General features: G+C 42.6%; 37 protein-coding genes and 1 riboswitch. Of the genes, 7 read left to right on the top strand and 30 right to left on the bottom strand.

Annotated elements, in window-relative coordinates; translation table 11 throughout:
- The 3 genes from HMPREF8571_RS03125 to HMPREF8571_RS03115 form a co-directional block, all read right to left on the bottom strand.
- On the bottom strand, positions 1-4,487 hold a 4,487-nt coding region (locus tag HMPREF8571_RS03125), incomplete at its 3' end, for a DUF1542 domain-containing protein (RefSeq protein WP_000400393.1).
- 548 nt (positions 4,488-5,035) lie between these two features.
- Positions 5,036-5,200, bottom strand: a complete 165-nt coding sequence (locus HMPREF8571_RS11390) for a hypothetical protein (protein ID WP_000175248.1) — start codon at positions 5,198-5,200, stop codon at positions 5,036-5,038.
- A 100-nt stretch (positions 5,201-5,300) separates the two neighbouring features.
- On the bottom strand, positions 5,301-6,986 hold the full coding sequence (locus HMPREF8571_RS03115; RefSeq protein ID WP_025168422.1) for an alpha-L-fucosidase: 1,686 nt from the start codon (positions 6,984-6,986) through the stop codon (positions 5,301-5,303).
- A 752-nt stretch (positions 6,987-7,738) separates the two neighbouring features.
- Here HMPREF8571_RS03115 and arcA point away from each other — a divergent pair.
- The 5 genes from arcA to HMPREF8571_RS03090 all read left to right on the top strand — a co-directional run bounded on the left by arcA (position 7,739) and on the right by HMPREF8571_RS03090 (position 14,270).
- Positions 7,739-8,965 (top strand): arginine deiminase, encoded by a 1,227-nt coding sequence (arcA, locus tag HMPREF8571_RS03110; protein ID WP_000094628.1) that lies wholly within the window; start codon positions 7,739-7,741, stop codon positions 8,963-8,965.
- Positions 8,966-9,042: 77 nt separating this feature from the next.
- Positions 9,043-10,059, top strand: coding sequence for an ornithine carbamoyltransferase (gene argF / locus HMPREF8571_RS03105; protein WP_000149750.1), 1,017 nt, complete (start codon positions 9,043-9,045; stop codon positions 10,057-10,059).
- A 312-nt stretch (positions 10,060-10,371) separates the two neighbouring features.
- A complete protein-coding gene (gene arcC, locus HMPREF8571_RS03100; protein ID WP_000019630.1) occupies positions 10,372-11,319 on the top strand; it encodes a carbamate kinase in 948 nt (315 codons plus the stop codon).
- 90 nt (positions 11,320-11,409) lie between these two features.
- The gene (locus HMPREF8571_RS03095) at positions 11,410-12,921 is read left to right on the top strand and encodes a YfcC family protein (protein ID WP_001293917.1); all 1,512 of its coding nucleotides are present in this window, start codon (positions 11,410-11,412) and stop codon (positions 12,919-12,921) included.
- A gap of 20 nt (positions 12,922-12,941) precedes the next feature.
- A complete protein-coding gene (locus HMPREF8571_RS03090; protein WP_000219481.1) occupies positions 12,942-14,270 on the top strand; it encodes a dipeptidase in 1,329 nt (442 codons plus the stop codon).
- Between the two features lie 54 nt (positions 14,271-14,324).
- On the opposite strand, the gene HMPREF8571_RS03085 is transcribed toward HMPREF8571_RS03090, so the two are convergent.
- From HMPREF8571_RS03085 to HMPREF8571_RS03020, 14 genes are all read right to left on the bottom strand, one after another.
- On the bottom strand, positions 14,325-15,830 hold the full coding sequence (locus HMPREF8571_RS03085; protein ID WP_000724118.1) for a zinc ABC transporter substrate-binding protein AdcA: 1,506 nt from the start codon (positions 15,828-15,830) through the stop codon (positions 14,325-14,327).
- A gap of 9 nt (positions 15,831-15,839) precedes the next feature.
- Positions 15,840-16,646, bottom strand: coding sequence for a metal ABC transporter permease (locus HMPREF8571_RS03080; protein WP_000950034.1), 807 nt, complete (start codon positions 16,644-16,646; stop codon positions 15,840-15,842).
- Complete coding sequence (locus HMPREF8571_RS03075) at positions 16,639-17,343, bottom strand: metal ABC transporter ATP-binding protein (RefSeq protein WP_001269485.1); 705 nt, start codon at positions 17,341-17,343, stop codon at positions 16,639-16,641. Before HMPREF8571_RS03075 ends, HMPREF8571_RS03080 begins: the two co-directional genes overlap by 8 nt.
- Positions 17,343-17,783 (bottom strand): zinc-dependent transcriptional regulator AdcR, encoded by a 441-nt coding sequence (gene adcR / locus HMPREF8571_RS03070; RefSeq protein WP_001249325.1) that lies wholly within the window; start codon positions 17,781-17,783, stop codon positions 17,343-17,345. The genes HMPREF8571_RS03075 and adcR overlap by 1 nt, the downstream gene beginning before the upstream one ends.
- A gap of 149 nt (positions 17,784-17,932) precedes the next feature.
- Positions 17,933-19,969 (bottom strand): cell surface ecto-5'-nucleotidase Nt5e, encoded by a 2,037-nt coding sequence (gene nt5e, locus HMPREF8571_RS03065; protein ID WP_001042693.1) that lies wholly within the window; start codon positions 19,967-19,969, stop codon positions 17,933-17,935.
- A gap of 141 nt (positions 19,970-20,110) precedes the next feature.
- A complete protein-coding gene (gene dltD / locus HMPREF8571_RS03060; RefSeq protein ID WP_000919846.1) occupies positions 20,111-21,379 on the bottom strand; it encodes a D-alanyl-lipoteichoic acid biosynthesis protein DltD in 1,269 nt (422 codons plus the stop codon).
- Entirely contained in the window at positions 21,372-21,611 is a 240-nt protein-coding gene (dltC, locus tag HMPREF8571_RS03055; RefSeq protein WP_000351974.1) for a D-alanine--poly(phosphoribitol) ligase subunit DltC, read from the bottom strand. Before dltC ends, dltD begins: the two co-directional genes overlap by 8 nt.
- Positions 21,612-21,624: 13 nt before the next feature.
- Positions 21,625-22,869: a D-alanyl-lipoteichoic acid biosynthesis protein DltB gene (gene dltB / locus HMPREF8571_RS03050; RefSeq protein WP_000969712.1), complete on the bottom strand. Its 1,245-nt coding sequence runs from the start codon at positions 22,867-22,869 to the stop codon at positions 21,625-21,627.
- Complete coding sequence (dltA, locus tag HMPREF8571_RS03045; RefSeq protein WP_004239669.1) at positions 22,866-24,416, bottom strand: D-alanine--poly(phosphoribitol) ligase subunit DltA; 1,551 nt, start codon at positions 24,414-24,416, stop codon at positions 22,866-22,868. Before dltA ends, dltB begins: the two co-directional genes overlap by 4 nt.
- Before the next feature lie 20 nt (positions 24,417-24,436).
- A complete protein-coding gene (locus tag HMPREF8571_RS03040) occupies positions 24,437-24,568 on the bottom strand; it encodes a teichoic acid D-Ala incorporation-associated protein DltX (protein WP_000730286.1) in 132 nt (43 codons plus the stop codon).
- Positions 24,569-24,794: 226 nt separating this feature from the next.
- Positions 24,795-25,499 carry an MIP/aquaporin family protein gene (locus HMPREF8571_RS03035; RefSeq protein ID WP_000975176.1) on the bottom strand — a complete coding sequence of 235 codons (705 nt, stop codon included), beginning with the start codon at positions 25,497-25,499 and terminating at the stop codon, positions 24,795-24,797.
- Positions 25,500-25,569: 70 nt separating this feature from the next.
- Entirely contained in the window at positions 25,570-27,396 is a 1,827-nt protein-coding gene (gene glpO, locus HMPREF8571_RS03030) for a type 1 glycerol-3-phosphate oxidase (protein WP_000395893.1), read from the bottom strand.
- 41 nt (positions 27,397-27,437) lie between these two features.
- On the bottom strand, positions 27,438-28,946 hold the full coding sequence (glpK, locus tag HMPREF8571_RS03025; protein WP_000076770.1) for a glycerol kinase GlpK: 1,509 nt from the start codon (positions 28,944-28,946) through the stop codon (positions 27,438-27,440).
- Between the two features lie 156 nt (positions 28,947-29,102).
- The gene (locus HMPREF8571_RS03020; RefSeq protein ID WP_000280558.1) at positions 29,103-30,530 is read right to left on the bottom strand and encodes a helix-turn-helix domain-containing protein; all 1,428 of its coding nucleotides are present in this window, start codon (positions 30,528-30,530) and stop codon (positions 29,103-29,105) included.
- A gap of 164 nt (positions 30,531-30,694) precedes the next feature.
- Between HMPREF8571_RS03020 and hslO the strand changes: the two genes are divergently transcribed.
- Both hslO and dusB read left to right on the top strand, forming a co-directional pair.
- Entirely contained in the window at positions 30,695-31,567 is an 873-nt protein-coding gene (gene hslO, locus HMPREF8571_RS0101830) for an Hsp33 family molecular chaperone HslO (RefSeq protein ID WP_000357871.1), read from the top strand.
- Positions 31,554-32,534 (top strand): tRNA dihydrouridine synthase DusB, encoded by a 981-nt coding sequence (gene dusB / locus HMPREF8571_RS03015; RefSeq protein WP_000183315.1) that lies wholly within the window; start codon positions 31,554-31,556, stop codon positions 32,532-32,534. The genes hslO and dusB overlap by 14 nt, the downstream gene beginning before the upstream one ends.
- Positions 32,535-32,598: 64 nt before the next feature.
- On the opposite strand, the gene HMPREF8571_RS03010 is transcribed toward dusB, so the two are convergent.
- From HMPREF8571_RS03010 to HMPREF8571_RS02950, 13 genes are all read right to left on the bottom strand, one after another.
- Positions 32,599-33,282: a hypothetical protein gene (locus tag HMPREF8571_RS03010; protein WP_000730910.1), complete on the bottom strand. Its 684-nt coding sequence runs from the start codon at positions 33,280-33,282 to the stop codon at positions 32,599-32,601.
- A 294-nt stretch (positions 33,283-33,576) separates the two neighbouring features.
- Positions 33,577-34,350 carry an NUDIX domain-containing protein gene (locus HMPREF8571_RS03005; RefSeq protein ID WP_000228623.1) on the bottom strand — a complete coding sequence of 258 codons (774 nt, stop codon included), beginning with the start codon at positions 34,348-34,350 and terminating at the stop codon, positions 33,577-33,579.
- Position 34,351: 1 nt separating this feature from the next.
- Positions 34,352-35,131, bottom strand: a complete 780-nt coding sequence (gene pnuC, locus HMPREF8571_RS03000; RefSeq protein WP_000860149.1) for a nicotinamide riboside transporter PnuC — start codon at positions 35,129-35,131, stop codon at positions 34,352-34,354.
- Positions 35,132-35,140: 9 nt separating this feature from the next.
- Complete coding sequence (locus tag HMPREF8571_RS02995) at positions 35,141-36,199, bottom strand: AAA family ATPase (protein ID WP_000730562.1); 1,059 nt, start codon at positions 36,197-36,199, stop codon at positions 35,141-35,143.
- Positions 36,200-36,337: 138 nt separating this feature from the next.
- Positions 36,338-38,770: an ATP-dependent Clp protease ATP-binding subunit gene (locus HMPREF8571_RS02990; RefSeq protein WP_001109731.1), complete on the bottom strand. Its 2,433-nt coding sequence runs from the start codon at positions 38,768-38,770 to the stop codon at positions 36,338-36,340.
- A 1-nt stretch (position 38,771) separates the two neighbouring features.
- Positions 38,772-39,230, bottom strand: a complete 459-nt coding sequence (locus HMPREF8571_RS02985) for a CtsR family transcriptional regulator (protein WP_001211258.1) — start codon at positions 39,228-39,230, stop codon at positions 38,772-38,774.
- A 172-nt stretch (positions 39,231-39,402) separates the two neighbouring features.
- On the bottom strand, positions 39,403-43,851 hold the full coding sequence (locus tag HMPREF8571_RS11465) for a Spy0128 family protein (protein WP_303742775.1): 4,449 nt from the start codon (positions 43,849-43,851) through the stop codon (positions 39,403-39,405).
- Positions 43,852-44,055: 204 nt separating this feature from the next.
- Entirely contained in the window at positions 44,056-44,784 is a 729-nt protein-coding gene (locus tag HMPREF8571_RS02975) for an ABC transporter ATP-binding protein (RefSeq protein ID WP_000136207.1), read from the bottom strand.
- A complete protein-coding gene (locus HMPREF8571_RS02970) occupies positions 44,784-45,791 on the bottom strand; it encodes an ABC transporter substrate-binding protein (RefSeq protein WP_000754537.1) in 1,008 nt (335 codons plus the stop codon). The genes HMPREF8571_RS02975 and HMPREF8571_RS02970 overlap by 1 nt, the downstream gene beginning before the upstream one ends.
- 36 nt (positions 45,792-45,827) lie before the next feature.
- Positions 45,828-46,586, bottom strand: coding sequence for an ABC transporter permease (locus HMPREF8571_RS02965; protein WP_001245119.1), 759 nt, complete (start codon positions 46,584-46,586; stop codon positions 45,828-45,830).
- Entirely contained in the window at positions 46,549-46,839 is a 291-nt protein-coding gene (locus HMPREF8571_RS02960) for a thiamine-binding protein (protein ID WP_000647668.1), read from the bottom strand. The genes HMPREF8571_RS02965 and HMPREF8571_RS02960 overlap by 38 nt, the downstream gene beginning before the upstream one ends.
- 70 nt (positions 46,840-46,909) lie before the next feature.
- Positions 46,910-47,012: riboswitch (TPP riboswitch) on the bottom strand.
- Positions 47,013-47,115: 103 nt separating this feature from the next.
- Positions 47,116-49,749, bottom strand: a complete 2,634-nt coding sequence (gene polA, locus HMPREF8571_RS02955; protein WP_000358448.1) for a DNA polymerase I — start codon at positions 49,747-49,749, stop codon at positions 47,116-47,118.
- Between the two features lie 129 nt (positions 49,750-49,878).
- On the bottom strand, positions 49,879-50,149 hold a 271-nt coding region (locus tag HMPREF8571_RS02950; RefSeq protein WP_004239660.1), incomplete at its 5' end, for an LPXTG cell wall anchor domain-containing protein.

Genomic DNA, 50,149 nt, shown 5'->3' with positions numbered 1-50,149 from the left:
TCTTCTGGAGTTAGGGCATCTTTATTTGCTACTACTGTTTTGTCCGCTGGTTTAACTACGTCGTTTCCTGCATTTGGTTTAGTTGCATCAGTTTCTGATCTGAATAAATCTTCCACTGGGATTGTTGCAGTAGTTCCATCTTTTAGTGTAACTGTCGCATTACCATTTTCGTCAAATTTAACAGATTTAGTCTCAGGGTTTAATTCTCTTAATTTCTCCTCTGCTTTAGCTTGATCATCTGGATCATTTCCTTCACCAACAATCTTATCTGCTGGTTTCACAATATTAGAGTTACCTGCTCCTGCTTTTTCTGTATCTTCTTTAGTTCTTACTAATTCTGATACTGGAATTGCCGAAGTTCTACCTTCTGGAGTAGACACAGAAACAGTTCCATTTTCATCTATTGTTACTATAGCATCTGGATTTACCTCTTCAACTTTAGCAACAATCTTAGCTTTCTCTTCGTCAGTTAAGTTCGATGGATCTTTTACGATAACTTTATCAAGTGGTTTGTTAATGTCATTTCCACCTTTACCGTTATCTAACTGGTCCTCAGTTTTCACTAATTTGGTTGGTATAATTATTCCTTTATCACCATTTTCTGTAGTTACTTCAATATTTCCATCTTTGTTATATTTAACTTCTTTGGCTGTTGGATTAACTTTTTTAACTTCTTCTAAGAGTTTAGCTTTTTCTTCATCAGATAACTGGGTTGGATCTTTCACTAGAACCTTATCAACCGGTCTATTTATACCCCCAATTGATCTAATCGCTTTTTTATCCGCTTCTTCTATTACATTAACATCAACTACACTGCTTACTGCATCGATTGCTTCTTTAGCTTTTTCTGCAACTTTATCTACTTTAGCTTTTAATACTTCTTTAGCTTTAGGAGAGAAATCGGTACGAGCATCGATTTCTGCTTTTTTAGCTTTTGCTTCTTCGTCGATTGCTTTACGAGCATTTGGTTTATCTTCAACTACTGGAAGAGCTTTTTCAATTTCTGATACACCTGTTTCTTTTGCAGTATTTACCTCTGCATCTGTTTTAGCATCATCTATTGCTTGTTTTGCTTGTTCTGCAGCATCATTAGCTTTTTGAATTGCTTCTGCTTTTTCCTCATCAGTTGCATCAAGTGTGTTTTCAATCGCTTTTAATTGCTCTGCTAGTTTTTCATCAATTGCTTTTTTCGCTGCTGGCTTAGCTTTCGCTTCTGGGTTAATTGCTTTAACTTCTGATACTCCTGCAGTTTCTGCTTCTTTTACTGCTGCATCTGTTGTTGCTTTATCTACATTTTCTTTTGCTTTGTCAGCTGCTGCTTTCGCTTCTGCTTTCGCTGCTGTTTTTTCTTCGTCTGTTAAGTCAGTACGAGCATCGATTTCCGCTTCTTTAGCTTTTAATGCTTCGTCAATTGCTTTTTTCGCTGCTGGCTTAGCTTTCGCTTCTGGATTCACAGCTTTAACTTCTGAAACTCCAGTATTTTTAGCTGCATCTACCGCTTGTTGTGCTGCTGTTGCTTTATCTTCAGAATCAGCAATAGCTGGTTGGGCATTAATCGCATCTGTTGCTGCTTTTGCTTTAGCTTGTGCTTCTTTCTTAGCTGCGTCTTTTTCTTCTTGTGTTAAGTCTGTACGAGCATCGATTTCTGCTTCTTTTTTAGCTAGTTCATCTGCCACTGCTTGTTTAGCTTGTTCTTTAGCAATTGGGTATACTGATGTTACATCTGCTACACCCTTATCTTCTGCATTATTAACAAGTTTTTGAGCTGCTGCCGCTGCATCTGCTGTTTCTGCGTTATCAGGTTGAGCATCAACTTTTGCAAGTTCTGCATCTGCTAATTTCTTAGCTTCTGCTTTTGCTGCATCTTTCTCAGCTTGAGTTAAATCAGCGCGATCATCAATTTCTTTATTTTTAGCTGTTAATGCATTCGCAATAGCTTCTTTTGCATTTTCTTTTGCGATTGGGTTAACTTTACCGAATTCTGTAGTTCCAGTATTTTTCGCTGTATCTACAGCTGCATCTGTCGTTGCTGCATCAATTGCTTTTGTTGCATCTTCTGCCGCTTTATTAATTTTAGCGATAGCTGCATCTTTTTCTGCTTGGCTCAAGTTTTTATCTGCATTAATAGCATCTGCTTTTGCTTTACGCGCTGCTTCTACATCCGCTTTAGCTGCATCTTTTTTCGCTACTACTGGGTTATCCGCTGCGATTGCATCAGTTCCTGCTGTTTGAGCTTTATCAAGAGCATCTTTTGTTGTAACTTCAGGTTTCGCTATTTCATCAAGAGCTTTTTTCTTATCAGCATTTACTTTGTCAATTGCAGCTTGTTTTTCTTCATCAGTAGCATTTGGAGTTTTATTAATAGCATCAATTTGCTTCTCAGCTGCTTTATTAATCTCATCGATAGCTGGTTGTTTGTCTAAAGTTACAAACTCTGATAATGGTCTTGTGTCTTTTGAACCGTCTGTGTATGTTACTACAAGATTTCCTTGGTCATCTTTTGTTACTGAGGCAATCTTAGTCTTAGCATCTTCAGCATCTACAGTTTTACCTTTTTTGTCAGCTAAGTTAGCATCATCATTGTTATTAGAGTACTCAATTTGTAGTTTTTCTTTGATTTTCTCTAATTCTGCTTCTGTTACGTTAGCTGGATCTGTTACAGCAACTTTTTCTGTTGGAGCTGCAATGTCATATTTAGATGTTTGGTTTTTAACGATGAACTGAACATATCCTGGTTTTTGTTGACGTACTGCATTATCAGTTGAAGCATCATAGTTTGCACCTGTCATCGATTTGGCACCATCACTATCTTTAGCTTCAATAAAACTTGTCCATTGGTTTGGAGCTTTAAGAGTTGTAACACCTGTCATCTTGATAGTTGCTGTTCTCTTATCAGCAGATACTGTTCCTTCTCCGTTTGTAACGGCACCGTTATCAATCTTACCTGTTGTGAATCCGTACGCTGCAGCATTATCATTTCCAACATCACCTGGTCCACGTAGGTACAAGTCTTTAACTGTTGTTTCGTCTTTACCTGTGAATGTTAAATCTGTGTTTTCTCTTGTGTAAACGTAGATTTGACGTTTGTCAGCATTTGAGTATGGAAGTTCTACTGTTGGTACTGGGTTAGTGCGTGCTACATCTGCAACTGCAGTAGTATCTACTGACTCGTCATTATACGTAACAGTAACTATTCCGTTGGCAACAGCGACTTCTTTCACTACTGTAGATCTATCTGCTAAGACTTCTCCTTTTTTAGAAGCTAGTCGAGCATCTTCTGTTGTTGCTTTATCAGAATATTGAATCTTAATTTTCTCTTTGATTTTGTTAATATCAGTTGGAGTTAAGTTGTTGATATCTGCAACAGCAACTTTATTCTCCTCTGCTACTGGTTGAATATCATATTTATATGTTTGAGACTTAACAACTAAGTTGAAATAACCAGGAGCTGATGGCTTGCTACCTCCAGGCAGTTTAGCCCCAGTAGAATCTTCAAGTTCTAGATATCTTGCTCCTAATACTGCTCGCTGATCTTCAGTTTTTTTGTAAGGTTCAAGTCCTTTAAACTTGTCATTTGGTTTACCAGTGATTTTAATTGTTACTGGACCTTGAGTTTCAGTTAGTGTTTGATGATAACTCCAACCAAAATCATCTATTTCAACTTCTTCTTCTGGAGGATTATATGAGCTTTGACCTTTCGCATAAGCTATCGCTGCTTTACTTTTCGAACTTAGTGTGAACTGACCACTTCCAGCTTTAACTGTTGCTCTTTTGATTTTTCCGGCTGTTGAGTTAACTGTAATATTGACATCTGCGTCTTCTTCATTATAAAGGTAAATTTCTTTTCCATTAGAATACTCCATAGAATAAGTAAAATTACCTTGAGTTTCAGTTGTCTCCGCTCTAAAAGCATTCTCTTTATCCATCGCTTTACCGTTGCGTTCGTCTTTTGAACCGGTATTTTCGATTGAATTAGATTCTGGTTTTTTCTCAGTGTTTTCTGCTTTTTTACCTACAGTTTCTTTGCCTTCAGTTGTATCTACTGCTGGAGTTTCTTTTTTCTCTACAGGTTTGTTTTTTAATTTAGAGTTAGCTGTAGTGACAAGTTTGCTGTAAGCTGTTTTTAGTTCAGCTTGAGTAGTTGCGTTCGCTAATGTAGCTTTTGCAGATTCTAGTTCAGCTTTTAATACTGCAACACTTTCTTCCGTTTTGTTATCGTAAGAACCGTTAGAAAGTTTTGTTTCAATTTCTGAAATGTAGCTTTCAAGTTGCTTTTTGTCCAAAGCTGGAGTTGCTGGCTGAGCAGTAACTGTGTCTCCAGGTTGGATTTGATCCGCTTGAACAGATACAGCTCCATTACCTAAGAACATGAAGAGAGCAGCAACCGCTACACTAGCCGCCCCAAAACTATATTTACGGATCGAGTAACGCGTGACCTTTTCACGGTGCAGACGTTCAACACGACTCATGGGATTTTTGTGTTCCATTTTTTTCTCCTTTTTTGGAATTAGTTGATTTAGCTTCTACATAATAAAATTTATTACTTAAAACGAATAAGCGATATTCTCTTATGCATGTAGAAACCTACACTTGTATTCTACTCTATTTTCAATATATATGCAAACTTTTATGCAAACTTTTTAACTTTAAAATTTCGCCAAAAAAATATTTTGAGCATACAAACTTTGTAACTTCAAAGTTTCTCCCCCCCAAAAAAAAATATTTTGAGAAAGTAGGTAATTTTCAGATAGTTTGATTTTGCATTTTTTTACTCTTATATATATATTTAACCACAATATTATACTGTTGTATTTTAGTGCGATTTATACTTAATTGCAGAAGATTTTACATATATATAATTAGAATCAGAGTAAGTTTAAAAACAAGCATTGACTATTAGCCAAAAATAAAACATGCTATCTAATTTGATAACATGTCCCCATTCTCATTTATAGTAAAGCCTCAAACTCAGCAACGGTCATGCCCAATTGCTCACTTGCAACCTCAGCTATCAAAAGATGCTTACGAACCATATCTAGGAAGGCAAGACGGGAATGTTGCTTCCCTCCAAAATGGTTACATTTTTGGCTGGTAAGTCCAGCATATCGCGGATAAATTGACAAGTAATTTCTGGATTGCTGAAAATTTTCTTAGCTACCAAATCATTGGTTGGGCTGATGCCCGGATGTCTTAAAGTCATCCATTTCCTCCTCTTATTATACCACAGTTTTAAATCTAATTTTACTAGATTCGATGGTTCTATCTATTTATTCGGAAAGGAAATGGATTGTGAAGATGTTTTATCTCGTTTCAACTAAAATATGAGCTTGATCAATCAGCTGTCCATCAACAGTCAGATTCAGATAGAAATCCAAGGTCTTATCAGCAGCAAAATACAGGGTTGGTATGGTCAAATCTTTTTTGCTTTCCCCATCTTGAAACGCAAGGACTTGAATCTCGTCCTGATAGGCGACACCATGCACACCAGTCCCCGGTTGAATCGAAATCTTAGCCTCCAAAGGAGTACTACTTTCGCTACGTTCAATCCCAAAATGAAGAATCTCTCCCTTTGTCACAGCTAGACTTTTTTCTGCAAATGCTAGTCCTTGAATAACTTCTGTTTTTGATAAGCTAGGAGTTTTATAGAGGGAAATCTTGGTCAATACAGGCATATATTGTGCCTCTGTAATCATCACACACACCTTCTGTGCCTCTACTAGCGGACCTCGCAGGAGACGCTTATGACCAACTGTAAAGCCCATGCCAAATTCCTGCCAGACACCATCCACCTCTACTTGCACATGAAAAGCAGCGATTCGTTGCCCTAGCTTCAAATCTTCTCTTAACTCAATTACATCAAAAGTTTTAGGTGACCCTAAGTCGAGTTCTAAATGGATTGGCAAGTCTGCATCGCTTGCCCAAGAGCTGGTCTCCAGTCCATCTGTCAGATGATGACAGGCAAAGTCTTCTGATAGAGCCGGACCAGATACCTTGCTTCCCCGAGCCAAATCTTCTTTATAGAGCTCATTGCGATAAGCCGCAAATTCATAAAGGCGTTCAATATCCTTTGCATCAAATAGCCCATCTTGATTCGGCGGAATATTGAGCAAGAGTGGAGTTCCCCGGCCCACCGAGTGAAAGTAGATTTCGACCAATTCCTCAAGAGACTTGGGATCCTGATCCTCATGGTAAAACCAACCCGGCCGAAGGGAAACATCTGCCTCACCGATTGAAAAAATCGTGCCTGAGGAATCTCCGTGCTGAAGATAGTCCAGCTCTGCTTCTGTTCCTAGTTTGTCAGGATTCACCTTTTGCCACAGTGGATCACCTGCATACCCTCGTTCATTGCCAATCCAGCGGATACTGGTTCCTTCTGTTGAAAAAATCAAGCAATCGCCCTGCAGTTCACGAATGGTTTCAAACCAAGTCTCAAACTCATAATTGACCTTTTGAGCGCCCTCTCCTCTGGCACCATCCATCCAGACCTCAGCAAATTTCCCTCCATTTCCATAGTTAGAACTTGATAAGATTTCCTCCAGCTGTGCCAGATAATAGGCATTGTAGTCTGCTTCTCGGTCCACATGATAGAGGGGACTATGGGCATCCCAAGGAGATAAATAAACTCCCATATCCATGTCAAACTCAGTTGCAGCTTGGGAAACTTCAAGGAGCAAGTCCCCCGCTCCTTTCCTCCAAGGACTAGCCTTGACCGAATAGTCTGTATGTGCTGTCGGGTAGAGGACAAAACCATCATGGTGCTTGACCACCAAAATCAGTTTTTTAAAACCTGTTTCTTTGAGCACTCGAACCCACTCACGCGCATCCAACTTGGTCGGATTAAAGCGCTCAGGCTCCTCCTGACCTGTTCCCCATTCTTGGTCATAAAAGGTATTAGGACCGAAGTGGATAAAGGCTGCTAGCTCATCTCCCAGATAAGCTAGCTGGGCCTGACTTGGTAATGGTCCATGCGGTTTTATTTTTGTCATCATCTCATATCTCTTTCTCTGATTATTTCTCTTGTTCCCAAAGTTATCCACAGGTTGTGGATAAGAAAACCTGCCTAAAAATTAGCTTTCCCAAACTCCAGCTCTTAGACTTTGAAACTATCACCCTTAGGCAGCCTGCTCAAATCCCCACTGCGATACGATTTCTACTAGAAAACTAGCTCGTTACTAGTTGCCGATACTATTCTCAAGATAGCTCTAGGTTACTAACTGAATGTCCTGCTCTCCCCAGACTTATCCACAACTTGTGAATAACCCATTCTTCCTAGTTGTTACCTCGTTGACTATAACAAAAAATCTAGGTAGCGTCAATAAGACAAGGCTATCTTCCTAAATACTCAGAAAAGATTCTATAATTTGTACAATATACATTTTACACTTTCCGTAAGAAAGGCTTTTCAGATAGATTTCATATAATTTACCATTATTCTTTCAATTACAACCTCAGCCAAATCCCTTATTAATTCTATGCATGAAAGTAATTTTTTCATCTCAAATCATAAAATTTAATATAAAATTTTAAAAATTTTTCTATTCGTATTATTGTATGTATATCCATTTTATCTTTGTTTTCTATCCCTTACTGCATATTAACATAAAACACTATAAAAACCATATTTTATCGAAATTTTCTCTATATTTTCGTCCTTGACAAGTATTATTGTTTGTGTTATAACGAACATGTAAGCGGTATCAAAAAGGTATCAAAGCAAAATTTTAAAGGAGGAAACCACATGTCTTCACATCCAATTCAGGTATTCTCAGAAATTGGGAAACTGAAAAAAGTTATGTTGCATCGTCCGGGCAAAGAGTTGGAAAACTTAATGCCGGACCACCTCGAGAGGCTACTCTTTGATGACATCCCATTTTTAGCGGACGCCCAGAGTGAGCACGACGCTTTTGCTCAGGCACTTCGTGACGAAGGAGTCGAAGTCCTTTACCTAGAGCAACTGGCTGCTGAATCATTGACTACTCCAGAAATCCGAAATCAATTCATCGAGGAATATTTAGACGAAGCCAACATCCGTGGCCGTCAAACTAAGATTGCAATTCGCAAGCTCCTCCAAGACATAGAAGACAATCTCGAATTGATCGAAAAAACCATGGCAGGGGTTCAAAAAACAGAACTCCCTGAAATCCCTGAATCAGCAAAAGGATTAACCGACTTAGTTGAGTCAGATTATCCATTTGCTATCGATCCTATGCCCAACCTCTACTTCACTCGCGATCCGTTTGCCACAATTGGGCATGCTGTATCGCTCAACCATATGTATGCCGACACCCGTAACCGCGAGACCCTCTACGGTAAATACATCTTTAAATACCACCCAGTTTACGGTGGACTTGATTTGATCTACAATCGCGAAGAAACGACACGCATCGAAGGAGGCGATGAACTTGTTCTCTCTAAAGATGTCCTAGCTGTAGGGATTTCTCAACGGACGGATGCTGCATCTATAGAAAAACTACTTGTTAACATCTTCAAGAAAAATGTTGGCTTCAAAAAAGTATTGGCCTTTGAATTTTCAAACAGCCGTAAGTTCATGCACTTGGATACTGTCTTTACTATGGTGGACTACGATAAATTTACTATCCACCCAGAAATCCAAGGAAACCTCCGAGTCTTCTCTGTGACCTATGAAAATGAAGAATTGCAAATCGTTGAAGAAAAAGGCGATCTAGCAGAACTCCTTGCCCAAAACCTCGGCGTTGAAAAGGTAACCCTCATCCCATGCGGGGACGGAAACATCGTTGCTGCTGCTCGTGAACAATGGAATGACGGTTCTAACACCCTTGCAATCGCACCAGGTGTGGTAGTCGTTTATGAACGCAATACCGTTACCAATAAGAAACTGGAAGAATACGGTCTTCGCCTCATTAAGATTCGCGGAAGGGAATTGGTACGCGGCCGTGGTGGACCTCGTTGCATGTCTATGCCGTTTGAACGCGAAGAAATTTGACTTCCTCATCCTTCTGATAGATAGACAGATTATACTTGGCCAAGTCCCTTAGGACGAAGTATTAGAAAGAGGTTATCATGACACATTCCCTATTTCAAGGACGTAGTTTTCTAGCAGAAAAAGATTTTAGCCGAGCAGAGCTCGAATACCTTATCGGTCTTTCAGCTCACTTGAAAGACCTCAAAAAACGCAATATCGAACACCGCTATCTAGCAGGCAAAAACATTGCTCTCTTGTTTGAAAAGACTTCTACTAGAACCCGGGCTGCTTTTACAACAGCAGCCATTGACCTAGGTGCACATCCTGAATACCTAGGTGCCAACGATATCCAACTTGGCAAGAAAGAATCAACTGAAGATACCGCTAAAGTTCTCGGACGCATGTTTGACGGAATTGAATTTCGTGGTTTTAGTCAGGATATGGTGGAAGAACTGGCTCAGTATTCTGGCGTTCCTGTTTGGAACGGCTTGACTGACAAATGGCACCCAACTCAAATGTTGGCCGACTACCTCACAGTACAAGAAAACTTTGGTCATCTAGAAGGATTGACCTTGGTCTACTGTGGAGATGGTCGTAACAACGTTGCCAATAGTCTCCTTGTGACGGGAGCGATTCTCGGAGTCAACGTACATGTCTTCTCTCCAAAAGAACTCTTCCCTGACCAATCTGTCGTAGAATTGGCAAAAGGATATGCAAAAGAAAGCGGCGCCCACATCCTGATTACAGAAGATGCTGATGAGGCTGTCAAAGGAGCTGACGTCCTCTACACTGACGTTTGGGTATCTATGGGTGAAGAAGACAAATTTGCTGAGCGGGTTGCCCTACTCAAACCTTACCAAGTCAACATGGAGTTGGTGAAGAAAGCTGGAAATGACAAGTTGATTTTCCTTCACTGCTTGCCAGCCTTCCACGATACCAATACCATTTACGGTAAACAAGTAGCTGAAAAATTTGGCGTAGAAGAAATGGAAGTAACGGACGAAGTCTTCCGCAGTCAATACGCACGACAATTTGATCAAGCAGAAAATCGGATGCATACCATCAAAGCTGTCATGGTAGCGACTCTTGGAAATCTCTATATTCCCAAAGTCTAACATTTAGTAACCAAGCACCTTAGGGACTCTGGCTAGTAAGCATTACAATCCATATTTCTAGAAATAAGAAGTTCGTTTAATCAATTGCCACCTCTAAACAAACCTTCCTATTATCCTTTTATCACTAGTCTAGTCCCTTTGGTGGTTTAACCCATTCTTATCCATTTTTGAACTCCCTTCGTCCAGATTGCCTCAATGCATCTACCTCTCACCTCATCAGAATAGTGCTTGCTCCAAGTATCCAATCTTGGTCTTGCTTTCAATCTTTTCTTTGAGGTCTGATAGGTTTGTATCTTAGTGAAAGGAGAGATCATGTCTCATCGGAAAATCGTCGTCGCCTTAGGCGGAAATGCCATCCTCTCCACAGATCCCTCTGCCCAGGCTCAGGAAGCTGCTCTGGTAGAAACAGCTCGTTATCTGGTCAAACTGATTCAAAACGGGGATGAACTCATCATCACCCATGGCAACGGCCCTCAGGTTGGAAATCTCCTGCTCCAACACTTGAAGGCTAATTCTGAAAAAAACCCTGCCTTTCCACTGGATTCTCTAGTCGCTATGACCGAGGGCAGTATCGGTTTTTGGCTCCAAAACGCCTTGGAAAATGCCCTAGTAGACGCTAACATCGAAAAGAGCGTCGCCTCTGTAGTCACTCAAGTCATCGTCGACAAGGACGACCCGGCATTCGCCTATCCAAGCAAACCAATCGGTCCTTTCTATAGCGAAGAAGAAGCAAAAGCAGAAAGTGAAAAGACAGGTGCTACCTTTAAGGAAGATGCTGGTCGGGGATGGCGTAAGGTAGTCGCTTCACCTAAACCAATTGGCATCAAAGAAATCAACAGCATCCGTACTTTACTCAATGACGGACAAATCGTCATCGCTGCTGGTGGCGGAGGCATTCCTGTCATCGAAAATGAAAACGGTTACTTGGACGGTGTTGAAGCCGTTATAGACAAAGACTTTGCTTCTCAACTACTGGCAGAATTGGTTGAGGCAGATGTTTTTATCGTGCTCACTGGCGTAGACTACGTCTACATCAACTACAATAAACCAAATCAAGAAAGGCTGGAACGCGTTACCGTTAGTCAACTTCAAGAATACATCAAACAAGGACAATTTGCTCCAGGTAGCATGCTACCCAAGGTCGAAGCTGCCATTGACTTTGTCACCAACCACCCTGCTGGTAAGGCTGCTATCACCTCACTCAGCAATCTCGGTGCCCTGATTGAATCCGAAAGTGGAACAATTATTGTGAAAGACTAGTCGATTTTTAAACAAGCTTGATTAGGAGTACACAGGCAGACCAACATCATTCGTTTTATACTTTGTGACATAGTTTAGGAGGAAAAACAAATGAGTGAAAATACAAAAAAAAGGTTCCAAATGCCGTCATCTTATACTGTTTTGATCATTATCATTGCTATTATGGCAATCTTGACTTGGATCATCCCGGCAGGTAAGTATGATACAGACGAAGCAGGTAACCTCATTGCAGGTACCTATCAAACCGTTACCTCTAATCCCCAAGGGATTTACGATGTTTTAATGGCTCCGATTCGGGCTATGCTCGGTCACGAACCTACAAAAGCTGCTATTGACGTTGCCTTCTTTATCCTCATGGTTGGGGGATTCCTTGGCGTTGTCAATGCAACTGGCACACTAGATGTTGGTATCGCCTCTATTGTTAAGAAATACAAGGGACGCGAAAAAATGCTGATCCTCATCCTCATGCCCCTCTTTGCACTAGGAGGAACAACTTATGGTATGGGTGAAGAAACTATGGCATTTTACCCACTCCTCGTCCCTGTGATGATGGCTGTTGGTTTCGATAGCATTACTGCTGTTGCCATTATCCTACTCGGTTCTCAAGTTGGCTGTCTCGCCTCTACACTCAATCCATTCGCAACTGTTATCGCTTCTGATACGGCAGGCGTATCTTCTATGGACGGTGTCATTCTCCGGATTATTTTCTGGATTGTGATGACGGGTATGAGTACCTACTTCGTTTACCGCTATGCAGAAAAAATTCAAAAAGATCCTACAAAATCACTCGTTTATTCTCAAAGAGAAGAAGACCTCAAACATTTCAAAGTCACTGACAATGATGATGCTCCATCTGTCTTGAGCAAGAAACAAAAACATGTACTTGCCTTGTTCATCTTGACCTTTATCATCATGATCGCCAGCTTTATCCCTTGGTTAGACTTGCATATCACCTTGTTTGAAGATATGAAGAACTGGTTGATCGGTCTTCCTGTTGTCGGTGGAGTGATCGGTTCATCTGCTCAACCTTTTGGTAGTTGGTACTTCCCTGAAGGAGCTATGCTCTTTGCCGTCATGGGGATCCTCATCGGTATCGTATACGGCCTCAAGGAAAGTAAAATCATCTCTACCTTTATGAATGGTGCAGCAGATCTTCTCACAGTAGCTTTGATTTGTGCGGTAGCCCGTGGTATCCAAGTTATCATGAATGACGGTATGATTACTGCGACGATCCTTCACTGGGGCGAAGTCGGCCTTCAAGGTCTCTCACCTCAAGTTTTTATCGTCTTGACCTACCTCTTCTACCTCCCTATGTCCTTCCTTATCCCATCTTCATCAGGTTTAGCTAGTGCTACAATGGGTATCATGGCACCACTCGGTGAGTTTGTCAATGTCAAGGCAAGCCTCATCATCACTGCCTACCAATCTGCATCTGGTGTACTTAACCTCATCACTCCTACTTCTGGTATTGTGATGGGAGCTCTCGCACTTGGTCGTATCAGCTTAGGAACTTGGTGGAAATTTGTTGCGAAACTCATTATCACTATCGTGATTGTGAGCATGCTTCTGCTTATCCTAGGCACCTTCCTGCCATTCCTATAAAATAGTGCGAGGTAAAACGAATGACCGTCTACATCACTGATTCTATTAAACAAAGCTTTGTAAAGAGCCTACAAACCTTGATTTCTTATCCATCTGTCCTTCACGAAGGGGAGCAGGGGACACCTTTTGGACAAGCTATTCAAGACGTCCTAGAAAAGACGCTGGAAATCTGCCATGAACTTGGCTTTCGAACCTATATTGATCCCAAAGGCTATTATGGTTATGCCGAGGTTGGTGAGGGTGAGCTCCTTGCCATCCTCTGTCACTTGGATGTTGTACCTGCAGGAGATCTATCAGATTGGCAGACGCCACCATTTGAAGCAAGCATTAAAGAAGGAATCCTCTACGGAAGAGGGGCACAGGACGATAAAGGTCCTTCACTGGCAGCTCTCTACGCAGTGAAAAGCTTGCTTGACCAAGGCATCCAATTTCAGAAGCGCGTGCGTTTTATCTTTGGTACGGATGAAGAAACCCTTTGGAGATGTATGGCACGCTACAATGCCCTCGAAGAAACAGCTAGTATGGGATTCGCCCCTGATTCGTCATTTCCTTTGACATATGCTGAAAAGGGGCTCCTTCAAGTCAAGCTTCATGGCCCCGGCTCTGATCAACTCAAACTCGATATCGGAGGTGCCTTTAATGTCGTACCAGACAAGGCAAGTTACCAAGGTCCTCTTTATGAAGCGGTTTGTAGAGGTTTAACAGAAGCTGGTTATGATTACCAAACTGCAGACCAAACAGTGACTGTTATCGGTTTGCCCAAACATGCCAAAGACGCTAGTCAGGGTATAAATGCCGTCATTCGACTAGCCAGTGTACTCGCAAACCTTCACTCACATCCTACTCTCCATTTTCTAAGCGACAAAGCCGGGCAGGACGGCAAAGGACTGAATATATTTGGAGAGGTCGCTGATGAACCGTCCGGTTCCCTTTCCTTTAATGTTGCGGGCTTGACTATCAATCCCGATCGCTCCGAGATTCGGATCGATATACGTATACCTGTGCTAGCAGATAAGGAGAAACTGGTGGCACAGCTCACTCAGTGCACCAAAGACTACCAACTTGACTACCAAGAATTTGACTATCTAGCACCCCTCTATGTCGCAAGAGATAGCCAACTTGTTACTACCCTTATGCAAGTCTACCAAGAAAAAACCGGAGATAAAACTCCTCCTCTCTCATCAGGTGGTGCTACCTTTGCCCGCACCATGCCAAACTGTGTAGCCTTTGGCGCTCTTTTTCCAGGAGCACAACAAACTGAACATCAGGCAAATGAAGCAGCTGTCCTAGACGATCTTTATCGCGCTATGGACATCTACGCAGAGGCGGTTTACCGTCTCGCAACCTAACCAGATAAAGTTTCTACCAAAAAATCCCGCAGATTTGCGGGATTTTTTTTTACATCAATGCGCCAACATTTCTTGGGCGATTTCTTGACCAGATAGCTTATCTGGATAGTAGGTTGGCCAGTTATCCATCTCCTCAAAGAGAGCTTCTTGACTGGTGCCCCCAAAGAAGATATGGAAATGTGCGGCCTTGACTGGGGCGATATTGTGGTCGCTAAACTGAACATACTTGAATTGTCCAGCATCTGCATCGGTCGCTTCAAAGAGGAAGCGCACCCCACGATTGCCTTTCTTATAAGTCAAGATTTTCTTGCCGACATACTTGTAAGTGAATTTCTTAATTTGTCCACCTTGAACAAACTCCATGGTATTGTCCGTGATGTTGATCTTAGTCACATCTGTCTGATAGCCTTTTCTATAGTAGGCCTTGTACTCATCCATTGTCATCTTGCCAGTCAACTTAGCCTTGTAATCAAAAACTTGATCGAAGGTCCCATCCTCAAGGAAAGGATAAACTGATTGCCAGTTTCCTGCATAGTCACTCAAGGCGCGGTCCTTGACATCTGCGTCCTCAAAGTAACCGTTATGAACTGTCTTGGTGTTTTCTTCCTTCTCTGGCTCAATTTCCGGTCCTTCTTGATCTGTTGTCTGCTTGAGAGCCTTGAGGTTTTTCTCCATGATAGAGATATAGTCCTCACCAGCCTTGGTTGCTTCTTCTGTCAGACTTTCTAGCGGATTGAGCACATCTAGTTTGACACCCGTTTCTTTGGAAAGGGTATTGGCAAGGGCTTGAGAGGCATTCTCTTCAAAGTAGATATAAGAAATCTTGTTTTTCTTGATATACTCTGTCAACTCTGCTAAACGAGCTGCTGATGGTTCTGCGTCTGGTGAAAGACCTGAGATTGATACTTGCTTGAGACCGTAGTCCAAAGCCAAGTATCGGAAGGCTGCGTGCTGGGTCACGAAACTTTTTTGTTTAGCTTGAGACAAGCCATCTGTATAGGACTTGTCCAAGGCTTGTAACTTTTCAATATAGGCAGCGGCATTCTTTTCAAAAACCTCTTTTTTATCAGGATAATCTGCTGACAAACTATCACGGATATGCTCTACCAGTTTGATAGCACGTGCTGGTGAGAGCCATACATGGGGATCGTAGTCATGATGGTGACCTTCATCACCATGATCATGACCTTCCTCTTCTTCCTCACCTCCTGGTAGGAGCAGCATATTGCCTGTCGCCTTGATAGTCTTGACTTTTTTCTTATCCAAAGACTCTAGCAATTTAGGAACCCAGGTCTCCATGTTTTCATTTTCATAGACAAAGGCATCTGCGTCTTGGATTTTGGCAACTGCCTTGGCGGAAGGTTCGTAGTCGTGGGGTTCTGTCCCAGCACCGATTAGAAGTTCTACATTTGCGGTATCTCCCGCGACTTGCTTGGTAAATTCGTAGACAGGGTAAAAGGTTGTCACGATATTTAATTTCCCATCTGCCTGTTTTTGATTGGAACAAGCCACTAAAAACAGAGCACATAGACTAACCAGTAGTAAGCTAATTTTTTTCATTTTCACCTCCTATTTGATATAACGCTTGAGTAGACTGACTAACAAAAAGACAGCTACAAAGATAATGGTGATACTTGCACTAGCAGGAGTCTCCGCATAATAGGAGATGTAAAGCCCCGCTACCATTCCCAAAAAGCCAATCGCACTAGCCAGTAACATAACAGATTTAAAGTTTTTCCCTAGACGAAGGGCAATACTAGCTGGCAAGACCATAATGGTCGACACCAGAAGAGCTCCCGCAGCTGGAATCATGAGGGCAATAGCCACCCCTGTTACCATGTTAAAGAGGATAGACATAGTGCGGACAGGTAGCCCATCTACAAAAGCCGTGTCCTCATCAAAGGTCAAGATGTACATAGGACGTAAGAACAAGAAAGTCAAGAGCAAAACAACTGCAGCAATGACAAAGAGGGCAAGGACCTGCTCTTCACTGATAGTCACAATCGAACCAAAGAGGTATTGATCCAGACTCATGGAACTCGAACTTTTCCCCTTACTCATCACGATAAGGGAGACTGCAAGCCCTGTCGACATGAGGATGGCAGTCCCGATTTCCATAAAGTTCTTGTAAACCGTACGGAGATACTCCAGAAAGACCGCAGCTATCAAGACAATGACAATGGTCGAAATAGTTGGAGAAATCCCCAAGACCAGACCAAAGGCAACCCCTGACAAGGAAACGTGACTGAGAGTATCACTCATCAAACTCTGACGACGTAAAATAAGGAAGGTCCCAAGAACTGGTGAAAAGAGGCTCATGGCAATGACAGCCAAGAAGGCCCGCTGCATGAAGTCATATGATAACAAACTAAGCATGGTCCACCTCCTGGTCACTCTCGTGAACGTTAAAACAACGCCAAGGCGAGTCTTGGTTACGCACTAGATGGATATTGCGATCCGCATAGGCCTTGACCTCTTCAGGGTCGTGCGTAATCATCAAAACGGCCTTGCCATGATGGTGGGCACTGTGGTGCATGAGTTCGTAAAATTCATTTTTGCTCCCCGCATCCATCCCTGTCGTCGGCTCATCCAAGACAAAGATATCTGGGTCAGAAGCAAACATCCGTGCAATAACCGCCCGTTGCTTTTGCCCACCAGAGAGGGAACCAATCCGTTTATTACGGTGTTCCCACATACCAACTGAGTCTAGACTAGCCTTAATATGCTCCTCGTCGTGGGCATTCAAACGACGGAACCAGCCCTTTCGCGGATAGCGACCCGACTTGACAAATTCATAAACTGTACTTGGAAAACCAGCATTAAAACTGGCAATCTGCTGGGGAAGATAAGCTATCCTAAGCTTTTTCCCATGAGTGTTTGTCTTTGAGATGGTTACCTTGCCAAATCTTGGCTGCAAGATGCCTAGACTAGCCTTGATCAGCGTCGTCTTGGCAGCCCCATTTTCACCAGTCAGGGTGACAAACTCCCCACTATCAACACTGTAGTTGATGTGCTCGAGGACAGGTTCTTTGTCATAATAGAAAGACAAGTCCTCTACTGTAATATACCGCATTATTTGATTTCTCCTACTAAAGCAGTTAAAAACCGCTGGATGACTTCTTGTTCATTTGGAGTAAACTGATTTGCTACTTGTTCATAGGCTGAGAGCGTGTGTTCATGATGATGGTGGTGTTCTGCCGCTACTGGTCGAGCTAGCTCTGTCAGTTGATAAAAAATCACACGCGCATCCTTGGGATCTCTGGATGTCTCTAACATGCCCTCTTTGACCAAAGACTTGATAGCCTTGGTCACTGCCGCCTGACTGACATTGAGACGACGAGCCAACTCCGAGTTGGTTAAGGATTCTTCTGACAGGAGCATGAGGATATGTTCCTGAGTATTGGTCAAGGCTACATCACTGGTGCAATGCCCGATCAGAATTTCATGCTGGTTCTCAGATCTCAAGATCACCTCATTTAAAAAGTTATCAATTTCCTGTGCAAGCTGTCTCATGTGTTACTCCTTCCCTAGCTATCTTTTCCGTAAAAAAACTTAGATAGCCACAGATTCTTTACTGGTTAATTATATCATAAACCAAAAAAGAGTCAAGGGAAAAAGGCGTAAAAACGTTTCCCTAGACTCTTCTAGATGTGAAATTTAACCTATTTTAGCTTTGGTTTTCGGCTCGATAAGATACCTGCCAGACCAGCTACCATTCCCATCAAGAGCAAGAAGATGGATTGTTCACTTCCTGTATTTGGAAGAGCTTTTTCTGAGACAACTGCCTTCTTGCTAAATTGACCTGCCACCTCATAAGTAAGTGGTACATTTGTAGTCGCATCGCTAGCAGCTGCATTCGTTTGAGGCGTTTCTACTGGTAGACTAAAGTTTTTAGAATCCACAGAAATCGTCCGTGAGTTCGGATTGATCTTTTCATACTGGGTCAAATCAGCAGTTTTCAGATACTCTTCAAAGGCTGCATCCATAGAAGGACCTTCTTCACGCGCACCACCCAACATCGTGTAGCCATCGCCACCCGCAGCTAGAAAATCATTGGTTGCAAGATAATAGGTTTTTGCGAGGTCTAAGAGATCATAACGACCAGTCGCGCGGTTTTTGACCTGGATGGCCAAGACACGTTTACCTGATGGTAGATTGGTATCATAGTAAACCTTCACACCTGAAACTTGCAAGAAGCCACCACTTGGTTCTAGCAATGGTTGCCCGTTCTCATCCAAGACCTTCTTGCCATCCTTATCGACCTGCAAGATAGAGCCGAGTGACTTTTCAAACATATCCAATACTTGTTGCCCAGTCACTTGGATCTGTGAGATGGTATTTCCAAATGGAAGAACGGCAATGACATTTCCTTTCGTAATCGGTTTGCCTTTTGCAATAGTTTCACGCAAGCCACCACCATTTGTCACAGCGATGTCAGTCGGATGGCTAAATCCTGTTTGACCATACTGATAGAGGGAGTCCGCTACGACGTTTCCGAGGTTGGTTTCACGAACCCGAACATTTTCACGATCTCCGTTGAGTTCTACAGGGCTGTTTGAAACGACTTCAACAGCATTTTCAGCATCGTATTTTTGTTTAATGTCTTTGACTAGTTTTTCAACTGTTGGATTAGCTGGTAATTTTTTAGCATCAGCAGCCGGAATCTGAGTTGGATTGCCCAAAAGCTGACGTGATTTGTAGGTGATTTTTCCTACATTATGAAGGTAGCTTCCTGTCTGGTTATAGGTAACATTGTCTCCATAAGTCGTTGATTCTACTGTATGAGAGTGACCGTCGATTACTGTTACGCGTTTCCCTTTCAAACGAGGATTTTTAGACAAGGCTTCTGCCAAAGTTGAACCACGCCATTCGACTGGAGTTGTAGTATCCACACCCAAGTGAGCCAGCACAACATAATGTTTGTAGTCCTTACCTTCTGCACGAGCCTTGGCTTGAACTTCTTCGATGACCTTATTGACTTCAGAGATTGGATCTGTAAAAGTTACTCCTTTGACATTTTTAGGGTGAGTTTTGGTAGCTGTTTCAGGTGTTGTCACGCCGATTACAACAAACTCATCACCTTCCACAGTCTTATCTTTATCAACGATTGTAGAAGCTTCAAAGAGACGGGCACCATTGACGTAGGTGTTTGAGCTAAGTAATGGGAATTTCAAGATTTCCTTGTATTTTTTAGCTTCGTCCAAACCAAAGTCAAACTCATGGTTTCCTACTGCCATGGCATCATACTGCATCTGATTGAGAATTTCGGCGCGTGCTTCACCCTTTGTAGAGTTGGAAATCGGTAAACCTTGGAAGGCGTCTCCAGCATCTACGACGAGAGTCGTTTGATTTGATTTCGCGCGTTCCTGCTCGATGACAGTCGCTAGCTTGGCATCTCCAATAACTCCCTTTTCCTCTACGATACGACCGTGGACATCATTGGTGTGCAAGATAACGGTATCTTTTTCTTCGCTTTTAGGAGATTCAACAGGAGCTTCCTTTACTTCCGCCGATTCAGCAGTTATGGGAGTTGCCGCCTCAGTTGTTGGAGCTACAGGAGTTTCTGAAGTTGCTGGATTTGCTACAACTGCAGGGCTTTCTGCAGGGGCAGTTGCTTCTTCAGCATAGACTTGTCCAGCTAAGAAGGCTGGAGCTAACAGGGCTGTCGACAAGACAGGTAACAAAGAACGTTTGTTCATTTTAAAATCCCTTTCTTTTCTTCTTTTCTATTACATTATACGCTATTTCTGAAAAAAATTAAACTTTTGACCTATTTCTCTCTCAAATATTCGCTATTTAACAAAAAAACCTGAACTAAAAAGTTCAAGCTTTTTCTTGATTTATTGGAAATCTTTGATCTTTCCATCATAGGTCGCCCAGTCCTTACTGAAGAAGCGGTCATTCATTTTATAGTCTGGAGCTGGGGTCGGATCCGTTAAGAAGGGATTGACAACCTTATCAAAAGCCAGCCAACCCAACCAACCAATGTGAATCGTATCCTTGACAAAGTAGGGATCTCCACCTTTTTTAGAAAAGTCAGCAATGTTGGTGAAACCTTGACTTTCTAACTGGTAACGAATTTTTTCAACAGCATGTTGGTACATTTCCTCGCTGAGCCCTGTATGGGTCATCCATTTTTTATTGACAGGCTGGATCACAAAAAGGACATTGACCTTTGATTTGGCAAATTGATTGAGAACCAACTGCAAATCATTGTATTCAGACGACTTGAGGAAATTGTAATTTTTTTGATAGCCCTTATACTTCTCGAGGTAGTCTTTCACCTGGGTCTTATAAAATTGATTTTCAATTCCCATATCGTTGTTATTGGTATTGGCTTCTGCATCCTTTCGAGCAATTTTTTCTAACTCTTCATAAGAAAATTGATCCGGAAGATCTTTTAAATAGTTCTCCACATGTTCCTTGTACTTGAGTTTTCCTCGAATGGAAAATTGTCCAAATAGCGAAGCCTGACGCTCATTAAAACGTGCAAAAGCCTTGATAATAGCATGGTCGATCTCTGATAATTCCTCACCCTTTGACAGCTTCTCAACGATACCCTTCATAGAGACTCCTGGATTTTGCTTTAAGAGACGTTTAGCCGCATGTTTGGCTGCAATCTCTCCCGATTGATTTTCTAGAAAGGCTGTCAACTGATCGTTGTTAAAGTAGTTTTGGAAGAAGGCTGGCTCATAGTCCTCCTCTGTAAACCACTGAGGGGAAATCACAAATACTGCCTGTTTTTCCTCGATTTCTGGTAAGATTTGCTGCATACCGAAATACTGGTTAAGCGAGGCCGCTCCTGCTTGTCCCAAAAAATAGGGCCGGTAGGGGCGACTATATTTCTCCGCCAAGACCGCAGGATGCATGCTATCAAAACGAATCCACTCACTTGAGCCAAAAAAGGGAATAAAGCGCATATTGGGTTCCGTAAAGGCTCTCACTTTTTGGCTTCTCTCTTTAAAGCTCTCCGAACTAATCGCTGCTGCAGAATATTTTTCTTCCATCAAATTATGACTCGGATTGTTTGGATAGAAAAAGATCAGTAAGAAAACAAGAAAACTAGCAAGAAGCAGAGGGCCAAAGATTAACCACAAACGCTTAAGCATTCTGCAACTCCCTAATGCCTGCTACGATTTTATTGGCTGTATTCCAGTCCTCGCGACCGAACTCCGTCACTGGGACACGAATGTCAAAACGATTTTCAATCTCAACAATCAATTCAACCGTTCCCATGCTATCCAAGACGCCTGCATCAAAGAGGTCCTCATCCATCATGTCAGAAACATCTTCCATAAACAACTCATCAATAATTTCGATAACTTCTGATTTGATATCCATATTTTATTTCCTTTTATTTTTTAAACCACAAATCATTCAAGAATCCAGAAAAGATCAAGAATGAAAACATGACGACATGGAAGGTGACAACCATGCCAAGCAACTGAATCCAGCGATTCTCAGGTAAAGCAGCCTTCCCAGCTTTTTTGCGTTCTTTATTGAGTGCTTTTTTCTTGCGAACCCAAGCGTCATTGATGACCAGTCCAATCCCATGAAAGAGTCCGTAGGCGATGTAGTACCAGGTCACTCCGTGCCAAAATCCCATAATCAGCATATTTACAATATAGGCAACACTTGAAGTCACATTGCGATTCTTAAAGACCTTCTTTCTAGTCAACACCATCACCATTCGCATAAAGACAAAGTCACGGAACCAGAAAGACAGACTCATATGCCAACGATTCCAAAACTCCTTTAAATCCCTTGATAAAAAAGGCTTGTTAAAGTTAATCGGACTACGAATCCCCATCAAGTTTGAAATGGCTAAGGCAAACATAGAATAGCCAGCAAAGTCAAAGAACAATTCCAAACCAAAGGTATACATGACTGCTAGGGCATAATGGTTAAAGAAGCCACCAGTCTGCAGGGCCAAATTTTTCAGTGGAGGCAATAATGTCTCTCCTAAAATGTGAGCCAAGATAAACTTATATAGAAAGCCAAGCATGATATACTTGACAGCCTCTTCCAGCATATCCATCAACTCATCCCGCTCAGGAATAGTCTGATAATTTTCATTGAAGCGTTTAAAACGATCAATGGGACCACTTGAGAAGGTCGGCATAAAGAGAAGAAAACGGATAAATTCCCACAAGGTGAAATCCTTAATCACCCCATCTCTCAGCTCGATGATCATCCCAACAGAACGAAAAGTCAAGTATGAGATTCCCAAAAAGCCAAGCAAGGACTGGGGAGCATGAATAGCAGGAGCTACTTTCACAAAGATAATCGGCAATAAAGATAAAAAGCTAACCAGATAAAAGACCCACTGGCTATCCCGCTTTTTTCTGTATCTTTTGTAGGAAAAAACAAGTAGCAATTGCCAAACGATATAAAGAAGGAGAGCACTGATTTGATCCGTCTTCCCACCTACCAACATGGCTAGGATAAAGAAAAGACTAACCAGTACCTCATACAAGGCAAAACGTTTCTTGAAAAAGAGGCCGATAAAGATGGGCAAGGTGGCACCGATGATATATAGAAAATACTGTGGATTCCCATAAGGTTCCAAATGAGGAAAATGTTTGAAAAATTCCATCATCGGCTGTTTACCTCGTTAATCAAGCCCTTGATGTCAATCTTACCATTAGGAGTCAGCGGTAGGCTGTCCCGATAAAGGAATTTAGACGGCATCATATAGGACATCATGATATCAGTCAAGTCTTCCTTGATAGCCTTGGTTATATCAATATCCCGTTCAAATTGCTGACGGATACCATCCTTTAGGATAACATAGGCCAGTAAATTCTGTACCTTATGGTCCTTGTTATAACGTGGGACAGCAACAGCCGACTCGATATAGCGAGACTTGTTGAGGTTTTGCGAGACATCTTCAAGCTCAATACGATAACCATTAAACTTAATTTGGAAGTCCATCCGTCCACCGTAGAGAAGCAAGCCCTCATCTGTCATGGTTCCTACATCTCCTGTGTGGTAAGCTGGAAGACCTTCGAACTCAAAAAAGGCTTCTGCTGTTTTTTCAGGATTGTTCATATAGCCTTTTGAAACAGCTGGTCCAGAAATGATGATTTCTCCCTGTTCACCATTGGGAACTTTATTGCCATCCTCGTCAATGATAAAGGTCGGAGAATCCGCCTTGGTATAGCCGATTGGTAGACGTTTGAGAGTCGCCAACATCTCATCTGTCACGGCAACTGCTGATAGGGCTACTGTCGCTTCTGTTGGACCGTAGGCATTGATGATACGAGCATGCGGGAAACGCTCACGCAGTTTTCGAGCTGTTTTGACCGTCAATTCTTCACCATCAAAGTAGAAATGCGTGATTTCAGGCATTTTCTCGCTATTAAAGTCTTCTGACAACATGGCCATATCTGCAAAGGAAGGCGTCGAAGTCCAGATAGCGATGGGCAAGGAAAAGATGGTCGCAAAGAGTTGCTTAAAGTCCTGTGTGATGGCAGACGGTAGAGCAAAGAGTGTTCCACCTAGTGCCAAGGTTGGCGCCCAGTACATAACAGATAGATCAAAAGAATAAGGCGGCTGGGCCAGCATTTGCGGACGACTCGGCGTCTCAAACTCTTTATCTGTAATCATCCAGTTGGTAAAGCTGAGGAGATTGTCATGGGAAATCTGCACTCCTTTTGGCTTACCAGTCGTCCCAGATGTAAAGATGATGTAGTAGTTGTCATCTCCTTTTACTGGATGCGTGATGGTATAGCTGGAACGTCGAGAAAAGGCTTCATGGACTTGCTCTAAATTCAGTGTTGGTATACTTGTCTGCTCTAATGGAAAATCTGAGATAGCAATAATCAAGCTCGGTTCTGCTACTTCTACGATAGCAGCTACCCGTTCTAAGGCTGAATGGCTATCGATGGGAATATAAGCATGACCTGACTTGGTCAGGGCCACAAAGGTAGCCAACATCTCATACTCCTGTCCGCCATAGACGACAACAGGAGATTTTTCTGGCAAATTCAACTGATCAATGGCTGCAGCCAAACTATCCGAATCAGCCTTCAGATCACCATAAGTATGCTCTTGCCCCAAAACATTGTAAACAGGATAACTAGCTTGTGTCTGAGCAAAGCGCTCAATCGTTTCAATCATATCAACTATGGGTTTATTTGACACAATAGGTTTTCTCCTTTGAGTTAAAATTCGTTATAGATAAAGCCACCTTGCCCCTGTCCAAGGTAACTAAAAAAATAAAGCAAACCAAGCAAAATAACGAAATACAGAAATGTTTGAGCACAAAAAATATAAAATGTTCTCTTTTTTTTCATATTCTACTTCTTTTTTGTAAATTTTCAGAAAAGCTATGCAAATCAGCAATTACTATCTTATCTTCCTAACATTTTACCACTTTATCAACCTTTTTTTCAACTGTTTACCATAACTTAAAAGTTGGTTTTAGCTTATTTTAAGACAAGTTAAGATATTAATGTTTTGGCCATCAAAAAAGAGCCTGAGATTCCCATCTCAAACTCTGTTGCAAAAAGCTCTTTTATCTTAGAAAAGTGAAAATACTAGGACTGCCAAGGCTGCACCAATGATAGGTCCCACAACTGGAATCCAAGCATAAGACCAGTCCCCGTCTCCCTTATTTGAAATCGGAAGGATACTGTGCATGATACGAGGTCCAAGGTCACGAGCTGGGTTCAAGGCATAACCCGTTGTCCCACCTAGTGAAAGACCGATACCGACAATCAAGGTCCCCACTGCAAAGGTTCCTAATCCTGCCTGAAGGTCATAGAGACCCAAAGCAAAGATTGTCAATACCAAGACAAAAGTCCCAAGGATTTCACTAATCAAGTTTGACACAGTATCTTTGATAGCTGGTCCAGTGCTGAAAGTTGCTAGAATATTTCCTGCATTTTCTTCTGCCTCATAGTGCGGTTTGAATTGCAACCAAACTAAGATTTGAGCAAGCATCGCTCCAGCGAACTGAGCTAGGATATATGGGAATACTGAAGCCCAAGGCAGGTCACCTTTTAAGGCTACACCAAGCGTCACAGCTGGGTTTAAGTGTGCAGGACTGAGCTTGCCAGATACAAAGACGGCAACCGCAACGGCGATCCCCCATCCCATCGTGATGACGATCCATCCTGAATTGTTACTCTTGGTTTTAGGAAGAACCACACCTGCTACAACACCATTTCCTAGGAGGATAAGGATTAAAGTCCCCAAAAATTCTCCAAATAATTCTTTCATCATATCGTTGTCTCCATATAAAAGAAGGAGAGAGAAGGCAAGGAAAGCCCGCCTCCCTCTTTTCTAGTTTTTCTTAATTTTTTAATGCCGCTAGATCGTTGTTAGCAAGAGCTGCTTCAACATCCGCACGGTAGGCTGCTTTTTCTTCATCAGACCAGTCATAGAATCGTCCCATTTCATCCAGAACTGGCTCAACGATGCTATCCAAACTATCACGCATGAAGAGCATATGGTTGGTACGGCGAAGGAGGAAGTCAACTGGGCTCAGAGCCAACTCATTGCGCATTGCATAGTGAAGGGATAAGGTATCTGCCAAGCTGAGTCCTGGCGCTTGTTCCAAGCTGTGAGCAAGTGCAAAGACCTTCGGTGCATTTGAACCGTAAAGATTTGCAAGATAGTGGGCTTCCTTGCTATCCAATCCACGTGAAACTCCAAGTTGCGCAAAGGCTTCAATTTCTGAGTCCACATTTGCTGGATTCAATTCTCCGCCTGAAACTGGGTAAGTCTTAGAATTGATAAGTTTAAAGCTACGGTCAAATTCTGCTTTGAGGATATCAACCACGCGCTCCATAGCCCCTTCAGCCATCTTACGGTAGTCTGTGATTTTACCACCAGCAAGGGTCAAGAGGCCATTGTCATCACGGTCCAAGCTCGAACCACGTGAAACTGCAGATGGGTCCAAATGTTTCTCAGATGTGCTGCTTTCAAGCTTGCTGACAGCAGACTCAACATCTTCACGCGATTTTTCTTTCGATAGATAAGCCTCGACAGTCGCAATCAAGCTATTGAAGCTTTCGTCGCTAATGGTACCGTTATTTCCGCCGTTGTAGTCAGAAGCGCTATTGCCTGCGATCAATGGACGAAGACCAGCCCAGCTGCTTTCGATATCATCAATGGTGATGTTTGCTTCTGGGAAGCGGTTGTTGACAATGCCAAGTAGATAATCCACATCTTCCTGCGTCACTTTTGGATGTTCCAAATCACCTGTGTAGTCTGTATCGGTTGTACCAAAGTAAGTCTTGTTTTCACGTGGGAGGACAAAGACCATCCGGCCATCTCCCAAACCTGTATCAAAGTAAACCGGCTGTGAAACCTTGATCTTACTTGAATCCACTACCAAGTGAACTCCCTTAGTTGGACGCATTTGTGAGAATTGGGTTCCCTTATTGGACAAATTGCGTACCTTGTCACTCCAAGGACCTGTCGTATTGATAACCAGACGAGCCTTGATTTCAAAGACTTGGTCTGTCAAGAGATCACGAGCTACAACACCAGTAATCTTGCCACTTTCGTCAAAGAGGAAACCTTCTGCCTTAACGTGGTTGGCAATGAGGGCACCGTCTTGGTTGGCACGTTTAATGTTTTCAATCACGAGACGCGCATCGTTGTTACGGAAGTCAAGGTAAACTCCACCTCCTACCAAGCCTTCTTTCTTCAAGTTTGGCTGGCGTTCCAAGACTTCTTCTTTGCTCAAGACCTTGTTAGCAGCTGGCGTATTGCTAACACCTGCCAAAAGGTCGTACAAGTCCATGGCTACTTTGAGACGGAAGAGGCTAAAGGTTGCTCCATCTTCATCGTAAACTGGCAAGAGCATTGGATCTGGTTTTGGAATATGTGGAGCGATTTGTTGAACCACCGCACGTTCAGAAACTGTATCTGATACCACTTCTACGTCGAATTGTTTGAGGTAACGCAGACCTCCGTGGACCAATTTTGTTGATCGGCTGGATGTTCCTTCTGCGAAGTCCTGCATTTCAATCAAACCAGTGTCAAGACCACTGGCTGCAGCCTGCAAAGCTACACCAGCTCCTGTAATCCCTCCACCAATAATCAAGAGATCCAAGGTACGTTCCTGCATTTTTTTAATTGACAATTCACGTGTTTTCTTTGAAAATTCCATATTTACACACTTTCTAACTGAGTCGCTTTATTCTTTCAGTATTAGTCATCGATTTCCGCAAAAACTTGCGTTGCTTTCACAGCCTTCTTCCAGCCCTTATAGAGTTGTTCCTTGCGCGATTCGTTCATCGATGGCTCAAAGAGTTCTCCTGTCTCGTTCAAGAGTTTCAACTCATCCAAGTCCTTCCAGTAGCCCACTGACAATCCTGCCAGGAAGGCTGCACCGAGGGCAGTTGTTTCCAAGTTTTTAGCGCGTGCGATGTCGATTCCCAAGATATCAGCTTGGAACTGCATGAGGAAGTTGTTCATAGCAGCACCACCATCCACCTTCAAGACTTGGATAGCTGTCTGCGCATCCACTTGCATGGTGTCAATGATGTCACGTACTTGATAAGCGATAGATTGCAAAGTCGCCTTGATAAAGTCTTCTTTAGTTGTTCCACGAGTCAAGCCAAAGACAGATCCTCGAGCGTTTTGGTTCCAGTATGGTGCCCCTAGTCCTGTAAAGGCAGGAACGACATAGACTTCGTCATTGTTGTGAGAATTGAGAGCATATTTTTCAGACTCTGGTGAGTTTTCCACCATGCGAAGACCATCACGAAGCCATTGAATGGCACTTCCAGCGATGAAGATAGAACCTTCCAAAGCATAGTAAACCTTGCCGTTAATACCATAACCAATCGTTGTCAAGAGGTTGTTTTCAGACAACTGCATCTCTTCACCAGTGTTCATGATGATGAAGGAACCAGTTCCGTAAGTATTCTTAACCATGCCAGGCTCAAAAGCCAACTGACCAAAGAGGGCTGCTTGTTGGTCACCAGCCATACCAGAGATTGGTACTTCTCCGCCGTAGAAATGGAATGGAGCAGTCTTGCCATAGATTTCAGAGTTAGAACGAACTTCTGGAAGCATAGCCTTAGGAATGTTGAGGATTTCTAAAATCTCATCATCCCATTTAAGATCCTTGATGTTATAGAGCATGGTACGAGCTGCGTTTGAGTAGTCGGTCACGTGAGCTGCGCCGTCAGTCAATTTCCAAACCAGCCAAGTATCAATGGTACCAAAGAGCAATTCACCCTTTTCAGCTCTCTCTTGAGCACCTTCTACATGGTCCAAGATCCAGCGAACCTTGGTAGCAGAGAAGTAAGCGTCAATGATCAAACCAGTCTTTTCATGGAATTTTTCCACATAACCTTGACTTTTCAGTTGTTCAGCCAGAGGGGCAGTTTGGCGTGATTGCCAAACGATAGCATTGTAGATAGGGAGCCCTGTTTTCTTATCCCAGACGACAGTAGTTTCACGTTGGTTAGTAATTCCGATTGCCTCGATTTGGTTTGGTTTGACTCCGCTTTCGATGAAGGCACCAGCTATAACGGACTGAACCGAGTTCCAAATTTCATTGGCATTGTGCTCAACCCAACCTGCTTGAGGGAAAATCTGAGTGAACTCTTTTTGACTAGAGCTGACCTTTTCTCCTTTTTTGTTAAAAATGATGGCGCGAGAACTAGTAGTTCCTTGGTCAATAGCCATGATGTATTTTTCTTGTGACATGTGCTGTCCTCCTGATAAAATCTTGAGGGGGTTCCTCTTTACAGTAACTAGTATACAAAATAAAGCGCTTTCTTGTTTATCAATTTTTTTAAAATTTTAAAAAAATGTGAGGAGATTGTGCGAATTTCACAAAAAAGACCTGAAAAATCAGGTCTTTTAGGCAAAGAGCATCTGACGGATCGTAGCTAAATCTTCGATGTCCAAATCATTTTTCAAATAGTAGATAGGTGTTTGTTCTTTCTTATGGATGGGGTTGTTGGTAATCAACAAATCATAATGTCGACTGGGATCATAGGCCTCAATAGTAATGAAACGATTGTATTCCAAATACCGTTTCAAAATGGCAGCCATCCTAGAAAAGACAAGGAAACCAGATGTCAAATCCAAACCAATCCTCATATGTTGGCCACCATTTTCTGCCATATACTCTATCAACTGGAGCCATTCCCAGATAATTTTCTTATCCAAATCCGTTCCCTGATGAAAGGCAGGCAAGATATGAAAAATTCTCTTTGCAGTCCCTTTAAAATCATGTTCCATCAGCAAATAGGGATGGCGATTCTCTGTCTGGTATCTGTACTGATCTTGTAAAATATAGCCCTTGTATAGATAAACTTGACCACAGAGCTGGCTGAGTTCATAGGTGACATGGTCCTCTGTGTAGTCCCCTAGTAACTCCTCTTTCTTCATCTCTTGAATCAATTGCGTCAGCAAATCGGCTAACTGCCCTCCAAAACCAAGGATATACTCCATAGTATGAAGGGGCAAAATACGATGGGAAAGGAGAAATGAAAAGAATACCATCATCTCACCATCCTCAGTTCCTAGAGGGATATGTTGGCCAGCAAAAAAGGACGGAGCCTTTCTCAGCAAACGAAGGTAGAAAATATTATCAAAATACCCCTGCATTTTTTCTTCTATGACTTGAAACTGACAGGCGTTAACCCGAAGGCGCTGTTGACTGATGTGAGCCCAGAGAACCAAGTCCAGTTTCTGACCTGAAGACAAGCTGGCACCGCAGATTTCTTCTAGAGTAGCAATATCCTTCTTTCTCTCCGCTTTCTGCATATGACTTTCCCACTCCTGACTGGACCAGACCTTGCGGAAAAGGCAGAAATAAAAGTAACGAATCTGATGCTCTGGACCTCGCCAACGGCCATTTTGGATCGATAAGTCAAACTCTGACAAAATCTGATTTAGACTAGCTAAGTGGCGACCAAGCGTGGCCTCGCTAATCATCAATTCTTGAGCCAACTGATGAGCTAGAAACTGTTGGTGATAGAGAAGGTAAACCAAAATTTGGTACTTAATGGCATTGTCTAGAAACAAGCTCCGAATCTCTCTTCCCTTGGTATCTGCACCAATCGACAAGCGCAGATTTTCATCTTCCAAGTGGATGGTCAGCTCTAGTCCTCTTTCCCAGGCATTTTCGTTAATCAGAGAAATGTACTTGGTTAGGGTCGCCTTTGAAAAACCTGTTTCTTCCATGGCTTCCTTGACTGTTGTCTGCGAATCTTGTAATAGAAAGGAAAGGACTAAAAATTGGCCAGATTCGGCTTTTTCCATCAAATCACCTAAATACATTTGTTACCCCTTTCATTTTCTCCTTCAAGAATAGCATAAATCTTAGAAATGCGGAAATAATCTGTTTCTCATTTTATTTTAAAGCCGATTTCCTCGTCCTTATTCCACAGAAACAGCAAACACACGACTCCCCCTTTGGGCATTTTTATGCTAAAATAGTAGCTATGGATAAAATTATTAAAACTATATCAGAAAGTGGTTCTTTTCGTGCTTTCGTCCTTGATAGCACCGAAACCGTCCGCACTGCTCAAGAAAAACATCAAACTCAAGCCAGTTCAACTGTCGCACTTGGTCGAACTCTTATCGCTAGCCAAATTCTCGCAGCCAATGAAAAAGGAAATACCAAGCTAACGGTTAAAGTTCTTGGAACCAGCTCTCTCGGTGCCATCATCACGGTCGCAGATACTAAGGGAAATGTCAAAGGCTATGTGCAAAATCCCGGTGTAGATATCAAAAAGACTGCAACTGGTGAAGTCCTTGTCGGACCTTTTGTCGGCAATGGTCAATTTCTCGTTATCACAGACTACGGTACTGGAAATCCCTACAACTCCATGACTCCTCTCATCTCTGGGGAAATCGGTGAAGACTTGGCCTATTACCTGACTGAAAGCCAACAAACTCCTTCAGCAGTCGGCCTCAATGTTCTTTTAGACAAAGACGACAAGGTCGAAGTTGCTGGTGGTTTTCTTCTCCAAGTATTGCCAGGAGCAAAGGAAGAGGAGATTGCTCGCTTTGAGAAACGCATCCAAGAAATGCCAGCCATCTCAACTCTTCTGGAAAGCGATGACCATATCGAAGCCCTCCTCAAGGCCATCTATGGTGACGAATCCTACAAACGCCTATCTGAAGAAGAAATTCGTTTCCAATGTGACTGTAGCCATGAACGCTTTATGAACGCTCTTGCCAGCCTTCCAACTTCAGACCTTGAAGAAATGAAAGAGGAAGACCACGGGGCAGAAATCACTTGTCAATTCTGCCAAACTACTTACAACTTTGATGAAAACGACCTGGAGGAACTCATTCGTGACAAATCTTAATACACCTTTTATGATTGGCAATGTTGAGATTCCCAATCGTACCGTTTTAGCACCCATGGCTGGTGTCACCAACTCAGCCTTTCGTACTATCGCAAAAGAGCTTGGTGCAGGACTTGTTGTCATGGAAATGGTCTCTGACAAGGGAATCCAATACAACAATGAAAAAACCCTGCACATGCTTCATATCGATGAAGGCGAAAATCCGGTTTCTATCCAACTTTTTGGTAGTGATGAAGACAGTCTCGCTCGCGCAGCAGAATTCATCCAAGAAAATACTAAAACCGATATCGTCGATATCAACATGGGCTGCCCAGTTAACAAAATCGTGAAGAATGAAGCTGGTGCTATGTGGCTCAAGGACCCAGACAAGATCTACTCTATCATCAACAAGGTCCAATCTGTCCTTGATATCCCCCTCACTGTCAAAATGCGCACTGGCTGGTCTGATCCATCCCTAGCCGTGGAGAATGCCCTCGCAGCTGAGGCTGCTGGTGTCTCTGCCCTCGCCATGCACGGCCGTACCCGCGAACAAATGTATACTGGCCACGCTGACCTTGAGACCTTGCACGACGTAGCCCAAGCCCTGACAAAGATTCCATTTATCGCCAACGGTGACATCCGTACGGTCCAAGAAGCCAAACAGCGTATCGAAGAAGTCGGGGCTGACGCTGTTATGATTGGCCGTGCAGCCATGGGAAATCCCTACCTCTTCAATCAGATCAATCACTACTTTGAAACAGGAGAAATTCTCCCTGACTTGACATTTGAAGACAAGATGAAAATTGCCTACGAACATTTGAAACGCTTGATTAACCTCAAAGGGGAAAACGTAGCCGTTCGTGAATTCCGCGGCCTCGCTCCTCACTACCTCCGGGGAACATCTGGCGCTGCCAAACTTCGTGGAGCCATTTCCCAAGCTAGCACCCTGGCAGAGATTGAAGCTCTATTGCAATTAGATAAAGCTTAATACACAAAAAACCGTAACTCGCTTGAGTTTACGGTTTTTTTATCCTAGGAAATCCTAGATACTATTATTGAATCAAGGCAACGCTCGAAACTTTACCATCCGCACCTGTTGTAATTTGGATGATTTTTCCGCCACCGATTTTGGCATTATACTTACCATCATCAAGAGTGTAAGAGTAGCCTCTGATAGAATAGTTTTCTTTCTTTCCATCTGCAGTTTCTACTGTAAATTGGCCTCCTGATGAAACTGTAATAGTTTCGCCATTCGCTCCCTTCCAGTTGCCTGCAGCTGCTGAGAAGTCACCATCGACCATGGTTAAAACACCCTTGTAGCGTTTGTTATGTTCTGCTTGCTTGTCTTGAAGTTTGCGGTCAGTTGTTGGATCATAGCCTGACTGGTTAGACTGGGCTTGAGAACCTTGCTGAGTTGAAGGTGCCTGAGATGGGGCTTGTTGACTAGGAGCTGCTTGTTCTTGTCTTGATTCAGGTGCTGGTTTCGCTTGTGACTGATCTGCCGTTGTAGAAGACTGACCAGAAGATGCCTGATCCTTTTCAGATGAAGCTGAGCTTGAAGATTTTTGAGTCTTGCTTTCTTTGCTAGAAGAAGCTGCTTTGGAACTTGATGATTGACTTGTCTTGGCAGAGCTGCTGGTTTGAGTGGTTTCGTTTTTATTTCCACAAGCTCCTAGTAGCAAGGTAGAAGCCAATACAGTCGCTGCCATCAATTTGATATAGGTTTTCTTTTTCATTTTTCTACTCCTTTGTAACATTTTTGAAATGTTAAGAAATCTTTTTGTAATATAATTGTAACATTGGACTTTGAATCTGTCAACTATTTAGAGAAACTATTTTAAAAATTATTCTCTCTATTATCTCTATTCGTAATCGAAACGAAAAAATAGAAAAATTTCCTAGATTAGAGTCCTATTTTTTTACATCCTACTTTTATAGTCGCTTGCGTTGTTCTAAAATAAAAACAGTTGCAACAGCAAAGTAACTTAATAAGGGCAAACAAAGAGGTCGGGACAAAGTTCCCGACCTCTTTATTTCAATCGATAGGTTTTTCTTGGTTTCTTTTTAGGAACTCGTTTGAGTCCGACTTCTTCTACATATTCGCCGTATTTTACGAGAAAGTTATTGCTGACGATTGGGCGACCTGGGTTGATGAGATTGACTAGTTCAGTTCCTTCGTAGACAGTGAACTCCTCTTCCAGCAGATAAAGGAAGGTCGGATTCCAGTCAAGTCGACCTTGGATTCGTTTGATGGATTCTTGGATAATGGCATAATGGTCAAAGGCGAAGGCTTGCTCCTCCAGCTCGACTCCATCTAGGTAGCATTTGCCTGTCTGAAAATCGACATCTACAAAAACCACATCCTTGGCATCGTCACCTGCCTGAACGAGGTCTAAGGCACAACTAGGTAGGTACACTAAGTGGGCAATGGTCACCGTCCAGCCCCGTGGATCACGACCGGGGGTCGATACGGTCATCAATTGCTCGATTTTTTCCAAAGGAAGATCGAGATTGACTTCTTCTCTCACCTCGCGCTGACAGGCATGCGCAGCATCCTCTCCTTTGTCCATAAAGCCTCCAACCAGAGCCAAACAGTTTTGATAAGGGTGGGCTTTGCGACGGATCAGTAAGAGCTTGATCTTTCCTTCGACAAAGCAGTAAGCCACCATATCTACTGTCACACTTGGATTTTCATATTGAGGGAGTTCCTGCTTGTAGTACCAATCCAAAAACTCCTCCTGACTGGCATGGATTTCAAAATATTCTTTTTCCGTCATCCCTGTTGAAATCTTCGTATCTACCATTTTAAGCCTCCTTTCGAACTGCCTTGGTCCATTGGTACCATCCCACTAGACTATTGAGTGTGTAAACCCAGTACATCCCTTGGATGTGGATATTTTCACCCCACCAGAGGTAGATACTAAAGAGATTGGTGGCAATCCAGAAAATCCATTGCTCACGGTAGAGACGTGTCATCAAGAGCTGACCAACACCATTGGTCGCATCGGTAACACTATCACGGAAAGGGCGAGCACTATTGATACTTTGGTAAGCCAAGCCCATACCAATCCAGATAATGGCGGTCAAGGCTAAGTACTTGAGCCAGTCAAGAACAGATAATTTCTTAGCTTCAAAGTGGGATTCTTCTGGTTTTTCCTGTTCATTGATACGATTGGACAACCAAGCATAGAGACCAATCGGCTGCATGACAAAGAAGTAAACGGTCGTCAAGACTTCGCCATAAAAAGTCGCATTCATGGCCAAAATCAAATAGATAGCCGAGTTAATGGCCCCAAAGAGATAATTGCTTGCACGCCCTTCTGCTACCAAGATAACACAGACAATCCCAGTCCAAGATGCAAACAAGCTCAACCAGTCATGGCTTTCTGCATTTTGCGTGAACTCTAAGATCAAGGGAACACTTGACAAGGCGATGAGATACAACCACTGAAAAAGACTACGGCCGACAAAGAGATCTTTCCATAGCAAGCGCATAATTCCTGCAAAACCGATCTTGCGGGCTTCTGCATGGACATTTTTAAAGTTTTCGATAAATTGTGTGATTTTTTTAGTTACTGTTTTCATCATTTTCTCCTAATCTGCTTGGTAAATGGCATCGATAGCCACTTTTGCTGCTTCATAATTTCCTAGATAATCCTCAGCTAGATAAACTAAAGGAATGGTGGTTAAATATCGCTCTCTCATCTGGTCCAAATGCTGGGAAAAACTGTGACGAATATGGTCTTCCGCCATGGTCATATCTCTAAACCCGTCATTGACATAGGAGCCGACAGGTTGCACAAAGAGAATCAAGTCCCATTTTTCCTTAGCCAAGATCGAAACAAAAAGATTGTCAAAGGTTTCTCCTGATAAATCCTCTTGATCCCCAGCCTCCATGTAATAATCATAGTAGCCCTTGGTTACTAAGGAGTTGGTGTCAGCTATCACTAGGCCTCGATTGGCATTACTGTCAATTAACTTAGAGGTCTGGTCATACTGCCCTAAAAGAAGATAGTAGTAATCCTTTGGAGTCAATTCATCGTCGCGGACATTGTTTTTGATCTGGTACTCACGTGCGTATTCCAGGCTGACCGGCGCATCGTAATACCTTGCCAAATCCTTGGCCAGAGTGGTCTTCCCATTGCTGGCACTTCCCATAATCAACACTTTCTTTGTAAACTGACGACGGAAGGGTTGAGCGATATATTTCCAATATTTGCTTGGATTTTCTCGAATCATAGTCGCTGAGATACCAAACTTTCTTTCTTGCAAGACGGTGCCAAATTCACGTTTAGCTAGTTCTTGCTGGTATTCTTCTTCTCCCACAAAAAAGATCAGTTCTTGCTGGGCTTCATCGTAGGAAATCTCCAATAACATCTGATCCAACCACTCCTGCCAGCCCATAGGGTAACGGGGAAGATTGGTCTCATCCAGCTTGCAGACAGAGGTCAACTCATCGTCACGAAAAGCCTCTCTGATATAGCGAAATCTTTTTTGAAGAGTTAAGCCTATCTGCTCCCCTCGGTCTCCCTCATAGCCTGAAACGACTACCCAGACCTGATCACACTGGCGCTTCGCTCTCTGGATCAGGTCGATATGCCCTTGATGGAGAGGAGCAAAGGTCCCAAATACCACTGCTGTTTTCTTTTTCATACATACTCACCTTTTTATAATTTTCTATATTTTTATATGTTTTTATTATATCTTATATTTTTGTTTTGTCAATAGTTTTTTATTATTTTTTATAAAAAGTAGCAAAAAAGAATCAGGATTGCTCCTGATTCTCCATTCTTAAGCAATATCAAATTTTAATTGACCTGCTTTGACACCAATCTTGAGAGTCTTGCCTGCCACTAATTCTCCCTTAAGAAGAAGTTCTGCCAACTTGTCTTCCACTTCTGTTTGGAGGGTTCTGCGAAGTGGACGGGCTCCCATTTCTGGATTGTAACCTTGACTAGCTAGTAACTTCAACGCTGAAGCTTGCAGTTTCAAGTCGATGCCTTTCTCTGCTAGGCTAGCAATCAATGGTTTCACCATAATCTTGACAATTTCCTGCATATGTTCGCTATCTAAGCTATGGAAGACCACCTTTTCATCAATACGGTTGATAAACTCTGGTCGATAAGTTTTTTTCAGCTCTTCAAAGATGCGTTTTTCCATATTTTCCTGGTCAAAACGAATGTCTTTCGCGCCAAAGCCGACCGTCTTGTCATCACGAAGGGCTGTCGCACCAAGGTTTGACGTCATGATGATAATGGTATTTGAAAAGTCAACCTTACGACCCTTGCTGTCTGTCAAGACACCGTCGTCCAAAACCTGCAAGAGGACATTAAAGATGTCTGGGTGGGCCTTTTCTACCTCGTCAAAGAGCAGAACGGAGTAAGGTTTGTTGCGAACCTTCTCGGTCAACTCCCCACCTTCTTCATAGCCTACATAGCCCGGAGGAGCTCCATTGAGACGGCTAGCTGCGAATTTCTCCATATACTCACTCATATCAAAGCGGATAAGGGCTGATTCGTCATCAAAGAGGACTTCTGCCAGAGCCTTTGCCAATTCGGTCTTACCGACACCCGTTGGTCCTAGGAACATAAAGGAACCAATCGGACGCTTATGACTGCGAATCCCTGACTGATTGCGGCGAATCGCACGACTAATGCTTGAAACAGCTTGATCTTGACCGATGACACGTTTGTGCAGTTCTGCTTCAAGGTTAAGGTACTTCTTAGCATCCGTTTGCGTCAGTTTTTGGACTGGAATCCCTGACAAGCGACTTAAAGTAGTCAGGATTTCAGTCTCTGTCACCAAGTCTTTATAGACAGGCAATTCTTGTTCTTTTGCGATTAGCTGGCCTGCTTGTTTCCACTTGCCATCCATCAAGGCCTTGTCAGCTGGACTCAAGTCGGATTCGTCTGCTTTCACCTGCTTGGATTTGTTTTGCACTGTTGCTGCTGCTTCATCCAATAGATCGATAGCAGAGTCTGGCAAGTGACGACTGGTCAAGTAACGATGCGCCATCTTAACAGCTGTTTCAACAGCTTCATCTGTGATTTGCACACGGTGGTGTTTCTCATAGGTAGCTTTCAAACCTTGCAAAATGGTTATACTATCTGCCATACTAGGCTCTTCAATCGTCACTTTGGCAAACCGACGAGAAAGAGCTGCGTCTTTTTCGATGTGTTTTTGGTATTCTTCCTGAGTGGTGGCCCCAACCGTTCTCAAAGTTCCACGAGCCAAGGCTGGCTTCAAGATATTGGCTGCATCCAGAGTCGAATCAATACCGCTACCAGAACCCATGATGGTGTGGAGTTCATCGATAAAGAGGATCACTTTGCCATCTTCCTCGATATCCTTGATGATGTTGTTCATACGCTCTTCAAAATCTCCACGGAAACGTGTTCCTGCAACGACATTCATCAAATCAAGCTCTAGAACGCGCATCTTAGCCATTTCAGCTGGTACATTCCCACTAGCAATACGCTGGGCAAGGCCAAGGGCCAGAGCTGTTTTCCCGACACCAGCATCTCCAACCAAGACAGGATTGTTCTTGGTCTTTCGACTCAAAATCTGAATCATACGCGAGATTTCCTTGTCTCGACCGATAACTGGTTCTAACTTGCCAGAGCGCGCTTGCTCCGTCAGGTCATGCGTGTAGTCCTCTAGACCGCCACTTTGAGCTTGAGGCATGCCCATCATATTGGCCATGGAATTTTGCTTGTCAGTTACTGTGCGATGACGTTGACGCAAAGCCTTAAGATCTTCTCTTGTCCATCCTGCACGCTCTTCTAGATTGCGACGAAGAGCAGCAATTCTGACCTGATCTTTCTGGTCTTCATAAGAGAAGCCTGCTCTCTCCAAGATGCGAGTTGCCAAGGCATTGCCATCATGCAAAATCGCATAGAGGACATGCTCTGTACCTAGCACCTTTGCATGGACCACTGAGGCCACATACTCTGCTTCTGCAAAGAGAACCTCCAAACGATGGGAAAAGGGCAATTCCGTAAAGGTTTCGTCTTGGCTATAGTCCGTTTCAGTCAGTTCCAACGCAACCTCTTCTAAACGATCCATTTCATAAGGATAATCATTTAGAGTCGCACCGGCCACACTATAACTGTGATTGGACATGGCAATCAACAAATGCCATGACTCTAGGTAACGGGCACCAAAATGGCTCGCAACCATGTAGGCACTTTCGATACATTCATTCAATGCTTTTGAATAGTTCATCTTACTTCTCTTTTCTATCTACCTCTTGTAATAGCTGTCGGAGCATATTGGCACGGACAACTGAGGATTCTTCTCCTAGAACACGATCTGTTGCTACTGAAGTCAGTAAGGTCATTTCCTGCTTGGTCATCAAGTCCTGCTCCACCAAAAGCTGGAGAATATCTTCATAAATCTCCTGACTAACTCGCTCACCAATCGAGTAAAGCAAATCGCGGAGCATCTCATGATGATTGGAAAACTCAATCCGTCCGATGCGAATGTAGCCTCCGCCACCACGCTTGCTCTCAACCAAGTAACCTCTGCTTTCAGTAAAACGGGTCTTGATGACATAGTTGATCTGACTTGGCACAACCTGAAAGGTATCTGCCAACTGACTCCGCTGCAGTTCCACAATACCAGACTGGTCTAAAATCGCCTTGATGTAGGCTTCGATATGATCTGATGTATTTTTAAATCTCATAGTAAATCAAACTCCTTCTTTGAACCTTGACCATCTTTGACTATTATACCGAAATTTTTGATTTTTTTAAAGGAAAAGGGAGCAAGTTGCGAAGATTATTATAAAATATCCAAAAACAAAAAGATGGGACCGTAAAACGGTCACCATCATTTTGCTTTATTCAAAGTTAAGATTAGTCAACTTTTTTAGCACGGTATACAAGTCCTGCCAAAGCTGCAAGAACTAGACCAAGAATAGTAGAGAATGCTGTAAAGTCTGCTCCACCAGTGTTTGGCAAATCTTTCTTAGGTTGTTCACCCTTAGGACCTTCCTTAGGTTCTTCTTTTTTCGGTTCAGTATACGTGTTAGTGAAGGTTGGGTTGTTACCTGTAACTGTTGTTACAAGTTGGCCTGTACCGTTGTCAACCACTTCAACTGTCACTTCATGTTTAGCAGTATCGTATGTCACATTTTCTTCCTTACTATCTACTTCAGTAATAGTGTAAGTGTGCTTACCTGCTTCGTTGTACTTAATAGCTTTGAAAGTAACAGTACCGTCTGCAGCGTTTGTAGCTGTCTCAACGACTTTATCACCTTCTTTAAGTTCAAACTTAAATTGACCTTCTACAAGCTTTTTATCACCTTTCAAGACTTTCTTAGCTGTGAAAGTTACTTGTGTTGAAGATGCAACATAAGTGTTGGTGAAGGTTGGGTTGTTGTCAGTTACAGTCGCAACAAGTTTGCCTGCACCGTTATCTGTAACGTTTACTGTTACATTGTGAGTAGATTTATCGTATGTCACACCTGCTTCGCTACCTGCTTTTTCTGAGATAGTGTAAGTGTGGCTACCTGCTTCTTTGTACTCAATACCTGCGAAAGCAACTGTACCGTCTGCAGCGTTTGTAGCTGTTCCGATTACTTTGTCACCTTCTTTAAGTTCAAACTCATATTTACCGGCTTCAAGAGCTTTACCAGTCAAGACTTTAGTAGCCGTGATGTTTACAGTTGTTGAAGCTGCTTTATAAGTGTTGGTGAAGGTTGGGTTGTTACCTGTAACAGCTGCCTCAAGTTGGCCTGTACCATTATCTGTAACTGCTACCTTAACTTCGTGTTTAGCAGTATCGTATGTCACACCTGCTTCGCTACCTGCTTTTTCAGTGATAGTGTAAGTGTGGTTACCTGCTGCTGCGTATTCGATAGCTTCGAAAGTCACAGTTCCGTCTGCGGCGTTTTTAGCTGTCGCAACGACTTTGTCACCTTCTTTAAGTTCAAACTCGTATTTATCAGCTTCTAGAGCTTTACCAGTCAAGACTTTAGTAGCCGTGATAGTAGCTTTTGCTGAAGCTGCTTTATAAGTGTTGGTGAAGGTTGGGTTGTTACCTGTAACAGTAGCAACAAGTTGGCCTTGCCCGTTATCTGTAACGTTTACTGTCACTTCATGTTTAGCAGTGTCGTATGTCACACCTGCTTCGCTACCTGCTTTTTCAGTGATAGTGTATGTGTGGTTGCCTGCTGCTGCGTACTTGATATCTTCGAAAGTAACAGTACCGTCGGCAGCGTTTTTAGCTGTCGCAACGACTTCGTCACCTTCTTTAAGTTCGAATTCGTATTTACCAGCTTCAAGGGCCTTACCATCCAAGACTTTAGTAGCTGTGATAGTAGCTTTTGCTGAAGCTGCTTTATAAGTGTTGGTGAAAGTTGGGTTGTTACCTGTAACAGCCGCCTCAAGTTGACCTTGACCGTTATCTGTAACGTTTACTGTCACTTCGTGTGTAGCAGTGTCGTATGTCACACCACCTTCGCTACCTGCTTTTTCAGTGATAGTGTAAGTGTGGTCACCTGCTACTGCGTATTCAATAGCTTCGAAAGTTACAGTACCGTCGGCAGCGTTTTTAGCTGTCGCAACGACTTTGTCACCTTCTTTAAGTTCAAACTCGTATTTATCAGCTTCAAGAGCTTTACCATTCAAGGCTTTCTTAGCTGTGATAGTAGCTTTTGCTGAAGCTGCTTTATAAGTGTTGGTGAAGGTTGGATTGTTACCTGTAACAGCCGCAACAAGTTGGCCTTGACCGTTATCTGTAACTGCTACCTTAACTTCGTGTTTAGCAGTGTCGTATGTCACACCTCCTTCACTACCTGCTTTTTCAGAGATAGTGTAAGTGTGGTTTTCTACTGCTGCGTACTCAATGTCTTTGAAAGTCACAGTACCGTCGGCAGCGTTTGTAGCTGTGTCAACGACTTTGTCACCTTCTTTAAGTTCGAATTCATATTTACCAGCTTCAAGGGCCTTACCATTCAAGACTTTCTTAGCTGTGATAGTAGCTTTTGCTGAAGCTGCTTTATAAGTGTTGGTGAAAGTTGGGTTGTTACCTGTAACAGCCGCAACAAGTTGACCTTGACCGTTATCTGTAACGTTTACTGTCACTTCATGTGTAGCAGTGTCGTATGTCACACCTCCTTCGCTACCTGCTTTTTCAGAGATAGTGTAAGTGTGGTCGCCTGCTTCTTTGTATTCGATTTCCTTGAAAGTAACAGTTCCGTCTGCAGCGTTTTTAGCTGTTGCAACGACTTTGTCACCTTCTTTAAGCTCGAATTCGTATTTATCAGCTTCTAGAGCTTTACCATCCAAGACTTTCTTAGCTGTGATTGTTGCACTTGTTTTAGCTGCTTTATAAGTGTTGGTGAAAGTTGGGTTGTTACCTGTAACAGCCGCAACAAGTTGTCCTTGGCCGTTATCTGTAACTTTTACCTTAACTTCGTGTTTAGCAGTATCGTATGTCACACCTTTTTCACTACCTGCTTTTTCAGTGATAGTGTAAGTGTAATCACCTGCTGTTTCGAACTCAATTTCTTTGAAAGTAACGGTGCCGTCTGCAGCGTTTTTAGCTGTCGCAACGACTTCTTCACCTTTTTTAAGTTCGAATTCGTATTTATCTGCTTCAAGCGCTTTACCGTTCAAGACTTTAGTAGCTGTGATAGTTTCTTTAGCTGGTTTAGCTTTATAAGTGTTGGTGAAAGTAAGGTTGTCAGCACCTGTTGCAGTTGCAACGAGTTGACCTTGGCCGTTATCTTTAACGACTACTGTTACTTCATAAGCATTTGGATCGTATTCAACTCCGGCTACATCACCTGCTTTTTCAGTGATAGTGAATGTACGAGTTTCTTCTTTTGTGAACGTAAGTTCTGGGAATTGAATCTTACCTTTTGCATCGTTTGAAACAGTGTGGAGAACTGTTCCGTTTTCTTTCAACTCAAATTCAAATTGGCCAGCTTCAATAGCTTTACCGTTCAAGACTTTCTTAGCTTCAAGTTGAAGTTTTGCTTCTTTAGCAGCGTATGTGTTTGTAAATTCTTTCTTAGAATCTTTATATTTAACGCTGGCAATCTTTTGACCATACACGTTTGCTACAGTAACTTCTGCTTCAAGTACTGAATCATCGTATGTATAGCCTGGTTTGTTGTCATTTACTTCTTTAATTTGGTATTTGAATGTACCTTCATTAGAGAATTTAACTGCTGGGAATTTAACTTTTCCTTCAGAATCGTTCTTAGCTTCTTTGATAGTTCCATCTGGAGCAATCAATTGGAAAGTAAATGCATCTGCCTCAAGAGTTTTTCCTTCAAGTTTTTTCTTAACTTGGAATTCAACCTCATCAGACTTCGCACCTGAACCGATACCTTCTGTAGTTGTCAAAGGAGCAAATCCATGAACATCAAATGTTTCTTGATCTGTTGTCGCTTTAACATCGTTAAATGCTTTTTTAGTTGCATTGTCAACTGGAGCAGTTAGACGAGTTTTATATAGGATATAGAGACCTTGTCCGTCCATTGTACCATCACCATTTGGAGTGATTGTAAAGTGATTTCCATCAACAACGTTGACATGGGCAGCTTCTAGTCTTGGACGAGCTTCAGCTTTGTTCCACTCAGTAAAGTAGTAACCAGTAATTTCACTTGCAAGAACTTGTCCTTCTGGAATCGTATCTTCGAGTTTAACCCCTGTGTAAGATTTTGCATAGCGGTTAACACGGATACGCCAGTTTACATAGTTAGGATCGTCTGAGTCTTGAACTCCCCATTTAGTAAATCCAGTTGGGTCATCATCTGGGACGATACGAGTCAAAGTATAAACTTGGTCACCTGGGATATCAATTTGATAAGGAGTGTTTAATTTAACACTGTCTGCCCAAACGACTGTAAACAGGGCAGTAATCTCCTTGTTCTCTGACAAATTAGCAAAGTAAGCAGCATTTGTCACTTTGACAGTAGCTGTGTTATCTGCTCTACTAGTTGTCAATTCAGCAATAGTTGTTTGCCCATCTGGTGCTTTCAATTCCGTAACAGAATCTTTTTCAATCTTAAATTCTTTCGGAACATGATACACCATGTAATCCCCGTCTTTGAGGGTTACTTCGTTGGGGAAACTATAAGTTGGTTGAAGATAGAATTTACCTTCCCCGTACTTAGCGCCATCAACAAGTTTGTTATTGTTGATTTTTGAAACAGTTTTCATTGTGTAACTGCTTGCTGGTAGTTCCTCCGCTTGAACAACAGTGCTAACTTTGAGCGCAGGTAGAAAAACTGACACTACTAGTAGCAAGGCCATCAAGCCATGAAAGAGTTTGCTAGTTCTCTTTTTCACCACATTATCCTCCTTATTGTCTATAATGGTTCAATTATATTATACAGGTCTATAACAGAATGTCAACTATAATGTGCTAATTTTTATATTAACTTATCAGATAGATGGATAAGTCAACCAATCCCGCGTCCGCATAGGCTTTGAAATAATTAAATCCAAGCAGGATTCTTGCTTGGATTTAATATATAATATTGTTCTAAGGATCTAAGTATTTAATCCCAATTCCGCTAAGATTTGACGTTTATAGGCAATCTTTTGGACTTCCTTGTCTTCACTCTGGGACCAATCTAGTTTAACTTCAGAGACGATCTGCCCAGGGCGATTTTTCAAGATATAGATGCGGTCGCTGAGACTGAGGGCCTCCTCGATACTATGCGTGATGATCAAGGTCGTTAGCTGCAACTGCTTATGAATCTCCAGATACCAAGCGTGGAGTTCCATCTTAGTCATCTCATCCAAAGCGCTAAAAGCCTCGTCAAGAAGAAAGAGCTTGTGGCCAAAAAGATAGGTCCGGAGCAAGGCTACACGCTGACGCATCCCTCCACTGAGTTCGTGAGGATACTTGTCCCGTACAGCTGTCAACTGGAAGGTCGCAAGGATATCATCCGCTCGGGCAACGGCTTCCGCCTTATTCACCTTTTGAATCAAGAGGGGCAGAATGATATTGCCAAGCACCGTCTTGTGCTCCAAGAGGAGATCCTTTTGCAACATATAACTCACGCGCCCCTTGGGATTCTCCTCGCCATCAAGGACAATTCTTCCCGACTGGACTTCTAAAATTCCTGCAATCAGATTAAAGAGGGTGGTCTTTCCAACACCACTTGGACCTAGGATAGAAACCACTTCACCCGAAGTCACCTGCAGGTTGATATCCTCTAAAATCTTTTCATCGCCATAGGCATAACTTACATGTTCAAGTCTAATTTCTGTCATTATTTTACAAATTCATTAGTGAAGCCTTTGTCTGTCAAGTCTTCTTTAAGGATACCATTTTCTTTGTCCCATTTGTAGAAGGCATTCCAGCGAGCTGCGTCAAATTGACCCCATTTTTCCTTGTCGCTTGCGTATTCTTTTGACAAGTATTTTTGAGATTCGATGACAAAGTCACGTTTTTCCTTAAGTTCAGGGGCATTCTTGATAAGAATATCCGCAGCTTCTTCTGGATGTTCCATAGCATATTGGTAGCCTTTTTTGATGGCTTGGATAACTTTACGAGCTTCTTCTTTGTTGTCTTTGAGGTAGTCGTTGTTTGCGATGATAACGGGTGAGTAGTAGTCAAACTCCTTGACATAGTCTTTCAAATACATGAAGTTAGCATCTACGCCTTGAGATTTGGCAAGGATACCATCCCAACCGTAGTAAATCCAAGCGGTGTCAAAAACGCCATTGGCAATCGGTGTAATGGAGTTTGAGTCGTTGTTTGGTACTTTTTCGACCTTCTCAAAGTCTCCACCTTGTGATTCTACCAAGGTTTTCAACATAGCAAGTTCAGTGGGGTCATTCCAAGTACCGTATTTCTTACCAACCAAGTCCTTTGGACTGCTGACATTGTCAGATTTACGAGAGATGATTCCTGATGTATTATGTTCTACGATAGCAGCAACGGCAGTGATTCCTGCTCCTTTTTCCAATTTTTTAGCCATGTAGTCTTGGAAATAGATAGCAAATGGTGCCTTGCCATTGATCACCAAGTCAGATGAGCTTTCTTCAGGTGGCAATTTCAAGTCAACATCCACTCCAGCTTCTTTGAAATATCCTTTTTCCTTGGCCACATAAAGTCCGGTGTGGTTGGTGTTTGGTGTCCAGTCTAGGATAAAGTCAATCTTCTTGAGTTCTGCTTCTTTATTGTCCTTAGAAGCAGTCCCTTGACCACAAGCCACCAGCACGACAGCTACAAGAGCTGTCACAAGCGTTAAAAACACTTTCCATGTTTTCTTCATTTTCATTTCCTCTTTTCTTTTTCTAAAACGCTCTATTTAAGTACGTTTCCATTTAATCACATATTTTTCACTAACATCGACCAACTTCATACCGAGAAGGCTGATAATCGACACCAGAATAATAATGGCAAACATGGTATCATACTGAAACAGTTTCTTGGACTGAATCATGTAGACACCTAGTCCTTCAAAGCCTCCCAACCACTCAGATACCACTGTTGTGATAAAGGCGTAGGAGACACTGACCCTCAGACCTGCATAAAAGTAAGGCAGACTGACAGGGATTTTAAAATGCCAAAGGATTTGCCAAGGCTTGGCTCGCATCAGACTAAACAAGGTCAGCATATCCTTGTCACAATGCCTAAATCCATCCAAAATACTAACGATGATAGGGAAGGTTGTCGTCAGGATAATCAAGACAATCTTGGGCAAAATCCCATAACCTAGCCACAAGACTAAAATTGGGGCTATGGCAATGGTCGGAATGGTCTGAACAACCACCATCATAGGGTAGATAAGATCATTGAGCCAAGTTAGACTATCCATAAGCACCGCCATGAGACAAGCAATCAAGACTCCTAAAACCAGCCCCAGCAAAGCCACTCTCAAGGTCGCCCAGCTATGGTGCCAGAGAAATTCTCTGTCACGAGCAAAGGACTGGAGGATCTCAAGAGGGGTTGGCAGGATAAACTTGGGTAAAAGTTTGAAGATTCCCGCTAACTGCCAGATTGACAAGACTCCTAGAAAACCAAATAGACTAATGTGACGTCTCAGTATACTTTTCAAGTTTCTCATCGATGCTTAAAATCTCTCCTACATTTATTTTGACATTGGCAAAGACATTATCTGCCTCCTGCCCTGCCACTTCTAGCGCTTCTTGGAGAATACGCATGAGCTCATCAAACTCTCCTTCCAAGACCGTTTCAAAGGGTGTCACCACCATGGTCACAGATTGAGCTTGCAGATAGGTAATAACCTGATCGATAATAGCAATTCGATCACCCCCCTGCGATAGGGGCAAGACTTGCAAGGCAATGCTTGCTTTCATAAAAACCTCCTTTTCTCAGGTTTCCTTTTGACAAAAAGAAAACCCCTTCCATATATGGAAAAGGTGCAGAATTCGGCTAAGTATCGTTCCCTACGCTGGCATTACCCAGATCAGGTGCGGTCGAAGTTTAACACTTCCTCTCAGACTGTACACAGACTCCCATATCTTATATGGAAATATAGTAACGCAAATACAAGGAAAAGTCAAGGAAACTGCTTACAGAAAACCATGAAAAAGAGTTTGAAGGCAAATGCTTCAAACTCTTTCATAACTTTCTTATTTAGCCTCGTACCAGGTTGCTCCTTCATTCTCATCAGCAATGAGTGGAACACTGAGTTGGATGGCTTCTTCCATGGTTTGTTTCACTAGAACTTTAACGGCTGCTAGTTCTGATTTCGGAACTTCAAGGACGATTTCATCATGCACTTGCAAGAGCATCTTGGTCTGATAGCCACCTTCAACTAGAGCTTTGTCTAGCTGAATCATAGCAATCTTGAGAATATCTGCTGCAGATCCCTGGATAGGAGAGTTGATGGCTGTCCGCTCCGCAAAACCACGAATGTTAAAGTTGCGCGAATTGATATCTGGCAACTCACGACGACGTTTGAAGAGGGTCTCCACATAGCCCTTATCACGCGCTTCACGCACCACTTCATCCATGTAGTTTTTAATGCCCGGGAAGCGTTCAAAGTAGGTATCAATGTAGGCTTTGGCTTCCTTACGGCTGATGCCCAGATTATTAGACAAACCAAAGTCTGAAATCCCGTAAACCACTCCAAAGTTTACAGCCTTGGCATTACGACGGTCGTTTGGAGTCACATCCTCAGGGCGTTCAATTCCAAAGACCCGCATGGCCGTCGAGGTATGGATATCTGCTCCCTCTTGAAAGGCCTTAATCAAGTGCTCATCTTTAGAGATATGTGCCAAGACGCGCAACTCAATCTGTGAATAATCCGAGCTAAGAAGAACACTATCCTCCCATTCAGGTACGAAAGCCTTACGAATGAGACGGCCTTGTTCCAAGCGAACAGGGATATTTTGCAAGTTTGGATCCACACTAGACAGACGTCCGGTCTGAGTCAAATCTTGCACGTAGCGCGTGTGGATCTTGCCATCATCCAAAATCCAGTCCTGCAAACCAACCACATAGGTGGATTGGATCTTAGCAATCTGACGGTAATCTAGGATTTTTTTAACAATCGGAGCAATAGGAGCCAGTCGCTCTAGCACATCCACGGCTGTCGAGTAACCTGTCTTGGTTTTCTTGGTGTATTCTAGAGGCAGACCGAGTTTTTCAAAGAGAAGCACGCCCAACTGCTTGGGTGAGTTGATATTAAACTCCTCACCAGCCAGTTCATAAATCTCCTGAGTTAGCTTTTCAATGACAAGCTCATTTTCAGCCTGCATCTCAAGCAGGGTTTCTTTTTTGACCTTGATTCCAGCAATTTCCATCTTGGCAAGGACAAAAGCCAAAGGTTGCTCCATGTCATAGAGAAGGTCTAATTGCCCATGTTCACCGAGTTTTTCAAGTAAAACAGGCTCTGTTTCAACTAAAACAGCAACCTTGCGAGCCAAATGCTCCAAGAATTTCTCTCTCTCAGGGATAGCTTTCTTGACACCCTTACCGTAAAAAGTCTCATCATCAGCCAGATAAGTCTGGCCATAGAGATTCGCAATGGTTGAAATTTCATTGTTCTCGACTGTTGAGAGTAAGTATTTTGCCAAGCGACTGTCAAAAGCAGGGGCCTGCAGGTTCAAGCCCAAGCGATTTAAAAGAACCTTCGCTTTCTTAAAGTCATACACTTTCAGAGATGTTTTTTCTAAAAATTCCTTGAGGATCGGATCCTGCAAGAGCTCAAGTTTGTCTGTGGCGTAAAGTTTATCCCCACAGGACCAGGCAAAACCAACCAAATCATCTGTATGGTAGTTTTCCCCAAAGAGTTCAAAGTGGAAGATAGAGTCGGCACTCAGCATGTCTTGACTAACGTGGTCAACGATGGCGAAATCCAAACTTTCAGGCGCATCCGTTGACGAAATATTTAAAGCTTGTTTGAGCTGTTTGAAGCCCATCTCATCGTAGAATTTCCCGAGATTTTCCACATCTGGGCCATTATAGACCAAATCATCAAGGCCAATCTCAATCGGTGCCTGAGTCTCAATGGTCGCTAGTAATTTCGATAAAAAGGCCTGTTCCTTGTCTATGATGAGATTTTCCTTCATCTTAGAAGCCTTCATCCCATCGATATTTTCATAAATACCCTCAAGCGAACCATGTTCCAGCAAGAGCTTGATACCCGTCTTTTCACCGATTTTCGTGACACCAGGGATATTATCAGACTTATCCCCCATGAGGGCCTTAAGATCAATGAACTGAGCTGGCGTGAGGCCCATCTTTTCCATGAGATAGTCCGGCGTAAAGGCCTCAAACTCAGCCACACCTTTCTTGGAAATCTCAACCACCGTATGCTCATCCGTCAACTGGATCAAATCCTTATCTCCGCTGACGATTGTCACATCAAAAGAATCTTTCTCAGCCAAACGGCCTAGAGTCCCGATGATATCATCCGCTTCATACTGGGCCAACTCATAATGGCGAATCCCAAGATGGTCTAACAACTCACGAATGAAGGGAAATTGCTCACGAAACTCATCTGGAGTTTTAGCTCGGCCACCCTTGTAGTCTGAATACATCTCTGTTCGGAAAGTCGTCTTACCTGCATCAAAGGCTACCAAAACATGGCTGGGCTCAACCCGCTCTAAGACATGATTCAACATGAGTTGAAAGCCATAGATTGCATTGGTATGAAGGCCATTAGCATTTTTAAAACGATCTAACTGCTGATAGAGCGCAAAAAAAGCTCGAAAAGCAACAGAAGATCCATCAATTAATAATAATTTTTTCTTGTCCATACACCCATTATAAAGGAAAGCAAGGAAAAATACCATCGGAAAGAGCTGAAAAACTTGGACTTATCCCTATTTCACCATAAAAAAGAAAAGGACTATTCAAATCCTTTTCTTTTATTGATTTCATGCGATTTATTTGTTCAATTTTCTCTTTGCAAATGGTAGCAAACCAAGAAGGAGACCAACAAATCCTAGTGATGCGACTGCTGAAGCATCTTTACTTCCTGTATTTGGAAGGAGTTGCTCATCTGTTGCTGCAGGCGCTTTGTAGGTACGATCTTGTTCTGTTCCAAGAGTAGGGTTTGTAGCCAAAGGAGCTACACTACCAGTGTATTCTGGAACTTCATTTACTGCAGGTTCAATCTTTTCAGCATAGGCTGGAATAGTAGCCACTGCCGGAGCA

The sequence above is a fragment of the Streptococcus mitis ATCC 6249 genome (assembly GCF_000146585.1).
GTDB lineage: Bacteria > Bacillota > Bacilli > Lactobacillales > Streptococcaceae > Streptococcus > Streptococcus mitis_AZ.
The sequence above is the reverse complement of the archived record's forward strand: the minus strand, read 5'-3'. Positions and strand labels throughout refer to the sequence as shown.

What these genes read in the sequence shown, in the direction of transcription:
- HMPREF8571_RS11390 (WP_000175248.1), bottom strand. Translation starts at nt 5,200, where the DNA reads ATGACTTTAAGACATCCGGGCATCAGCCCAACCAATGATTTGGTAGCT.
- HMPREF8571_RS03115 (WP_025168422.1), bottom strand. Translation starts at nt 6,986, where the DNA reads ATGACAAAAATAAAACCGCATGGACCATTACCAAGTCAGGCCCAGCTA.
- arcA (WP_000094628.1), top strand. Translation starts at nt 7,739, where the DNA reads ATGTCTTCACATCCAATTCAGGTATTCTCAGAAATTGGGAAACTGAAA.
- argF (WP_000149750.1), top strand. Translation starts at nt 9,043, where the DNA reads ATGACACATTCCCTATTTCAAGGACGTAGTTTTCTAGCAGAAAAAGAT.
- arcC (WP_000019630.1), top strand. Translation starts at nt 10,372, where the DNA reads ATGTCTCATCGGAAAATCGTCGTCGCCTTAGGCGGAAATGCCATCCTC.
- HMPREF8571_RS03095 (WP_001293917.1), top strand. Translation starts at nt 11,410, where the DNA reads ATGAGTGAAAATACAAAAAAAAGGTTCCAAATGCCGTCATCTTATACT.
- HMPREF8571_RS03090 (WP_000219481.1), top strand. Translation starts at nt 12,942, where the DNA reads ATGACCGTCTACATCACTGATTCTATTAAACAAAGCTTTGTAAAGAGC.
- HMPREF8571_RS03085 (WP_000724118.1), bottom strand. Translation starts at nt 15,830, where the DNA reads ATGAAAAAAATTAGCTTACTACTGGTTAGTCTATGTGCTCTGTTTTTA.
- HMPREF8571_RS03080 (WP_000950034.1), bottom strand. Translation starts at nt 16,646, where the DNA reads ATGCTTAGTTTGTTATCATATGACTTCATGCAGCGGGCCTTCTTGGCT.
- HMPREF8571_RS03075 (WP_001269485.1), bottom strand. Translation starts at nt 17,343, where the DNA reads ATGCGGTATATTACAGTAGAGGACTTGTCTTTCTATTATGACAAAGAA.
- adcR (WP_001249325.1), bottom strand. Translation starts at nt 17,783, where the DNA reads ATGAGACAGCTTGCACAGGAAATTGATAACTTTTTAAATGAGGTGATC.
- nt5e (WP_001042693.1), bottom strand. Translation starts at nt 19,969, where the DNA reads ATGAACAAACGTTCTTTGTTACCTGTCTTGTCGACAGCCCTGTTAGCT.
- dltD (WP_000919846.1), bottom strand. Translation starts at nt 21,379, where the DNA reads ATGCTTAAGCGTTTGTGGTTAATCTTTGGCCCTCTGCTTCTTGCTAGT.
- dltC (WP_000351974.1), bottom strand. Translation starts at nt 21,611, where the DNA reads ATGGATATCAAATCAGAAGTTATCGAAATTATTGATGAGTTGTTTATG.
- dltB (WP_000969712.1), bottom strand. Translation starts at nt 22,869, where the DNA reads ATGATGGAATTTTTCAAACATTTTCCTCATTTGGAACCTTATGGGAAT.
- HMPREF8571_RS03040 (WP_000730286.1), bottom strand. Translation starts at nt 24,568, where the DNA reads ATGAAAAAAAAGAGAACATTTTATATTTTTTGTGCTCAAACATTTCTG.
- HMPREF8571_RS03035 (WP_000975176.1), bottom strand. Translation starts at nt 25,499, where the DNA reads ATGATGAAAGAATTATTTGGAGAATTTTTGGGGACTTTAATCCTTATC.
- glpO (WP_000395893.1), bottom strand. Translation starts at nt 27,396, where the DNA reads ATGGAATTTTCAAAGAAAACACGTGAATTGTCAATTAAAAAAATGCAG.
- glpK (WP_000076770.1), bottom strand. Translation starts at nt 28,946, where the DNA reads ATGTCACAAGAAAAATACATCATGGCTATTGACCAAGGAACTACTAGT.
- HMPREF8571_RS03020 (WP_000280558.1), bottom strand. Translation starts at nt 30,530, where the DNA reads ATGTATTTAGGTGATTTGATGGAAAAAGCCGAATCTGGCCAATTTTTA.
- hslO (WP_000357871.1), top strand. Translation starts at nt 30,695, where the DNA reads ATGGATAAAATTATTAAAACTATATCAGAAAGTGGTTCTTTTCGTGCT.
- HMPREF8571_RS03010 (WP_000730910.1), bottom strand. Translation starts at nt 33,282, where the DNA reads ATGAAAAAGAAAACCTATATCAAATTGATGGCAGCGACTGTATTGGCT.
- HMPREF8571_RS03005 (WP_000228623.1), bottom strand. Translation starts at nt 34,350, where the DNA reads ATGGTAGATACGAAGATTTCAACAGGGATGACGGAAAAAGAATATTTT.
- pnuC (WP_000860149.1), bottom strand. Translation starts at nt 35,131, where the DNA reads ATGAAAACAGTAACTAAAAAAATCACACAATTTATCGAAAACTTTAAA.
- HMPREF8571_RS02995 (WP_000730562.1), bottom strand. Translation starts at nt 36,199, where the DNA reads ATGAAAAAGAAAACAGCAGTGGTATTTGGGACCTTTGCTCCTCTCCAT.
- HMPREF8571_RS02990 (WP_001109731.1), bottom strand. Translation starts at nt 38,770, where the DNA reads ATGAACTATTCAAAAGCATTGAATGAATGTATCGAAAGTGCCTACATG.
- HMPREF8571_RS02985 (WP_001211258.1), bottom strand. Translation starts at nt 39,230, where the DNA reads ATGAGATTTAAAAATACATCAGATCATATCGAAGCCTACATCAAGGCG.
- HMPREF8571_RS02975 (WP_000136207.1), bottom strand. Translation starts at nt 44,784, where the DNA reads ATGACAGAAATTAGACTTGAACATGTAAGTTATGCCTATGGCGATGAA.
- HMPREF8571_RS02970 (WP_000754537.1), bottom strand. Translation starts at nt 45,791, where the DNA reads ATGAAGAAAACATGGAAAGTGTTTTTAACGCTTGTGACAGCTCTTGTA.
- HMPREF8571_RS02965 (WP_001245119.1), bottom strand. Translation starts at nt 46,586, where the DNA reads ATGAGAAACTTGAAAAGTATACTGAGACGTCACATTAGTCTATTTGGT.
- HMPREF8571_RS02960 (WP_000647668.1), bottom strand. Translation starts at nt 46,839, where the DNA reads ATGAAAGCAAGCATTGCCTTGCAAGTCTTGCCCCTATCGCAGGGGGGT.
- polA (WP_000358448.1), bottom strand. Translation starts at nt 49,749, where the DNA reads ATGGACAAGAAAAAATTATTATTAATTGATGGATCTTCTGTTGCTTTT.